This is a genomic window from Streptomyces bungoensis (genome assembly GCF_001514215.1).
GTDB lineage: Bacteria > Actinomycetota > Actinomycetes > Streptomycetales > Streptomycetaceae > Streptomyces > Streptomyces bungoensis.
The window spans coordinates 242,837-299,472 of record NZ_KQ948851.1; the positions used below are offsets into that span (position 1 = coordinate 242,837).

General features: G+C 74.5%; 50 protein-coding genes (2 of these 50 running past the window's edge). 22 read left to right on the forward strand and 28 right to left on the reverse strand.

The window, feature by feature from the left end:
- The 5 genes from AQJ66_RS00905 to AQJ66_RS00925 form a co-directional block, all read right to left on the reverse strand.
- Positions 1-1,481 carry the 5' portion of a 3-hydroxyacyl-CoA dehydrogenase NAD-binding domain-containing protein gene (locus AQJ66_RS00905; protein WP_061914872.1) on the reverse strand. Its footprint begins 649 nt before the window's first position, so the window shows 1,481 of its 2,130 coding nt (coding positions 1-1,481); the start codon lies at positions 1,479-1,481; its stop codon lies off the left edge, out of view.
- On the reverse strand, positions 1,478-2,698 hold the full coding sequence (locus AQJ66_RS00910) for a thiolase family protein (protein WP_061914875.1): 1,221 nt from the start codon (positions 2,696-2,698) through the stop codon (positions 1,478-1,480). The genes AQJ66_RS00905 and AQJ66_RS00910 overlap by 4 nt, the downstream gene beginning before the upstream one ends.
- Before the next feature lie 202 nt (positions 2,699-2,900).
- The gene (locus AQJ66_RS00915; protein WP_079060005.1) at positions 2,901-4,187 is read right to left on the reverse strand and encodes a ribonuclease D; all 1,287 of its coding nucleotides are present in this window, start codon (positions 4,185-4,187) and stop codon (positions 2,901-2,903) included.
- 160 nt (positions 4,188-4,347) lie between these two features.
- On the reverse strand, positions 4,348-5,007 hold the full coding sequence (locus tag AQJ66_RS00920; protein ID WP_061914881.1) for a response regulator transcription factor: 660 nt from the start codon (positions 5,005-5,007) through the stop codon (positions 4,348-4,350).
- 282 nt (positions 5,008-5,289) lie between these two features.
- Positions 5,290-5,967, reverse strand: a complete 678-nt coding sequence (locus tag AQJ66_RS00925; protein WP_061914885.1) for a DUF3000 domain-containing protein — start codon at positions 5,965-5,967, stop codon at positions 5,290-5,292.
- A gap of 132 nt (positions 5,968-6,099) precedes the next feature.
- Between AQJ66_RS00925 and hemE the strand changes: the two genes are divergently transcribed.
- Positions 6,100-7,167, forward strand: coding sequence for a uroporphyrinogen decarboxylase (gene hemE, locus AQJ66_RS00930; protein WP_061914888.1), 1,068 nt, complete (start codon positions 6,100-6,102; stop codon positions 7,165-7,167).
- A gap of 10 nt (positions 7,168-7,177) precedes the next feature.
- Here the strand turns inward: hemE and AQJ66_RS00935 are convergent, their stop codons facing one another.
- Positions 7,178-8,002: a rhomboid family intramembrane serine protease gene (locus AQJ66_RS00935; RefSeq protein ID WP_061914891.1), complete on the reverse strand. Its 825-nt coding sequence runs from the start codon at positions 8,000-8,002 to the stop codon at positions 7,178-7,180.
- 92 nt (positions 8,003-8,094) lie between these two features.
- Here AQJ66_RS00935 and AQJ66_RS00940 point away from each other — a divergent pair, with 92 nt between their 5' ends.
- Positions 8,095-8,379, forward strand: coding sequence for a hypothetical protein (locus AQJ66_RS00940; RefSeq protein ID WP_061914894.1), 285 nt, complete (start codon positions 8,095-8,097; stop codon positions 8,377-8,379).
- Positions 8,380-8,405: 26 nt separating this feature from the next.
- Here the strand turns inward: AQJ66_RS00940 and AQJ66_RS00945 are convergent, their stop codons facing one another.
- The gene (locus AQJ66_RS00945) at positions 8,406-9,806 is read right to left on the reverse strand and encodes an FAD-dependent oxidoreductase (protein WP_061914897.1); all 1,401 of its coding nucleotides are present in this window, start codon (positions 9,804-9,806) and stop codon (positions 8,406-8,408) included.
- Positions 9,807-9,833: 27 nt separating this feature from the next.
- Complete coding sequence (locus AQJ66_RS00950; protein WP_061914900.1) at positions 9,834-10,790, reverse strand: DUF4349 domain-containing protein; 957 nt, start codon at positions 10,788-10,790, stop codon at positions 9,834-9,836.
- A gap of 182 nt (positions 10,791-10,972) precedes the next feature.
- On the opposite strand from AQJ66_RS00950, the gene hemG reads away from it, so the two are divergent.
- Both hemG and hemQ read left to right on the forward strand, forming a co-directional pair.
- Positions 10,973-12,457 (forward strand): protoporphyrinogen oxidase, encoded by a 1,485-nt coding sequence (gene hemG / locus AQJ66_RS00955; protein ID WP_061914903.1) that lies wholly within the window; start codon positions 10,973-10,975, stop codon positions 12,455-12,457.
- A 5-nt stretch (positions 12,458-12,462) separates the two neighbouring features.
- Complete coding sequence (gene hemQ, locus AQJ66_RS00960) at positions 12,463-13,194, forward strand: hydrogen peroxide-dependent heme synthase (protein ID WP_061914906.1); 732 nt, start codon at positions 12,463-12,465, stop codon at positions 13,192-13,194.
- 10 nt (positions 13,195-13,204) lie between these two features.
- Here hemQ and AQJ66_RS00965 read toward each other — a convergent pair whose 3' ends face one another.
- The 4 genes from AQJ66_RS00965 to AQJ66_RS00980 form a co-directional block, all read right to left on the reverse strand.
- Positions 13,205-14,860, reverse strand: a complete 1,656-nt coding sequence (locus tag AQJ66_RS00965; RefSeq protein WP_061914908.1) for an alpha/beta hydrolase — start codon at positions 14,858-14,860, stop codon at positions 13,205-13,207.
- Positions 14,861-15,004: 144 nt separating this feature from the next.
- Positions 15,005-15,808 carry a TIGR04222 domain-containing membrane protein gene (locus AQJ66_RS00970; RefSeq protein ID WP_061914911.1) on the reverse strand — a complete coding sequence of 268 codons (804 nt, stop codon included), beginning with the start codon at positions 15,806-15,808 and terminating at the stop codon, positions 15,005-15,007.
- 97 nt (positions 15,809-15,905) lie between these two features.
- On the reverse strand, positions 15,906-16,676 hold the full coding sequence (locus tag AQJ66_RS00975; protein WP_061914914.1) for a DUF4142 domain-containing protein: 771 nt from the start codon (positions 16,674-16,676) through the stop codon (positions 15,906-15,908).
- 82 nt (positions 16,677-16,758) lie between these two features.
- Complete coding sequence (locus AQJ66_RS00980; protein WP_061914916.1) at positions 16,759-18,066, reverse strand: MbnB/TglH/ChrH family RiPP precursor modification enzyme; 1,308 nt, start codon at positions 18,064-18,066, stop codon at positions 16,759-16,761.
- 147 nt (positions 18,067-18,213) lie between these two features.
- Here AQJ66_RS00980 and AQJ66_RS36780 point away from each other — a divergent pair, with 147 nt between their 5' ends.
- Complete coding sequence (locus AQJ66_RS36780; protein ID WP_079060006.1) at positions 18,214-19,032, forward strand: phosphotransferase family protein; 819 nt, start codon at positions 18,214-18,216, stop codon at positions 19,030-19,032.
- A 253-nt stretch (positions 19,033-19,285) separates the two neighbouring features.
- Entirely contained in the window at positions 19,286-20,623 is a 1,338-nt protein-coding gene (locus AQJ66_RS00990) for a serine/threonine-protein kinase (protein ID WP_279617305.1), read from the forward strand.
- Between the two features lie 14 nt (positions 20,624-20,637).
- Here the strand turns inward: AQJ66_RS00990 and AQJ66_RS00995 are convergent, their stop codons facing one another.
- From AQJ66_RS00995 to zapE, 10 genes are all read right to left on the reverse strand, one after another.
- On the reverse strand, positions 20,638-21,378 hold the full coding sequence (locus AQJ66_RS00995) for a peptidyl-tRNA hydrolase (RefSeq protein ID WP_061914919.1): 741 nt from the start codon (positions 21,376-21,378) through the stop codon (positions 20,638-20,640).
- 55 nt (positions 21,379-21,433) lie between these two features.
- Positions 21,434-21,625, reverse strand: a complete 192-nt coding sequence (locus AQJ66_RS01000; protein WP_061914922.1) for a hypothetical protein — start codon at positions 21,623-21,625, stop codon at positions 21,434-21,436.
- Positions 21,626-21,644: 19 nt separating this feature from the next.
- Complete coding sequence (locus AQJ66_RS01005) at positions 21,645-22,493, reverse strand: polysaccharide deacetylase family protein (protein ID WP_061914925.1); 849 nt, start codon at positions 22,491-22,493, stop codon at positions 21,645-21,647.
- A gap of 95 nt (positions 22,494-22,588) precedes the next feature.
- Positions 22,589-24,109: an FAD-dependent oxidoreductase gene (locus AQJ66_RS01010; protein WP_061914927.1), complete on the reverse strand. Its 1,521-nt coding sequence runs from the start codon at positions 24,107-24,109 to the stop codon at positions 22,589-22,591.
- Positions 24,110-24,254: 145 nt separating this feature from the next.
- On the reverse strand, positions 24,255-24,800 hold the full coding sequence (locus AQJ66_RS01015; RefSeq protein WP_061914930.1) for a YbhB/YbcL family Raf kinase inhibitor-like protein: 546 nt from the start codon (positions 24,798-24,800) through the stop codon (positions 24,255-24,257).
- Positions 24,801-24,809: 9 nt separating this feature from the next.
- The gene (locus AQJ66_RS01020) at positions 24,810-25,721 is read right to left on the reverse strand and encodes a slipin family protein (RefSeq protein ID WP_061914932.1); all 912 of its coding nucleotides are present in this window, start codon (positions 25,719-25,721) and stop codon (positions 24,810-24,812) included.
- A 143-nt stretch (positions 25,722-25,864) separates the two neighbouring features.
- A complete protein-coding gene (locus AQJ66_RS01025) occupies positions 25,865-27,376 on the reverse strand; it encodes a SulP family inorganic anion transporter (protein ID WP_061914934.1) in 1,512 nt (503 codons plus the stop codon).
- A gap of 8 nt (positions 27,377-27,384) precedes the next feature.
- Positions 27,385-27,963: a carbonic anhydrase gene (locus AQJ66_RS01030; RefSeq protein WP_061914937.1), complete on the reverse strand. Its 579-nt coding sequence runs from the start codon at positions 27,961-27,963 to the stop codon at positions 27,385-27,387.
- Between the two features lie 77 nt (positions 27,964-28,040).
- Positions 28,041-28,436 (reverse strand): hypothetical protein, encoded by a 396-nt coding sequence (locus AQJ66_RS01035; RefSeq protein WP_061914939.1) that lies wholly within the window; start codon positions 28,434-28,436, stop codon positions 28,041-28,043.
- 213 nt (positions 28,437-28,649) lie between these two features.
- Positions 28,650-29,753, reverse strand: a complete 1,104-nt coding sequence (zapE, locus tag AQJ66_RS01040) for a cell division protein ZapE (RefSeq protein ID WP_061914942.1) — start codon at positions 29,751-29,753, stop codon at positions 28,650-28,652.
- A gap of 37 nt (positions 29,754-29,790) precedes the next feature.
- On the opposite strand from zapE, the gene AQJ66_RS01045 reads away from it, so the two are divergent.
- The 4 genes from AQJ66_RS01045 to msrB all read left to right on the forward strand — a co-directional run bounded on the left by AQJ66_RS01045 (position 29,791) and on the right by msrB (position 33,256).
- A complete protein-coding gene (locus AQJ66_RS01045) occupies positions 29,791-30,648 on the forward strand; it encodes a pyrimidine reductase family protein (protein ID WP_061914944.1) in 858 nt (285 codons plus the stop codon).
- Between the two features lie 156 nt (positions 30,649-30,804).
- Positions 30,805-31,278, forward strand: coding sequence for an indole-3-glycerol phosphate synthase (locus tag AQJ66_RS01050; protein ID WP_208611253.1), 474 nt, complete (start codon positions 30,805-30,807; stop codon positions 31,276-31,278).
- Positions 31,279-31,445: 167 nt separating this feature from the next.
- A complete protein-coding gene (gene murC / locus AQJ66_RS01055; protein WP_061914947.1) occupies positions 31,446-32,837 on the forward strand; it encodes a UDP-N-acetylmuramate--L-alanine ligase in 1,392 nt (463 codons plus the stop codon).
- 14 nt (positions 32,838-32,851) lie between these two features.
- A complete protein-coding gene (gene msrB, locus AQJ66_RS01060) occupies positions 32,852-33,256 on the forward strand; it encodes a peptide-methionine (R)-S-oxide reductase MsrB (protein WP_061916593.1) in 405 nt (134 codons plus the stop codon).
- 16 nt (positions 33,257-33,272) lie between these two features.
- Here msrB and AQJ66_RS01065 read toward each other — a convergent pair whose 3' ends face one another.
- From AQJ66_RS01065 to AQJ66_RS01075, 3 genes are all read right to left on the reverse strand, one after another.
- Positions 33,273-36,983, reverse strand: a complete 3,711-nt coding sequence (locus AQJ66_RS01065; RefSeq protein ID WP_061914949.1) for a CHAT domain-containing protein — start codon at positions 36,981-36,983, stop codon at positions 33,273-33,275.
- 62 nt (positions 36,984-37,045) lie between these two features.
- On the reverse strand, positions 37,046-37,924 hold the full coding sequence (locus AQJ66_RS01070) for a hypothetical protein (RefSeq protein ID WP_061914952.1): 879 nt from the start codon (positions 37,922-37,924) through the stop codon (positions 37,046-37,048).
- A gap of 10 nt (positions 37,925-37,934) precedes the next feature.
- Complete coding sequence (locus AQJ66_RS01075) at positions 37,935-38,318, reverse strand: hypothetical protein (protein WP_159052516.1); 384 nt, start codon at positions 38,316-38,318, stop codon at positions 37,935-37,937.
- Between the two features lie 96 nt (positions 38,319-38,414).
- On the opposite strand from AQJ66_RS01075, the gene AQJ66_RS01080 reads away from it, so the two are divergent.
- The 5 genes from AQJ66_RS01080 to AQJ66_RS01100 all read left to right on the forward strand — a co-directional run bounded on the left by AQJ66_RS01080 (position 38,415) and on the right by AQJ66_RS01100 (position 45,746).
- Positions 38,415-42,146: a right-handed parallel beta-helix repeat-containing protein gene (locus tag AQJ66_RS01080; protein ID WP_061914958.1), complete on the forward strand. Its 3,732-nt coding sequence runs from the start codon at positions 38,415-38,417 to the stop codon at positions 42,144-42,146.
- 98 nt (positions 42,147-42,244) lie between these two features.
- Positions 42,245-43,390, forward strand: a complete 1,146-nt coding sequence (locus AQJ66_RS01085) for an ABC transporter ATP-binding protein (protein WP_061914961.1) — start codon at positions 42,245-42,247, stop codon at positions 43,388-43,390.
- Positions 43,387-44,040, forward strand: coding sequence for an ABC transporter permease (locus AQJ66_RS01090; RefSeq protein ID WP_061914964.1), 654 nt, complete (start codon positions 43,387-43,389; stop codon positions 44,038-44,040). Before AQJ66_RS01085 ends, AQJ66_RS01090 begins: the two co-directional genes overlap by 4 nt.
- The gene (locus AQJ66_RS01095) at positions 44,037-44,705 is read left to right on the forward strand and encodes an ABC transporter permease (protein ID WP_061914967.1); all 669 of its coding nucleotides are present in this window, start codon (positions 44,037-44,039) and stop codon (positions 44,703-44,705) included. Before AQJ66_RS01090 ends, AQJ66_RS01095 begins: the two co-directional genes overlap by 4 nt.
- Positions 44,706-44,786: 81 nt before the next feature.
- On the forward strand, positions 44,787-45,746 hold the full coding sequence (locus AQJ66_RS01100; RefSeq protein ID WP_061916596.1) for an ABC transporter substrate-binding protein: 960 nt from the start codon (positions 44,787-44,789) through the stop codon (positions 45,744-45,746).
- 81 nt (positions 45,747-45,827) lie between these two features.
- Here the strand turns inward: AQJ66_RS01100 and AQJ66_RS01105 are convergent, their stop codons facing one another.
- Positions 45,828-46,274, reverse strand: coding sequence for a DUF6114 domain-containing protein (locus AQJ66_RS01105; RefSeq protein ID WP_061914970.1), 447 nt, complete (start codon positions 46,272-46,274; stop codon positions 45,828-45,830).
- Positions 46,275-46,278: 4 nt separating this feature from the next.
- A complete protein-coding gene (locus tag AQJ66_RS01110; RefSeq protein ID WP_061914971.1) occupies positions 46,279-46,971 on the reverse strand; it encodes a DUF6230 family protein in 693 nt (230 codons plus the stop codon).
- 665 nt (positions 46,972-47,636) lie between these two features.
- Between AQJ66_RS01110 and AQJ66_RS01115 the strand changes: the two genes are divergently transcribed.
- Positions 47,637-48,290 (forward strand): hypothetical protein, encoded by a 654-nt coding sequence (locus tag AQJ66_RS01115; RefSeq protein WP_061914974.1) that lies wholly within the window; start codon positions 47,637-47,639, stop codon positions 48,288-48,290.
- A 24-nt stretch (positions 48,291-48,314) separates the two neighbouring features.
- Here the strand turns inward: AQJ66_RS01115 and AQJ66_RS01120 are convergent, their stop codons facing one another.
- Positions 48,315-49,199 (reverse strand): lytic polysaccharide monooxygenase auxiliary activity family 9 protein, encoded by an 885-nt coding sequence (locus AQJ66_RS01120; RefSeq protein WP_061914977.1) that lies wholly within the window; start codon positions 49,197-49,199, stop codon positions 48,315-48,317.
- A gap of 444 nt (positions 49,200-49,643) precedes the next feature.
- Here AQJ66_RS01120 and AQJ66_RS01125 point away from each other — a divergent pair, with 444 nt between their 5' ends.
- The 6 genes from AQJ66_RS01125 to AQJ66_RS01150 all read left to right on the forward strand — a co-directional run.
- On the forward strand, positions 49,644-50,291 hold the full coding sequence (locus AQJ66_RS01125; protein ID WP_061914980.1) for a ScbR family autoregulator-binding transcription factor: 648 nt from the start codon (positions 49,644-49,646) through the stop codon (positions 50,289-50,291).
- 22 nt (positions 50,292-50,313) lie between these two features.
- Positions 50,314-51,498: a damage-control phosphatase ARMT1 family protein gene (locus tag AQJ66_RS01130; RefSeq protein WP_061914983.1), complete on the forward strand. Its 1,185-nt coding sequence runs from the start codon at positions 50,314-50,316 to the stop codon at positions 51,496-51,498.
- 130 nt (positions 51,499-51,628) lie between these two features.
- Entirely contained in the window at positions 51,629-53,788 is a 2,160-nt protein-coding gene (cyc2, locus tag AQJ66_RS01135; protein WP_061914986.1) for a germacradienol/geosmin synthase Cyc2, read from the forward strand.
- Between the two features lie 199 nt (positions 53,789-53,987).
- Positions 53,988-54,602 (forward strand): PDZ domain-containing protein, encoded by a 615-nt coding sequence (locus tag AQJ66_RS01140; RefSeq protein WP_061914989.1) that lies wholly within the window; start codon positions 53,988-53,990, stop codon positions 54,600-54,602.
- Between the two features lie 324 nt (positions 54,603-54,926).
- Positions 54,927-56,054: an aminopeptidase P family protein gene (locus AQJ66_RS01145; RefSeq protein WP_061914991.1), complete on the forward strand. Its 1,128-nt coding sequence runs from the start codon at positions 54,927-54,929 to the stop codon at positions 56,052-56,054.
- A 61-nt stretch (positions 56,055-56,115) separates the two neighbouring features.
- A protein-coding gene (locus tag AQJ66_RS01150; protein ID WP_061914994.1) for an aminoglycoside phosphotransferase family protein crosses the window boundary here: on the forward strand, positions 56,116-56,636 show its 5' portion. Its footprint extends 442 nt past the window's final position; 521 of the gene's 963 nt are visible here — the first part of the coding sequence; it begins with the start codon at positions 56,116-56,118; the stop codon falls past the right edge of the window.

Consider the following 56,636-nt stretch of genomic DNA (forward strand, 5'->3'; position numbering starts at 1 on the left):
TCACCGCGGACGATCTCCAGCAGCGGCAGGACCGCGACCGGGTTGAAGAAGTGGAAGCCGACGACCCGCTCGGGGTGCTTCAGCTTCGACGCCATCTCCGTCACCGACAGGGAGGAGGTGTTGGTGGCGAGGATCGCGTGGGCCGGGGCGACCGCCTCGACCTCGGCGAAGACCTGCTGCTTGACGCCGATCTCCTCGAACACCGCCTCGATGACGAAGTCGGCGTCCGCGAAGCCCTCGGCCTTGTCCAGCACACCGGTCACCAGGGCCTTGAGGCGGTTGGCCTTGTCCTGGTTGATACGGCCCTTGCCGAGCAGCTTGTCGATCTCGGCGTGGACGTAGCCCACACCCTTGTCGATGCGCTCCTGGTCGATGTCGGTCAGCACGACCGGCACCTCCAGGCGGCGCAGGAACAGCAGGGCGAGCTGGCTGGCCATCAGGCCGGCGCCGACGACGCCGACCTTGGTGACCGGGCGGGCCAGGTTCTTGTCCGGGGCGCCGGCGGGACGCTTGCCGCGCTTCTGGACGAGGTTGAACGAGTAGATGCCGGCGCGCAGTTCGCCGCCCATGATCAGGTCCGCGAGGGCCTGGTCCTCGGCGTCGTAGCCCCGCTGCAGGTCGCCGTCCTTGGCGGCCGCGATGATGTCCAGGGCGCGGTAGGCGGCCGGGGCCGCACCGTGCACCTTGGAGTCCGCGACGAAGCGGCCCCGGGCGACGGCCTGGTCCCAGGCCTCGCCGCGGTCGATGGCCGGGCGCTCGACGGCGATCTCGCCCTTGAGGACGGCCGCCGTCCAGATCAGCGACTGCTCGAGGAAGTCGGCGCCCTCGAAGATCGCGTCGGCGATCCCGAGCTCGTAGACCTGCTTGCCCTTGAGCTGCTTGTTCTGGTTGAGGCTGTTCTCGATGATGACCGAGACGGCCTTGTCGGCGCCGATCAGGTTCGGCAGCAGCGCGCAGCCGCCCCAGCCGGGGACGAGGCCGAGGAAGACCTCGGGCAGCGAGAACGCCGGGATCGCCGCGGAGACGGTCCGGTAGGAGCAGTGCAGGCCGACCTCGACGCCGCCGCCCATCGCCGCGCCGTTGTAGTAGGCGAAGGTGGGCACGGCCAGCTTGGACAGGCGCTTGAAGACCTCGTGGCCGCCCTTGCCGATGGCCAGCGCGTCCTCGTGCCTGGTGAGCAGCTCGACGCCCTTGAGGTCGGCGCCGACCGCGAAGATGAACGGCTTGCCGGTGATGCCGACGCCGACGATGTCGCCGTCCGCGGCCTCCTTCTCGACCTGGTCGACGGCGGTGTTCAGGTTCGCCAGCGAGGCCGGGCCGAAGGTGGTCGGCTTGGTGTGGTCCAGGCCGTTGTCCAGGGTGATGAGCGCGAAACGCCCGGCGCCCAGGGGCAGGTCGAAGTGGCGTACGTGCGCCTGCGTGACGACCTCGTCCGGGAACAGCTCGGCCGCGCCCTTCAGGAGTTCAGCGGTGGTGCTCACTTGTCGCCTCCGTCGAAGTGCGGGTTCTCCCAGATGACCGTCGCGCCCATGCCGAAGCCGACGCACATGGTGGTCAGGCCGTAGCGGACGTGCGGCTGCTCCTCGAACTGGCGGGCCAGCTGGGTCATCAGCCGGACGCCGGAGGAGGCGAGCGGGTGGCCGAAGGCGATCGCGCCGCCGTACTGGTTGACGCGCTCGTCGTCGTCCGCGATGCCGTAGTGGTCGAGGAAGGCCAAGACCTGGACGGCGAAGGCCTCGTTGATCTCGAAGAGGTTGATGTCCTCGATGGACAGGCCCGCCTTGGCGAGGGCCTTCTCCGTGGCGGGGATGGGGCCGTAGCCCATGACCTCCGGCTCGACGCCCGCGAAGGCGTACGACACCAGGCGCATCTTGACCGGCAGGCCGTTCTCGCGGGCGAAGTCCTCGCTCGCGATGATCGAGGCGGTGGCGCCGTCGTTCAGGCCGGCCGCGTTGCCGGCGGTGACCCGGCCGTGGACGCGGAACGGGGTCTTGAGACCGGAGAGGTTCTCCAGGGTCGTGCCCGGGCGCATCGGCTCGTCGGCGGTGACCAGGCCCCAGCCCGTCTCGCCGGCCTCGGGGCTGGTGCGGCGCACCGAGACCGGCACCAGGTCGGCCTGGATCTTGCCGTTGGCGTACGCCTTGGCGGCCTTCTCCTGGGAGCGCACCGCGTACTCGTCGGCGCGCAGCTTGGTGATGTGCGGGTAGCGGTCGTGCAGGTTCTCCGCCGTCATGCCCATGAACAGGGCCGACTCGTCGACCAGCTTCTCGCTGACGAACCGGGGGTTCGGGTCCACGCCCTCGCCCATCGGGTGGCGGCCCATGTGCTCGACACCGCCGGCGATGACGGCGTCGTACGCGCCGAACGCGATCGAGCCCGCCGTGGTCGTCACGGCGGTCAGCGCGCCCGCGCACATGCGGTCGATGGAGTAGCCGGGGACCGACTGGGGGAGACCGGCCAGGATGCCCGCGGTGCGGCCGAGGGTCAGGCCCTGGTCGCCGATCTGCGTGGTCGCGGCGATGGCGACCTCGTCGATCTTCTTCGGGTCCAGGCCGGGGTTGCGGCGCAGCAGCTCCCGGATCGCCTTGACGACAAGGTCGTCGGCACGGGTCTCGTGGTAGATGCCCTTCGGGCCCGCCTTGCCGAACGGGGTGCGGACGCCGTCGACGAAGACGACGTCCCTGACGGTACGAGGCACGTTGGCTCTCCTCCAGGGTGCGGGACGCTGAGCGCTTGCTCATCACCATGCTACTTGTGAGTAATGTAGCTGCACAGCCCTCCCCGGTGGAGCGGCGAAGGTCACACCTCCGGCGGAGCCGGCCGGGTCGGAGCCGTCCCGGGATTGTGGCGTGATCTCACCGTCGCCCGGCATCCCGCGCGGAGCGACCGGGTGAACCGGGTCAGGCGCTCCTGGCGGACAGCGCGGCCACCAGCACCGGGGTGACCAGCTCCACCTGCCACTGCCGCGCCCCGTACCCGGCCAGGGCGGCCTGGACGGACGCCGCGTCGGCGGTCGGCGGCTCCCAGCAGATCCGCCGCACGGTGTCCGGCGAGACCAGGTTCTCCTGCGGCATGCCCAGCCGCTCCGCCAGCGCCGACACCCCCGCCCGGGCGGTGGACAGCCGGGCCGCGGCGGCGGGGTCCTTGTCGGCCCAGGCGCGCGGCGGGGGCGGTCCCGTCACCTGCTGGCCGGGCTGGGGCAGCCCGGACTCCGGCAGGGCCCGGGCCCGGTCGACGGCCGTCTGCCACTGCTCCAGCTGCCGCCGGCCCATGCGGTGCCCGAACCCGTTCAGCGCGGCCAGCGCGTGCACGTTCGGCGGCAGGGCCAGCGCGGCCTCCACGATGGCCGCGTCGCTGAGCACCTTGCCCGGCGAGACGTCCCGGCGCTGCGCGATCCGGTCCCGCGTCTCCCACAGCTCCCGCACGACGGCCAGCTGGCGGCGCCGGCGCACCTTGTGCATGCCCGAGGTGCGGCGCCAGGGGTCCTTGCGCGGCTCGGCCGGCGGCGCGGCCGCGATCGCGTCGAACTCCTGCCGCGCCCACTCCAGCTTGCCCTGCCGGTCCAGCTCCTTCTCCAGCGCGTCGCGCAGGTCGACGAGGAGCTCGACGTCCAGGGCCGCGTAGCGCAGCCACGGATCGGGCAGCGGCCGGGTCGACCAGTCGACGGCGGAGTGGCCCTTCTCCAGGACGAAGCCGAGGACCCCCTCGACCATGGCGCCGAGGCCGACCCGGGGGAACCCGGCGAGCCGCCCGGCCAGCTCGGTGTCGAACAGGGCGGCCGGCAGCATGCCTATCTCGCGCAGGCAGGGCAGGTCCTGGGTGGCCGCGTGCAGCACCCACTCGGCGCCGGTCAGGGCCTCGCCGAGGCCGGACAGGTCGGGACAGGCGACGGGGTCGATCAGCGCGGTGCCGGCGCCCTCGCGGCGCAGCTGCACCAGGTAGGCGCGCTGGCCGTAGCGGTAGCCGGACGCGCGCTCGGCGTCGACGGCGACGGGGCCGGAGCCGGCGGCGAAGGCGGCGACCACCTCCGCGAGGGCCGTCCCGTCGGCGATCACCGGCGGAATGCCCTCGCGGGGTTCGAGCAACGGAACCGGCGTCCCCGTCACAGAAGACCCCGCGTCGTCCGGAGGGGTGCCTCCGGTGATACGCAGGGAACTGTCTGCTGCGGTGTCTTGGGCGTCGGTCACCTGTCAAGGGTATCCGTGCGGGGAAGGAGCCCGTCGACGGAACGTTCCGCCGACGGGCGCCGGGGGGTCGTAAACCAGTCACTGCGGTGAAAGTTCCCGGTCACAGGAGTGACCGGCGTTGCGCCGGGCGGCCCTCCCGCGCGGGGTCGGTCGGGACAGGTCAGTGGATGATTCCGGTACGCAGGGCCACGGCCACCATGCCGGCGCGGTCGCCCGTGCCGAGCTTGCGGGCGATGCGGGCGAGGTGGCTCTTGACGGTCAGGGCGGACAGGCCCATCGAGACGCCGATCGCCTTGTTCGACTGGCCCTCCGCGACCAGCCGCAGCACCTCGACCTCGCGTCCGGACAGTTCTCGGTAGCCGCCCGGGTGGCTCGGGGCACCCGGGGGGCGGCGGTGCATACGGGCGGCGGCGCCGAGGGGAGCGGCGCCGGGCCGGCTGGGGAGCCCGATGTTGGTGCGGGTGCCGGTGACGACGTAGCCCTTGACCCCGCCCGCCAGGGCGTTGCGGACGGCGCCGATGTCGTCGGCGGCGGACAGCGCCAGCCCGTTGGGCCAGCCGGCGGCGCGGGTCTCGGACAGCAGCGTCAGGCCGGAGCCGTCGGGCAGGTGGACGTCGGCGACACAGATGTCGCGGGGATTGCCGATACGGGGACGGGCCTCGGCGACGGACGAGGCTTCGATGACGTCGCGCACGCCGAGCGCCCACAGATGCCGGGTGACGGTGGAACGGACGCGCGGGTCGGCCACCACCACCATGGCGGTGGGTTTGTTCGGGCGGTAGGCGACCAGGCTTGCGGGCTGCTCGAGGAGAACGGACACCAGGCCTCCTGGGTGGGGGGACGGGGCCGGCTTGTGGGGAAGAAGCCGGGACGAACCGTGCTTTCAAGGTCACAGTCGTCTTCGGCAGCAAACCCGTCCGCCTTTAGAGAATGATCACGATCTAGTGAGTAACAATTCGTGCAATTCGGACACTCGATCGATCATTCGAGGATCGAGCCGCTTCGAGTCGATGCCATTCGAGTGCGGAAAGTGGCCGTATCGACAAAGAGATGGTCAACGCGACGTGCCGGAGGACGACTCCGTCGGGAAACGGCGGTCAGGTCACCGGGACTGCGGATCCCTGCGCTGCGGCAGGGTGACGACCGAGGCGTCGCCCGGACCGGCCGGCGGCAGCCCGGCGACCTGGGCCAGCAGATCGCACCACGAGGCCAGATGCGCCCCGGTGTCCGGTGCCCCGCCCAGACCCTCCCGGGGCGTCCAGGAGGCCCGGATCTCGATCTGCGAGGCGGGCGGGCGCTCGGACAGCCCGCCGAAGTAGTGCGAGCTCGCGCGGGTGACCGTCCCGCTCGGCTCGCCGTACGTCAGCCCGCGCGCCTGCAGCGCGCCGGTCAGCCACGACCAGCACACCTCCGGCAGCAGCGGGTCCGCCGCCATCTCCGGCTCCAGCTCCGCGCGCACCAGCGTCACCAGCCGGAACGTCCCGCGCCAGGCGTCGTGCCCGGCCGGGTCGTGCAGCAGCACCAGCCGGCCGTCGGCCAGCTCCTGGTCGCCGTCGGCCACCACGGCCTCCAGCGCGTGGGCGAACGGGGCGAGCCGCTGCGGGGCGGGCGTGGTCTCCACCTCCACCTGCGGCCGCAGCCGCGCGCCGCGCAGGGACTCGACCGCGGCACGGAAGGCCGGCGGTCCGGACACCCCGGAGGGCCGGTCCGCCTCCCCGGTGTCCTTCGCGTCGTCCGTTCCGTCAGCGCCGTCCGACATTCGTCCCTGAGCCGCAGCCATGCGGGAAGGGTAAGGGAGCCGGTGCCCGGTGCCGGGCTAGACACCCCGCTCCGTTTCCGCCCCGCCGTCCAGGGATTCGCCGAACACCTGACGGCCGGCGTGCGCCGAACGGTGTCGTGCGAGACTTGCCCCGTGACCGCGAACGACACTCCCACCGGCCGGCAGCCGGCAGCGACGTACGACAGCGCCTTCCTCCGGGCGTGCAGGCGCGAGCCCGTGCCGCACACCCCCGTGTGGTTCATGCGCCAGGCCGGCCGCTCCCTGCCCGAGTACCGCAAGGTGCGCGAGGGCATCCCGATGCTCGAGTCCTGCATGCGGCCTGAGCTGGTCACCGAGATCACCCTGCAGCCGGTGCGCCGGCACGACGTGGACGCGGCGATCTTCTTCAGCGACATCGTCGTCCCGCTCAAGGCCATCGGCCTCGACCTCGACATCAAGCCCGGCGTCGGCCCGGTCGTCGAGCAGCCCGTGCGCACCCGCGCCGACCTCGCCCGGCTGCGCGACCTGACCCCCGAGGACGTCTCCTACGTCACCGAGGCGATCGGCCTGCTCACCCGTGAACTGGGCCCCACCCCGCTGATCGGTTTCGCGGGAGCCCCGTTCACCCTCGCGAGCTACCTGGTCGAGGGCGGCCCGTCGCGCACGTACGAGAACGCCAAGGCGATGATGTACGGCGACCCCGAGCTGTGGGCAGACCTGCTGGACCGCCTCGCCGACATCACGGCCGCCTTCCTGAAGGTGCAGATCGAGGCCGGCGCCTCGGCCGTCCAGCTCTTCGACTCCTGGGCCGGCGCCCTGGCCCCGGCGGACTACCGCGCGTCGGTGCTGCCCGCCTCGGCCAAGGTCTTCGACGCCGTCGCCGGCTACGGCGTGCCCCGCATCCACTTCGGGGTCGGCACCGGCGAGCTGCTCGGCCTCATGGGCGAGGCCGGCGCGGACGTCGTGGGCGTCGACTGGCGGGTCCCGCTGGACGAGGCCGCCCGCCGCGTCGGCCCCGGCAAGGCGCTCCAGGGCAACCTCGACCCGACCGTGCTGTTCACCGACAAGAACACGGTCGAGGTCAAGGCCCAGGAGGTGCTGGACGCGGCCGCCGGCCTGGAGGGCCACGTCTTCAACCTCGGCCACGGCGTCATGCCGAACACCGACCCGGACGCGCTGACCCGGCTCGTGGAGTACGTGCACACGCACAGCGTCCGCTGAGCCGGACCGCTCACCACACCTGACGGGGCCGGGCCTGCCTGCCGAACAGCAGCCGGCGCGGCTCCGGCGGGGGCGGCGTGCCCGGCTTGAGCGGCCAGGCGAGCAGCATGCCCGCCACGAAGCCGACCACGTGCGCCGCGTAGGCCACCGTCCCGGCTCCGGACACGCCGTGCCCGGAGGAGTACACCGCCTGCAGCCCGAACCAGAAGCCCAGCACCAGCCAGGCGGGCAGCCGCAGCGGCAGGAAGACCAGGAACGGCACGAGGACCCAGACCCGCGCCCTCGGATAGAGGACCAGATAGGCGCCGAGCACCCCCGCGATCGCCCCGGACGCGCCGATCAGCGGGGCGCCGGAGGTGTCGTTGAGCAGGGCGAAGCCGTAGCCGGCCGCGTAGCCGCAGACCACGTAGAACAGCAGGAAGCGGATGTGCCCCATCCGGTCCTCGACGTTGTTGCCGAAGATCAGCAGGAACAGCATGTTGCCCAGCAGGTGCAGCCAGCCGCCGTGCAGGAACATCGCCGTGAGGACCGACAGCGGCGGGGACTTGTCGTAGCCGGGCGGTGCCACCACGCAGCCCGCGCCGTGCGGCCCCACACCGACGGCTCCCGTCGGCACCACCCTGGGCATCTGATGGTGGATCAGTTCCCGCGGGACGGCCGCGTACTGGTCCATGAAGGCCTGCAGATGGCACAGTTGGGCCAGGTCGCCGCCCCCGGCCACCGAACCGGCCAGGCCGGGTGTGGCGAGGAAGACGAGCACGTTGGCCGCGATGAGGGCGTACGTCACGTACGGGGTGCGACGTGCCGGATTCACGTCATGGACGGGGATGACCACACTCAAGTAGTGCCCGGGATGCGGCACCCGAATCGGTGAACGCGGCCCGGCCGGCGCGCGTATGTCTCCTCAACCGACGTGAGGATCAGGCGATGACCGAACGAGTTACCCCTCCGATGCACGCCCTGCCCGACGGCGAGGCGGAGATCTCCCTGGTGGTACGGCTCCCCTGGGAGGACGTCGCGCGGCTCGGCCAGGAGGCGGGCCGGCTGGCCGCGCAGATGCAGCGGCCCGTGACGCTGGACGAGGCGGTGAGCCACCGGCTGCGCTCCACCCGCACGACCGCGTCCCACGCCAGGCCCGCCGGGGAGCAGCCCGCGGCCGCGCCGTCGGCGGCGGGTGTCACGTCCCTGCCCCGGATCAGCGGGACCGCCTAGGCGGACGCGGCGACGCACGCCCCGGCCTACGCCTGGGCCGAGCGCACCCTCGCCGTCGCCTTCCTCGCCGCCACCAGGACCGGGTCCCACACCGGCGAGAACGGCGGCGCGTACCCCAGGTCCAGCGCCGTCATCTGTTCCACCGTCATCTGCGCGGTCAGGGCCACCGCGGCGATGTCGACACGCTTGGCGGCGCCCTCCCTGCCGACGATCTGGACGCCGAGGAGGCGGCCGGTGCGGCGTTCGGCGAGCATCTTGACCGTCATGGGCGAGGCGCCCGGGTAGTAGCCGGCGCGGCTGGTGGACTCGACGGTGACCGCCTCGAACCGCAGCCCCACCCGATGGGCGTCCTTCTCGCGCAGCCCGGTGCGAGCGATCTCCAGGTCGCAGACCTTGCTGACCGCCGTGCCGACCACCCCCGGGAACGTGGCGTAGCCGCCGCCGACGTTGGTGCCGATGACCTGCCCGTGCTTGTTGGCGTGGGTGCCGAGCGGGACGTACTGCTCCTGCCCGGAGACCAGGTTCAGCACCTCCGTGCAGTCGCCGCCGGCCCAGATGTCCTCGTGGCCGCGCACCCGCTGGGCGCGATCGGTGAGCAGGCCGCCGCGGGCGCCGAGCGGGAGTCCCGCCGCGCGGGCGAGGCCGGTCTCGGGGCGGACGCCGATGCCGAGGACGACGACGTCCGCCGGGTACTCGGCGTCCCGCGTGGCCACCGCGCGGACCCGGCCGTCCGCCCCGGTCGGCAGACCGGTGACCGCGGAGTCGTTGACCATGGTGATGCCGAGGCCCTCCATGGCCCGGTGCACCATGCGGCCCATGTCCGGGTCGAGGGTCGACATGGGCTCCCGGCCGCGGTTGACGACGGTCACCTCGAAGCCCCGGTTGATCAGCGCCTCGGCCATCTCGACGCCGATGTACCCGGCGCCCACGACCACCGCGCGCCGGCCACGCGCGCGTGCCAGCGTGTCCAGCAGGGCCTGGCCGTCGTCCAGCGTCTGCACCCCGTGCACGCCGGGGGCGTCCGCGCCGGGCAGGTCGGGGCGGACCGGGCGGGCGCCGGTGGCGATGACGAGCTTGTCGTACGCGGTCCACGACTCGGCGCCCGAGTCGACGTCACGCGCGCGGACCCGCCGCCCCGCGACGTCGATCTCCGTGACCTCCGTGCGCAGGCGCAGATCGATCCCGCGTGCGCGGTGCTCCTCGGGGGAGCGGGCGATCAGGTCGTCCCGCCCGGGGACGTCGCCGCCCACCCAGTACGGGATCCCGCACGCCGAGAAGGACGTGAAGTGCCCGCGCTCGAAGGCCACGATCTCCAGTTCGTCCGGGCCGCGCAGCCGCCGCGCCTGCGACGCCGCGGACATCCCCGCGGCGTCGCCGCCGATGACGACCAGCCGCTCGGCCCCGCCCCGCCCACCGCTCATGCTCATGGGAACACGCTACGGGGCCGGGGGACTTCAGTCGCGGCCGGGCTCGGCGGGGGAGTCCGGCACCGGGCGCGCGTGCGGCAGCGAGCCCGCCGGCGCCGCCGCGGGCCGCGGGCGGCGCGTCAGGCGCGGGCGGACGACCCGGACCCACAGCAGCGCCAGCACGGCCGCGAGCGCGGCGAACGGCAGCACGGCTCCGAGGACCAGGGCGATCCAGCGCAGCATCGCGAGGAACGCGTGCCAGCCGCCCGACAGGGCGTCGACGAAGCCCGGGGAGTCGTCGGCGGCGGCCCGGTGCACCGGGGTCTCGGACAGCGACAGCGTGATGGTCGCGAGGCTCGTGCGGTCCTTCAGCGAGGCCTGCTGGGCCAGCAGCGCCTCCAGGTCCGCCTCCCGGCTGCTCAGCTCCCCCTCCAGGCCGACCACGTCGCTCAGCTTGGTCGCCCGGTCCATCAGGTCGCGGATCCGGGCCACGCTCGCCCGCTGGGACCGGACCCGGCTGCCGACGTCCACGACCTGGTCGGTGACGTCCTCGGCCTTCGCGGTCCGCTCGACGAGCCGGCCCGTGCCCTCCAGACCGGTCAGGACGTCGTCGTAGTGGGCGGTGGGCACGCGCAGCACCACCCGGGTGTGCTCGTGGCCGTCCTCGTCCCGGCCGGTGGTCTCGTTCCCGACGTAGCCGCCCGCGTGCTCGGCGGTCCTGCGGGCCTCGTCGAGGGCCTTGGGCACGTCCTTGACCTCGACGGTCAGGGAGGCGGTGCGGATGATCGCGCTCGGGCTGAGCCGGGGCGCCCGGCGGACGGACTTCGCGTCGCCCGCCTTGGCGCCGCCGGCGCCCGGCTGCTGCTGCGCCGCGCCGTCCGCGGCGGACTTCGACGAGCCCTCGCCCGAGTCGCCCCCGGCGCTGCACCCGGCGAGCGCGAGACAGGCGGCGAGCAGGACCCCGGCCAGGGCCGGGACGGGCCGGGTGATTCGTGGTGTGCGCATGGGCGGTACCCCCGGGGACGGTGACGTGTGATGTTCCTTCGACGGCGCGGAGGGCGGAAACGTTGGACGGCCGCGGTCCCGATGGGATCCCGATGCGGTCACGGTCCGGACACCGGGCGGGGCACCGTTCAGGGCCGTATGGCCCGGTGGGAGAGTCAGGGCGGTCTGAGAGAGTGGGGGTCATGAGCGCAACGGGTACGGGCACGGGGCATGTCGTCGTCGTAGGAGCCGGGATCGCGGGCCTGGCCGCCGCCCACCGGCTGGCGCTGAGCGGGACGCGCGTCACCGTCCTCGAGGCGTCCGGGCGGGTGGGCGGCAAGCTGCTGCCCGGCGAGATCGCCGGCGTCCGGGTGGACCTGGGCGCCGAGTCGATGCTCGCCCGCCGCCCCGAGGCCGTGACGCTCGCGCGCGAGGCGGGCCTCGCCGCGCGGTTGCAGCCGCCGGCCACCGCGGCGGCCTCGATCTGGACCCGGGGCGCCCTGCGCCCGATGCCCAAGGGACATGTGATGGGGGTCCCCGGCACCGCCGCCGCGCTCGCCGGCGTCCTGTCGGACGAGGGCCTCGCCCGCGTCGGGCGCGACGCCGAACTGCCCCGCACCGAGATCGGCGACGACGTGGCCGTGGGGGAGTACGTGGCGGCGCGGCTCGGCCGGGAGGTCGTCGACCGCCTCGTCGAGCCCCTGCTGGGCGGGGTCTACGCCGGCGACGCGTACCGCATCTCGATGCGCTCGGCCGTCCCCCAGCTCTTCGAGGCCGCCCGCACCCACGCCTCCCTCACCGCGGCGGTCCGCGACATCCAGGCCCGGGCCGCCGCGGCGCGGCAGACCGGCCCGGTCTTCATGGGCATCGAGGGCGGCGTGGGCCGGCTGCCGCTCGCGGTCGCCGAGTCGGTCCGGGCGCTCGGCGGCGAGATCCTCACCGGCGCCCCGGTGACGGAGCTGAGGAGGACGGCACCCCCCGGGTCCGCCGGCGCCCGCACCGGCGACACGGCCTGGCGCGTCGTCGCCGGCGAGCGGGTGCTGCACGCCGACGCGGTGGTCGTCGCCGTCCCCGCACCCGTCGCCGCCCGGCTCCTCACCGCCGAGGCACCGGCCGCCGCGGCCGAGCTCGCCGCCGTCGAGTACGCCTCCATGGCCCTGGTCACCCTCGCCTACCGGCGCGCCGGCCTCGCCCTCCCCGAGGGCAGCGGCTTCCTCGTCCCGCCCGTCGACGGCCACACCATCAAGGCGTCCACCTTCGCCTCCCGCAAGTGGGGCTGGATCGCCGAGGAGGACCCGGACGTGGTCGTGCTGCGCACCTCCGTCGGCCGCCACGGCGAGACGGAGATCCTCGGCCGCGAGGACGCCGACCTGGTGGAGGTCTCCCGGCATGACCTGCGCGAGGCCACCGGGCTGGACGCCGTACCCCTGGCGAGCCGGGTCACCCGCTGGACCGACGGACTGCCGCAGTACCCGGTGGGCCACCACGCGCGCGTGCGGCGCATCCGCGAGCACCTGGCCAAGCTGCCCGGCCTCGCGGTGTGCGGCGCGCCCTACGACGGCGTCGGCATCCCGGCCTGCGTCGCGAGCGCCCACGCGGCCGTCGACCAGCTGGGCGGCGACCTGCGCGGTGTGGCGGAACTGACGGCCCACCCGGTGCAGAGCCTGCACGGCGGAGCGGGAGAATAGGTGCCATGAGTGACGACGCTCCCACCACCGAGTCCGGCAGGATCCCGAACAAGGGCAAGCTGGCCAAGGACCTCAACGAGGTCATCCGCTACACACTGTGGTCCGTCTTCAAGCTGAAGGACGTGCTCCCCGAGGACCGCGCGGGGTACGCCGACGAGGTCCAGGAGCTGTTCGACCAGCTCGCCGCGAAGGACGTGACGATCCGCGGCACCTACGACCTCTCCGGCCTGCGCGCCGACGCCGACCTCATGATCTGGTGGCACGCCGAGACCAGCGACCAGCTCCAGGAGGCGTACAACCTCTTCCGCCGCACGAAGCTCGGCCGCGCGCTGGAACCGGTGTGGTCGAACATGGCGCTGCACCGCCCCGCGGAGTTCAACCGCTCGCACATCCCGGCGTTCCTCGCCGACGAGACGCCGCGCAACTACGTCAGCGTCTACCCGTTCGTGCGCTCCTACGAGTGGTACCTGCTGGCCGACGAGGACCGCCGCCGCATGCTCGCCGACCACGGCAAGATGGCCCGCGGCTTCCCGGACGTCCGCGCGAACACGGTCGCGTCCTTCTCCCTCGGCGACTACGAGTGGCTCCTCGCCTTCGAGGCCGACGAGCTGCACCGCATCGTCGACCTCATGCGCCACCTGCGCGGCTCCGAGGCGCGGATGCACGTCCGCGAGGAGGTCCCCTTCTTCACCGGCCGCCGCAAGTCGGTCGCCGATCTGGTCGCCGGGCTGGCCTAGCCACGCCCGCCTAGGCCCCCTTGCCCTTCAGGGCGTCCCGCAGGACCTGCCGGTCGGCGGATCCGGTGGCCGGGGGCTGGGGCTGCGGTTCCGGGTGCGGCGCGCAGGCGGCGTGCTGCTCCGGAAGGCGGCCCTCCAGCAGGTAGGCGTCCAGGTGGGCGTTGACGCAGCGGTTGGGGCCGCCCCCGATGCCGTGCGAGCCCGCGTCCCGCTCGGTCACCAGCACCGAGCCGGACAGGCGCCGGCGCATCTCCAGCGCGCCCGCGTACGGCGTGGCCGCGTCCCGCTCCGCCGCCAGGATCAGCACCGGCGGCAGCTCACCGGGGCCGGTCCGCACGTCCAGCGGCCGCTGGCGGGGCGCCGGCCAGTACGCGCACGGCAGGTTCATCCACGCGTTGTCCCACGTCTCGAAGGGCGCCACGCGCGCGAGGCTGGTGTTGTCGCGGTCCCACACCGTCCAGTCCGTCGGCCAGGGCGCGTCGTTGCACTCGACGGCCGTGTACACCGCGTTGCCGTTCTCCGCCTGGGCGGCCGTCTGCGCGTTCGGCGCGGCCAGCCGCACCAGTGGCTTTTCGTCGCCGCGCAGGTAGGCCGACAGCGCGGCGGCGCGGCCCGGCCAGAACACGTCGTCGTACCCGGCGGTGAGGAACGCGGACTGCAGCTCGCCCGGGCCCACCTTCCCGCCCGCCGGCTTCGCGGCCAGCCGGCCGCGCGCCGTGTCGTAGCCGCGCTGCACCGCCTGCGGGGTGCCGCCCAGCCGGTACACGTCGTCGTGCCGGGCGATCCAGTCCCGGAAGTCCGCCCAGCGGTCCTCGAACGCGGCCGACTGCTCCAGGTTGTTGCGGTACCAGACCTTCTGCGGGTCCGGGTCGACCACCGAGTCCAGCACCATCCGCCGCACGTGCGAGGGGAACAGCGTCGCGTACACCGCGCCGAAGTAGGTGCCGTACGACGCGCCCATGAAGGTCAGCCGGTCCTCGCCCAGCGCCGCCCGCAGGACGTCCAGGTCGCGGGCGTTGTCGAGCGAGGTGTAGAACCTCAGCCTGCTCCCCGACCGTTCGGCGCAGCCCCGCGCGTACGCCTTCGCCCGGGCGATGCGCTGCTGCTTGTACGCCTCCGAGGGGTGCTCCGGCGACTCGGTGGGCGCCTCGACGAACTGCGCGGGGTCCATGCAGGACAGCGGCGCCGAGCCGCCCACTCCGCGCGGTGCGTAGCCGACCAGGTCGTACGCGGCGGCGATCCGCTTCCACGCGGGCAGCTTCGCGACGAGTGGGAAGCGCATCCCGGAGCCGCCGGGGCCGCCCGGGTTGTAGACCAGCGCACCCTGCCGGGGCACCTTCCGCTTGCTGTTCTGCGGGTCCTGCTGCGTGGCCCGCATCCGGCTGACGGTCAGCCGGATCCGGGTGCCGTCGGGGTGCGCGTAGTCCAGCGGGACCTCCACCGTGCCGCACCGCAGACCGGCCGGCGCCTGCGGGATCGCCGCGCATGCGCCGAAGCGGACACCGGCCGCCCTGGCCCGCGCGGCGGCCACGGCGGTGCCGCGCAGCTCGGCCGCGCCCGGGGCGGCGGGCGCCGCCGGGCCACCGGGCGCACCGCCCGCCGGGGCCGCGGCCAGGGTGGTCAGCAGCAAGGACCCGACGGCCGAGTACAGGGCGGCAGCTCTCATCGCGTATCCCTTCGGTGCGCGGCGGCGCTGGCACGGCTGCCACGCCCGGCGATCACAGAAGGGATGTTTCGTCTCCCTTCGGGCGAAGGCAAGCACCGCCCCGCGGTGTCGCCGCCAATGCCTCCGTGCGCCCCCGGCGCAGGGTCACTCCCGCCCGGGCCGGTCGCGGTGCGTGAAGGCCGCGCGCAGCTCCGGCTCGCCGATGGCGCGGACGCCCCGGACGGCGACGGAGGTGAGGAAGGTCCGCTCGTCGCCGTCGCCGGCCGGCCCCCGGTGCAGCGCGCCCAGCAGCCGCTGCCCGGCCGGGGAGGCCCAGCGGGAGTACGGGTGCACCTCGGCCCGGGCGATCACCAGGCAGCTCAGGGTGAGGGCGAGGGGCAGCGCGAACCACAGGGCGACCAGCAGGCGCGGCAGCCCGGTCGGGGCGGGCAGCAGCAGCGCGGTCAGGCCCAGCGCGCACACGGCCAGCGCGGCGGCCCGCACCCCGCGGACCCCGTCCGCCACCGTCGTCCGCGCCCCGTCGGGCACCGCGAGCCCGGCGCGCACCAGCCCGTCGGCGAGCCGCCGTACCGCCTCGGCGCCGGCCGCGGCGGCCCGCACCGGCGCGATGCGGGACTGCCCCTCCGGACCGATGGCCCCTATGACGGACCGCTCCATCTCGTCGCGCCCCCGCGGGTCCACGACCGTGGCCCAGCCGGTGTGTGCGAGCAGCAGCCGCCGCTGCCGGGCCATGGAGACCATCGTCACGTCGGCGACCCGGCGCGGACCGCCGGACAGGAACGCCGCCTCGTACAGCGTCAGATCGCGCTCCCGGTGCGTCGCGGCGCCGGCGTCCGCGCCGGCTCGTGCGGAGTCGGCGGCCGCGGCGCGTACGGCGGCCAGGCACAGCCGGGTGCACGCGGTGCCGGCGAACGCCCAGGCCAGGAGCAGCAGGAGGACCCAGAACATGACGTTTTTCTATGCCAGGGGTCTGGGAGAGCGCCATGCCCTGTTCACCATCCGGACCGACTGTTGCAGGTAGGTGACGTTCCGTTTTCTCCGCAGGTCAGCGTGCGGCCGACGGCGGCGGGGTGGAGGCGGCGGGCGGCAGCGGGTACGTCGCGGACGGCGAGGGCTCGACCGGGACCGCGGCGGACGGGTCGACCGACGGGGGGTCCGGCACGGCGGAGGGGGAGGCGGCCAGGTCCCGGGCCAGCGCGGAGAAGTCGACGTACCCGGTCGCCTCCAGGACCTTGATGTGGTCCAGCACGGTGGTGTTCGCGTCGTCGGCCAGATCGCGGACCAGCGCGTTCTGGGTGCCGGCGCGGACCTGGGCGACCAGCGAGAACACGCGGCCGTGGGCGAGCCGCAGGATGCCCGCGAACCGGCGGTCGAACTCCTGGCCCCGCGCCGCCCGCAGGGTGGCCAGCCACTGCTTCTGCTGGGCGTTGGGCTCGTTGGGCAGGGGCACGCCCAGCTGCGTGGCGACGGTGCGGTCGTGGGAGTCGAGGGAGGTGTGTCCGTCGACGAGATGGCGGCCCGCGTCCCGTACGGCCTGGGTGGTGCCCTTCCGCTCCGCCATCTCCCCCGCCGGGAGCTCCCACAGGCCGGCCAGCCGCACCTTGGTGACGAAGTCCCGGTCCTGTGCGGACAGCGGGCCGTACGGGGTCGTCACGGTCTGCGCGCTGAGCAGGCTCGCGCTCGCCGCGTCGGCCGGCCGGTCGGCGTAGGACAGGATCGGGAAGAGCAGCGCCGCGGCTGTCGCCGCGAGGCCCGCGATGATCAGTCCGGTGCCGTTGAACATGCCTCGGCCCTTGACGGGGGGTCGCGGTCGCATGGTGCCTCCTGCGCGCACCGGGGCTTCGGGTGCGGGCTTGGCATATTACTGGGGGCGCCGTGCCGTCGTTCCCCCCGGCCGGTCAGGCTCTGCCGATCAGGACGCGGGCCCGGGCCCGCAGGCCGGGGGAGCGGGGGGCCGGTCCCGAGCGGTCGAGCCACCAGGTGCGCAGCTGCCTGCGGGCCCGGGCGCCGGCCGGCCGGCCGAGCTTGAGGAGGTGGCCGGCGAAGTCCAGGGCGTCGCGGCGGTACCCGTCGGTCATCGGGCGGGTGCGCGCGTACGCGAGGAACGCCTCCCGGTAACCCTCGCCGAGGATCACCGGCAGCTCGGGCGCCACCTTGGCCACCACGCTCGCCCGCTTGGCGGCCAGCGCCCGGGCCTGCACGCCCATCCGGACCCGGTCGAACCCTTCCGGCACCGGCGTCCCGGCCACCAGGCAGGACAGCGCGGCGGCCTGGGCGACCGCGACGCGCTGCCGGGCGCCGGGCCGGGCGGGGGCGGCGCTGTCGGCGGGGCCGGCCGTGCCGGCCGCCGTCCCCGTCGCCGTACCGCCGTCGCCGGGCGGCCGTCCCGCCGCGACGGCCGCCCGGATCTCGTCCAGCTCGCGCTCCAGCTCGGCGGGCCCGGGGAAGTTCTCGTCCCGTTCCAGCAGCACGCCGGGCGGCGCCACGCGGGACGCCAGGCCGGTCAGGACGTCCAGGACGGGGCGCGGGACGGGGTGCGCGTGGCTGTCGTGCCAGACGCCGTCCCGCTCGAAGCCGCCGGCGACATGGACGTAGGCGAGCGCTTCCAGCGGCAGCCCGGCCAGCGCCTCGGCCGGGTCCTCGCCCCGGTTGACGTGGTTGGTGTGCAGGTTGGCCACGTCGACGAGCAGCCGCACCCCGGTCCGCTCGACCAGCTCGGACAGGAACTGAGCCTCGGTCAGCTCCTCACCCGGCCAGGAGAACAGCGCGGCGATGTTCTCCAGGGCCAGCGGCACCGGCAGCGCCCGCTGGGCGATCCGGACGTTCTCGCAGAGCACCTCGAGCGCGTCCCGGGTGCGCGGCACCGGCAGCAGGTGGCCGGCCTCCAGGCGCGGCGAGGCGGTGAGGGCGCCGCCCGCCCGGACGAACGCGACGTGCTCCGTGACCAGCGGTGCCCCGAGCGCCTCCACCCGCTCGGCGAGCGCCGCCAGCCGCCCCTCGTCGGGCCGCTCCGCGCCGCCGAGGCCGAGCGAGACGCCGTGCGGGATCACGGTCACCCCGCGCTCGCGCAGCCGCAGCAGCGACTCGGGCAGGTGTCCCGGGCACACGTTCTCCGCCACGACCTCCACCCAGTCGATCCCCGGCATGCCCTCCACGGCGTCCGCGATCTCCGGCCGCCAGCCGATCCCCGTCCCCAGTCGCCGCATGACTCCACCCCCTCCTCGAATGAGGGGGGTATGGCCCCGGCGGCCCGCCGCGAACCGTCCCGGTGCGGCGTTCAGAGCAACATTTGAGCTTCGCCCGGGTGCGCATCCGGGCAGGCGCACGGGCAACTCCTGGCAGGATGCCTGCTCATGGGGTCTGGAAGCTGGGGCAGGCATGCGGTCGAGTCGACCGGCGGGCGGGTGGTCAAGCGGTTCCCGCACGGGGACGGTGGCCGCGCCGCGCGTGAGTGGCGGGCCCTGACCTTGCTGGCCCGGCATGCTCCCGGGCTGGCCCCCGAGCCGCTTCAGGCCGGTCTCGCGGCGTCCGAGCCGGTCGTGGTCATGTCCCGGCTCGACGGGAAGCCCCTGCGGGGAGCAGCGCTGAGCGGCGAGCAGATCGACGCCCTGGCCGAGGCGGTGGCCGCCGTGCACGCGGCGCTGCCGTCCCACGTCCTGGACGGGGTCCCTCTCCGGCCCGGGCACCAGGCCGAGCTCGTCGGGCACCTGCGTGCGTGGGCGGGGACGGCTCGCCCCGCGGCCGAGGGTCCGGTGCGGCAGGCCATGGACGCAGGTCTGGCCTGGCTGGCCGCATCCGGTCTGGAAGCCGACGGGGCGTGGGGCGTGCCGCCGGTCTTCGGTCCCGGCGACGGCAATCTCGCGAACTACCTTTGGGACGGCCGCCGGGTCCGGATCGTCGACTTCGAGGAGTCCGGCCGCAGCGACCGCGCCTTCGAGCTGGCGGAGATCACCGAGCACGTGGGCAGCTGGGTGGACGGCCCGCTGGACGTCCCCGCGTTCCTGGACCGGTTCGACCTCTCGCCCGTGGAGGCGGCCCGGTTGCGCGAGTGCCGCCGGCTGGTTGCTCTGGTCTGGTTGTTCCTGCTGGCGGCCGACGACCCGGACCACCCCGGGAATCCGCCGGGAACCGCGGAGAGGCAGGCCGGCCGGGTGCTGGACCTGCTGGCCTGAGGGCGTGGGCCGACAGCGCGGACCGGGCGGCCCCGGGGACGCGGCCGAGCCCCGATTCATCCGGGCACCGACTCGAACGGATGCCTGGCGCGGGCTCGGGTACCCGGCTTCGAGTACGGCCCCTGGCCGAGTCCGGTACGAGGTGACAGCAACGGAGATGTAGATGAAGGCCCCGCGATCAGCAGCCCCGCCGGCTCCCGCGCAAGCTTCAGCGGATCCGCTGTCCGCTCATGTCCTCGCCGGCCGCTACCGGTTGGGCGCGCGGATCGGCTCGGGAGGCATGGCCGACGTCTACGACGGGGTCGACACGCGGCTTCGGCGGCCCGTCGCCGTCAAGGTCTTCCGGCCGGGGCCCGACGCGCACTGCGAGGACCGGCTCGCCGCGGAGGCCGTGCTGCTCGCGCGTCTGCAGCACCCCGGCCTGGTCACCGTCTACGACGTCGGCCGGTACGAGGACCGCACCTACCTGGTCATGCAGCTGGTCGACGGGCCCACGCTGCGCAGCCTCCTGGCGGGCGGAACGCTGCCCGAGCGGCGCGTGGCCGAACTGGGCGCCGCCCTCGCCGGGGCGCTCGCGCACGTCCACCGGGCCGGCATCGTGCACCGCGACGTCAAGCCGTCGAACGTCCTCGTCGACCCGGCCGGCGCCCCCCATCTGGCCGACTTCGGCATCGCCCGGGTGGCGAACACCACCGTCCACACGGCACCTGACGTGCTGATAGGCACCGCCGCCTATCTGGCGCCCGAGCAGGTCGAGGGCGGGCGGGTCGGGCCGGCCGCCGACGTCTACGCGCTCGGCCTGGTGCTGCTGGAGTGCCTGAAGGGGGAACTGGAGTACCAGGGCACCGCGGTGGAAGTGGCGGTCGCCCGGCTCCACCGCCCGCCCACGGTCCCGGCGTGGCTGTCCCCGGACCTGGCGGCCCTGCTCGGGGCCATGACCGCCCGGGATCCCGAGGCGCGCCCGGACGCCGGGCAGTGTGCGAGGGAGCTTGCCCGCCTGTGCTCCGCGGACGGCGCGCACGCGCTGCAGCAGCTCCCGGCACCCGCCGAAGCCCGCGTTCCGCGCGCCCGTGCCGCTCGTCATGAGGCGGACGACCCCGTACGGACGCAGGAGGCGCCGGCCGCCCGGACCGGCGTCCCGGGCAACGCCCGCCCGAGCCGTCGCCTGGCCGTCGGCACCGCCCTGGCCGCGCTCTCCGTGGCCCTGGGCACGACCCTGGCCGTGGCCCCGCGCACCAGCGGAGCCGGCGACGACCGCGCCGCCGCGCCCTCGTCCCCGGCGGCCACCGGCAGCAGGCCCGGTACGGTCTCGCCGGTCCGGCCCCTGCGGGCTCAGCCCTCCTCCGGGACCGTCGACGTGTCGGATCCGGCGGCCGGGTCGAGCGGCTCCCACGCGGAGCCCGCCGTCCAGCGCGTGAACTCTCCTGGCACGCCGGACTCCACGTATCGGGCACCGGCCGGACGCCACGGCGCCGAGCACCGCAAGCCGTCCCCGCACCGCCCCGCCGGCACGGACGGCCGCCCGCGTCACGCCGCCCCCCACGGAGGCCCGCACCACGGCGCTCCGCAGAAGGGGAAGGGCCACGGCTGACGGACGGCCGGCGGCTACGGGCGCCCCCGACGGGGCAGAGAAGCGAACTGCCCACCGCCCTCCACCGCGACGGTGGTCCCCGGTGCGATCTCCGTGAAGCCGGCGTCCCGGACCAACGGCAGTCCGGCGCCCGTCAGTTCGGCCCATCGGGCAGGGGCGGCGGTGCGTACGGCGAGCGGGAAGCCCGCCTTCCGCCAGGCGGTGCGCGCCTCCTCGGACAGTGCCCACCAGGCCAGTTGGGCGCCGTGACCGGCCTGCGCCATGGACTTGCCGGCCGTCATCGTCAGCCCCGGGTTCAGCCACAGCACCGGCGCGGCCGGGTCGGCGCCGGCGGGCGGCTCGGGGTCGTCCAGCTCCGTGCCGGAGACCTGCAGCCTGGCCAGGTCCTTGGGCCAGCCGTCCAGCGGGACCGGCGGGAAGACCCGCACCTCCGCGGACCGGCCGGTCACCGTGATCCCGGGCAGCGCCTCGGCGCGCCGCCACTCGGCGCCGCGCGCCCGCCGCACCACCTTGCGGATCCGGGCGTCCTCCCAGCCGCGCACGGCCTCGGCCCACTCGCCGTCCCCGGCCGACCGCTCGTCGCCGAGCAGCGTGAGCACGGCTCGGGCGGCGGTCTCCAGTGCGTCGGTGCGGGCGGGCGGAGCGCTCCGCTCGATCCGTACGACGAGCGGCAGAACGAACTGCGGTGCCGCGTCGCGCGGGGCGTGCTCGGAGCGGAACGGGCTGTCGGCGGGGGTGGCGGGAACGTGGGTCACGGAAGTCAACCCTACGAGCCGCCGCCGGGACCCCGGTAGGCCGGTCCGGCGCCGCTCACCCCGAGCACGCCGTGCGCTGGGCCTCCTGCCACTCGCACACCGGGCACAGGGTGACGCCCTTGTACGACTCCGGGTATTCCGTGGGCTCACGGCACAGCACACACTCGGCGTACGGCGGCCCGTCGGCCTTCGGGGGCCGGGCCGCGTCGACGATCATGCAGTAGTCCTCGTCGTCCTTCTCCGTCATGCCTTCAGCGTAGGACCGTTCAGCGACGGCCGTTCGTCTCCGCGATCAGCTCGGACACCTTCGCGAAGCGGTAGCCCCGCTTGCGCAGTTCCGGCACGACCGCGCGGACGACCCGCTCCGTCGTCGGGGCGGCGCTGCGGGTGCAGTGCATGACGACCACCGAGCCCGGCTTCACCCCGTTCAGCACCTGTTCGACGACGGCGTCGGCGTCCGTGGCGAAGGCGTCGCCGCTGATCACGTCCCACTGGACGGCGGTGACCCCGACGCCCTGCAGCGCGCGCAGCGCCTGCCGGTCGTAGCAGCCGCCGGGGAAGCGGAAGTACGGCAGCGGCCGGGGCACGCCCGCCTGGCGCAGGGCGGCGTAGGCCCGCTCCACGTCCTGGCGCATGTGGTCCGCGCCGACCGTCGGCAGGCCGTAGCAGTCGGCGGTGAACGCGTAGTGGCTGTAGGAGTGGTTGGCGACCTCGAACTGCGGGTCGTGGCCGAGGGAGCGGGCCTGGGCCGGGTACTGCTCGGCCCAGCGGCCGGTCATGAAGATCGTGGCCGGGACCTTCAGCGCGCGCAGCGCGCCGATGAGGTCCGGGTTGTCGAAGTGCTCCCCGGCGGCGGCACGGGGCCCCTCGTCGGCGGTCATGTCGGCGTCGAAGGTCAGGGCGACGGTCTTGCCGAGGGTGCGCGGGCCGTGCTCGAAGACGGGGGTCAGGCCGCCCGGGCCGGGGGCGAGCACGGGCGGCCGGGTGGGGGAGGGGGAGGCGGTGGGCTTGGCGGGGGCGTGGTGGGCCGGTTCGGGGGCGCCCGACGTACCGCAGGCGGCGAGGGTCGCGGCCAGGGCGCAGGCGGCGGCGATACGGCGTACTGGTGGGATCACCGTACGAACGTAGGACCAGACGTCCGGTTGTATGTCTGTATGACTCGTGTCGGGTGGGCACGGTCACCCGCGCGGCGGCGGTCCGTTCCGGGCCGTCACAGGTCCCGCTGCTCCAGCGGCCGCACCGCCGGGCCCTGGATCACGCTGCCGTCCACGTCGAAGCGGGAGCCGTGACAAGGGCACTCCCAGGCGCGTTCGGCCCGGTTGAAGGCGACCAGGCAGCCCAGGTGGGTGCAGCGGGCCGAGACGGCGTGCAGTTCTCCCTCCTCGTCGCGGTGCACGGCGAGGCGCTCGTGCCCGGCCCGGACCACCGCCCCGTCGCCGGGCGCCAGGTCGTCCACGGAGCCCGGCGGCCGCAGCCGGTCGCCGACGAAGTGCCGGGCCACCTCCGCCTGGGTCCTCAGCAGCGACGGCGCCTCGCGCAGCACCGACTTCAGCCGGCGCGGGTCGTACAGCCCCTGCCACGGACGGGTCTGCCCGGTGATCAGCGCGGTGAGCAGCAGCCCGGCCATGATGCCGCCGCTCAGCCCCCAGCCGCCGAAGCCGGTCGCGACCCAGGCGTGCCGGGCGCCCGGGTGCAGCGGGCCGACCAGCGGCACGGTGTCGGTGGACGCGTTGTCCTGCGTGGCCCACGCGTACTCCAGGGCCACCCCGGGGAAGTGCCGCTCGGCCCAGGCGGTGAGCCGGTCGAAGCCCGCGGCCGGGTCCCCGGTGCCCGGGGTGAAGTGCTCACCCGTGACGACGAGCAGCCGCTGCCCGTCCGCGCCGTACGGCGCGGTGCGCACCGAGCGGGTGTTCTCCTCGGGCGTGATGTACATGCCCTCCGGGTCCGGTCCCGGGCCGAGCGGACCGGCGACGACCAGCTCCCGGCGCGGGGACAGGCGGGAGAAGAGCAGCGCCCGGTCGAAGATCGGGTAGTGGGTGGCGACCACGACGTCCCGGGCGGTCACGGTGTGCCCCGCCTCGGTGGCCAGCCGGCACGGCTCGCCCTCGGTCAGGCCGACGACGCGGGTCTGCTCGTACACCTGCCCGCCGCGGGCGAGCAGGTCGGCGGTGAGGGCCCGCAGGTACTTCAGCGGATGGAACTGCGCCTGGCCGGTCACCCGTACCGCCCCCGCCACCGGGAACGGCAGTCCCGTCTCGGTGGTGAAGGAGGCGGGCAGTCCGGCCTCCCGGGCGGCGTCCGCCTCGGCCCGCAGCCCGTCCGCCCGCTCCGGGTCCCGGACGTAGGTGCAGGCGTCCCGGGTCTCCCACTCGCAGGCGATGCCCAGCTCGGCCACCAGCGCGGCCGCGTGCTCGATCGCCTCCGTCTGCGATCGCGCGTACAGCCGCGCGCCCTCGGGGCCGCGGGTGCGCCGGAGCCGGTCGTAGACGAGGGTGTGCTGGGCCGTCAGCTTGGCGGTGGTGTGCCCGGTGACCCCGGCCGCCGCCCGCCCGGCCTCCAGCACCACCACCCGCAGCCCGGACCGGGCCAGCTCGTGGGCGGTGCTCAGCCCGGCCATGCCGGCGCCGACGACGGCCACGTCGGCGTCGACGTCGCCGCTCAGGACGGGGTGGTCCGGCCCGGGGGCGGTCCGCAGCCAGTACGAATCGGTGACCCGAAGGTGCTCGCGCATGCCCGCCGGGTACCCCGCCGCACCCGCCTCACGTCCCGCGGCAGCCGCTCGCGGCACTCCGCCACGCCGAAGTCCGCCTCGCGTACGGGGCCGCGCAGCGCTCCATGGCCCGCTGGTAGGCGTACTGGCAGGCCGGCCACACCGGCTACCTGCCGTAGCGGCCTGTCAGGGACCCGGTGGCGAGGGTGTGGCCGGCCAGGGCGTGCAGCAGGACCTGCTCGGTGGTGTCGGGGGAGAGGTGCAGGTGGCGGTCGGTGGCGTAGACCGTGAGGACGTAGTGGTGCGGCTCGTCGCCGCGGGGTGGGCAGGGGCCGCCGTAGCCGGTCTTCTCGAAGCCGTTGCGGCCCTCGGTCGCGCCGCGCGGGTGCGCGCCGGCGGTGAGGCCGGTGGTGCCCGGGCCCATGTTCCACACCAGCCAGTGCGTGAAGGTGCCGTGCGGCGCGTCGGGGTCCCGCAGGGTGAGGGCCAGTCCGGCGGTGTGCGCGGGCACGCCGGCGAACGCGAGCGGCGGGGAGACGCCCTCACCGTCGCAGGTGTACCGGCGCGGGATCGTGCCACCCTGCGGGTACGCCGGACTCGCCACTGTCAGGTGGGCGGTTCCGGCGGGCGTGGGGGACGAGCCTCCTCCGTCGCCCCCGCACCCCGCTGTGACGGCCATCGCGGCCACGGTCAGCACCCAGCCCTTGCCCATGCGGGCACGCTAGCCCGCGAAGGGCCCGCCGTCGCCGTTCGGCGCGGGGTTCTCCGTCACGGCGACCGGTTCCCGCGGTGCCTGCCCGGCGTTCGCCGTAGGGTTCTCCGTGAGCGCGGCCGGTTCCCGCTGCCCCGCCTCACCGTCCGGTCCGGGCTGCTGCCCGCCGCCCCGCTCCAGGAAGTGCAGCAGCTCCACCGGGATGGGCAGGACCAGCGTGGAGTTCTTCTCGGCCGCCACCGCCATCACCGTCTGCAGCAGCCGCAGCTGGAGCGCGGCCGGCTGGTCGGACATCTGCGCGGCGGCCTCGGCGAGCTTCTTCGAGGCCTGCAGCTCGGCGTCGGCGTTGATGATCCGCGCGCGGCGCTCGCGGTCGGCCTCGGCCTGCCGGGCCATGGACCGCTTCATCGTGTCCGGCAGGGACACGTCCTTGATCTCCACCCGGTCCACCTGGATGCCCCAGCCGACGGCCGGGCTGTCGATCATCAGCTCCAGGCCCTCGTTGAGCTTCTCGCGGTTGGAGAGCAGGTCGTCCAGTTCGCTCTTGCCGATGATCGAACGCAGCGAGGTCTGCGCCATCTGGGAGACCGCGAACTTGTAGTCCTCGACCTTGATCAGCGCGCTCTCCGCGTCGACCACCCGGAAGTAGACGACGGCGTCCACCCGGACGGTGACGTTGTCCCGGGTGATGCCCTCCTGCGCGGGGATCGGCATCGTCACGATCTGCATGTTGACCTTCTGCAGCCGGTCCACGAACGGGATGATCAGCGTCAGGCCGGGTGTGCGCACCTCACCCGCCACGCGACCGAGACGGAACAGCACCCCTCGTTCGTACTGCTTGACCACACGGGCGGCCATCGCCAGGCACACCAGCCCGACACACACCACCGCAACGATCGCCCCCACCAGCGCCTGGACCATGACGACCTCCTCGCCCAGAGGTCCGTTTTCGTCTGCTTCTGTAACGATATGCCCGGGTGAGGGTGGAAGCCACGGCCGGGGGAGCCCGGAATCCTGGGCGCCCGCCGGCCCACCGGCGGTGCGGTGGGCCGGCGGGCGCGCGGTCACGCCGCCTTGACCCGCAGCGGACCGGGGCCCGGTGTCACGCGTACCGGCTCCGCGGCGGTCGCGCTGTGCCGTTCGGCCCAGTTCTCCAGCGCCGTGCGGCAGGCGTGGTCCAGGTGGTGCAGGCCGGACAGGTCCAGGCGGACCGGGCGGTCCGGGGGCAGCGACTCCAGGCTGTCGAGGATCTTCGGCAGCCTGAGGAAGGTCGCGTTGCCCGACAGCCGGGCGTCCACCGGGCCCGTGCCCTCGTCGACGACCTCCAGCTTGAGGTGCGAGGCCTCCCAGGCCGTCTTCACGACCGCCAGCGCGAGCCCGATCAGCACCCCCTCGAACATGCTGACCGCCACGATCGACACGGCCGTCACGCCGAGGATCAGCGCCTCGCCCCGGTGCTCGCGCCACAGCGCGGCCAGCGCCCGGACCGGCACCAGCTTGGCCCCGGCGTGGATCAGCACACCGGCCAGGGCCGGGATCGGGATGTACGCCAGGGCCTCCGGCAGCAGCGCGGCGAACAGCAGCAGCCACACGCCGTGCAGGACCCGGGAGGCCTTCGTCCGGGCGCCCGCCTGGACGTTGGCCGCGCTGCGCACGATCACCGCGGTCATCGGCAGCGCGCCGAGCAGCCCGCAGACCGTGTTGCCCGCGCCCTGCGCCATCAGCTCCCGGTCGTACGCGGTGCGCGGACCGTCGTGCAGCCGGTCCACGGCCGCCGCGCTGAACAGCGACTCGGCGGACGCGATCAGCGTGAACGCGAGGACCGTGCCGAGCACTCCCGGGGACGCCAGCCCGGTGATCGAGCCGAGCGGCGGCGGCTGGACCGAGCCCAGCAGCCCCTTCACCTCGACGGTCGCCACCGGCAGGCCGAGCGCCAGGGCTGCCGCCGTGGCCAGGCCGACGGCGGCCAGCGGGCCGGGCACCGTACGCATCTTCGCCGGGGCGCGCCTCCACAGCACCAGGACGGCGACGGTGCCCGCGCACAGCGCGAGCGAGGCGAGTGCCGTCCCGTCGCCGGGGGCGTCCAGGAACGCCCCCGGCAGCCCGGCCATCTTGGCCAGGCCCGAGTCGGGGGCCTTGGCCGCCAGGGCCGGATACAGCTGGCCGGCGATGAGCACCAGGCCGATTCCGGCCAGCATGCCCTCGACCACCGCGACCGAGATGGCCCGGAAGTACCGGCCGAGCCGCAGCGCGCCCATGAGGACCTGCAGCAGACCGGCGGCGAGCACGATCGCGCCGAGCGTCGGCAGCCCGAACTCCTTCACCGCGTCGAACACGAGCACGGTGAGTCCGGCGGCCGGCCCGGACACCTGCAGGCTGCTGCCGCGCATCAGCCCGGTGACGACGCCGCCCACGATGCCGGTGACCAGGCCCAGCTCGGCCGGCACGCCGGAGGCGACGGCCACGCCCACGCACAGCGGGAGCGCGACCAGGAAGACGACGAGCGACGCGGTGAAGTCCGCCCGGAGGTGCGGTAAACGACGGGATATGAGGGTGTCCTTGCCGGTACCGGTCATCGGCGCGCTCACAGGATCTCGAAGGTGTCGGTCTGCGGGCGGTGCGTGCGCACGGTGCCGGTGTGCACCTCGTAGTACCAGCCGTGCAGGGCGAGCCGGCCCTCGGCCAGCCGTCGCTCGACGCACGGGTACGAGCGCAGCCGCAGCAGCTGGGTCAGGACGTGGCTCCGCACGCCCTCGGCGACCTCCGGGTCCTCGGGCGCGCCGGACGGGCGCGGGGTGGCGTGCACCAGCCAGTCGCGCACGGCCGGTACGGCGGTCAGGTCGTCGCCGCGCACCAGCGCGCCGATGGCGCCGCAGTGCGAGTGGCCGCAGACGACGACGTCGCGGACGCCGAGGACCTCCACGGCGTACTCGATGGTGGCGGCCTCACCGGTGGGGTGCTGCGAGGCGTAGGGGGGAACGATGTTGCCCGCGGTGCGCAGCTCGAACAGCTCGCCGGGGCGGGCGCCCGTGATCAGGGCCGGGACGACCCGGGAATCGGAGCAGGTGATGAAGAGGACCTGCGGGGACTGGCCTTCGGCGAGCCTGGCGAACTCCTCAGGGCGCTGTCCGAAGGTGCGGGCGTTGTCGATGAGGGGCTGCATGCGTGTGGACTCCTCCTGGCGCGCCGCTCGGGCGCGTCGGGCTTGCACGACAGTGGTGGGGGGAAGAGGGCCGGCTCTCAGCAGCGGAAGACCTGGAGGGCTGCCGGGGAGTGGGCCCTGGAGGATCTCGCGGGGTCACGGTGCGCCGCACCGGGTGCGGCCGCCGCCTGCGGGACGGCCGCCTGCCGGGATATCGGCGGGTGCTGCGGCGCGCCCGCGCAGACGGTCCCGCGCCGCCGGTCGCGGGTCTGCGGGGCGTGCGCGGGCTCGTGGGAGCGGCACGGCTCGCGGAGCGCGGCCGCGCCGGTGCCGGCCGGCTGGGCGGAGGATGTGATTCCGGGTCGGGCCTTGGCCTTCGCCTCACCGGGCGTGTGCGCGGATGCGAAGGTTCCCGTCAGTGCGAAGAGCTGGAGGGCGAGCAGGGTGACGGCGAGCAGGGTGAGCCGGGTCCGGGCTGCCGCACCTCGCACCATGCGCCCTCCCTCCCGAAACTCACGCCTCTTGTGCACACCAAGCATTGGTCAATGAATGGTCAAGAAGTACGGTAGCCGCTCGCGACCCTTTGCAGGGTTAACGGGGCGTTACGGGCGCAAGAGAGCGTGAAAAGCGCGGTTCGGATGGCCGGAACCGGACCTTGACCCGCGGGAGCGGGAACGGCTGTTCGGCGGTCGCGGCCGGCCGTTCGGTCAGGAGGCGACGAGTCCCTTGGCGTCCCGGGCCAGCGCGGTGAGCCGGGATATCGCGCGGAAGTACTTCTTGCGGTAGCCGCCCTTCAGCATCTCCTCGCTGAACAGCTCGTCGAACGGCCGGCCGGAGGCGAGCACCGGGACCTCACGGTCGTACAGCCGGTCCGCCAGCACCACCAGGCGCAGCGCCGTCGACTGGTCCGGCACCGGCCGCACATCGGTGAGGCACACGGCCTTCAGCCCGTCGGTCAGGGCGCCGTACCGGCTCGGGTGCACCTTCGCCAGGTGCCCCAGCAGCTGCGGGAAGTCGTCCAGGGAGGCGCCCGGGGTGGCGTACGCCGCCTTCGTCACCTCTTCGTCGGTGAACGGCGCCGGCGCCTCGGGCAGGCCGCGGTGGCGGTAGTCCTCACCGTCGATGCGCAGGGCCCGGAAGTGGGCCGACAGGCCCTGGATCTCCCGCAGGAAGTCGGCGGCCGCGAACCGGCCCTCGCCGAGCTTGCCGGGCAGCGTGTTGGAGGTGGCGGCCAGCGCCACGCCCGCCTCGACCAGCTTGCCGAGCAGGGTGGAGACGAGCACGGTGTCGCCCGGGTCGTCCAGCTCGAACTCGTCGATGCACAGCAGCCGGTGCCCGCTCAGCGTCTGCACGGTCTGCTGGAAGCCGAGCGCGCCGACCAGGTTGGTCAGCTCCACGAACGTGCCGAACGCCTTGCGGGAGGGCTCGGCCGGGGTGGCGTGCCAGAGGGAGGCGAGCAGGTGGGTCTTGCCGACGCCGTAGCCGCCGTCGAGGTAGACGCCGCGCGGTCCGGCCGGCGTCTTCGGCGCCTTGGCCCGGCCGAAGCCCAGGAAGCCGCGCCGGCCCGCGCCGGAGGCCTGCGCACCGCCGAGCCCGGCGGTGAAGCCCTCCAGTACCCGTACGGCCTCGGTCTGGCTGGGCTGGTTCGGGTCCGGGATGTACGTGGCGAAGCGCACCGCGTCGAAGCGGGGCGGCGGCACCATCTCGGCGACCAGCCGGTCCGCGAGGACGTGCGGCTCGCGGGCGCACAGGGACAGCGGGCCCGCTTCGGTCAGCGGGCCGGAACCGGAGGCTGCGGTGGAGGAGGACACGGTTACCCATGCTAAGCGCCGTGTCACACTGCACGGCATGCGACGCCTGTTCCCTGTGACCTATGAAACAGCAGCCCAGGCCCCCGGCGGGAGCGCGGGGGCGGACGAGGCCCCTGGGGAGCGGGGGGCGGGCACGGCCGCCGGGGACGCGCCCGCGGACCGCGAGTGGAGCCTCGCCGACCTGGCCGCCGCCTACGCCTACCCCGAGCCGGCGCCCGGCACCGGCGCCCGGCGGCCCTGGCTGCGGGCCAACATGGTCAGCACCCTCGACGGCGCCGCCCAGCACGAGGGGCACTCCCAGCCCATCTCCAACGCGGCCGACATGCGCATTTTCGGCACGCTGCGGGCGCTCGCGGACGTGATCGTGGTCGGCGCGGAGACGGTGCGGCAGGAGGGGTACCGCCCGGCCCGCGCGCGTGCGGAGTTCGCCGCGGCCCGGCAGACCGCCGGGCAGGGCCCGGCCCCGGCGATCGCCGTCGTCACCGCCGGCCTGGAGCTGGACTTCTCCCTGCCGCTGTTCACCTCGCCCCAGGTGCCCACCCTGATCCTGACCGGCGCCGCCGCGGCCCCCGACCGCGTCGCCGCCGCCGAGAAGGCCGGCGCCCGGGTGGTCGTCGCCGGCGAGGGCGTCGGCGTCGACCCGGCCCGTGCGGTACACGCCCTCGCCGGCCTCGGACACACCCGGCTGCTCACCGAGGGCGGGCCCCGGCTGCTCGGTCAGCTGGTCGCCGCCGAGGTGCTGGACGAGCTGTGCCTGACGCTCTCGCCCATGCTCACCGCCGGGGACGCGCAGCGCATCGCCGGGGGACCGTCCGTCGCCGTGCCCCGCCGCTTCGAGCTCGTGTCGCTGCTCGAGGAGGAGGGATTCCTGTTCAGTCGTTACCGTCGGTCCTGACATGGGCGGAATATGCCGTTCCGATTGCTTTCCGGCGGGCACACTGGGTCCGGCACTACTCCTGCGATCACGGGGCAGGATGGTTTCCGCAGGGCCCTGCCGGGTCCGGCGGAGGACGACAGGGCCCACCGGCCCTCGAAGGAGAAGGGGCGCCTGGTGTTCACGAGCGTTCTGATGATCGAGAAGGCTTTGACGTCCGCCGACGTGGAGTTCGTCACGACCCTGCACGGGGACGAGCCGGTCTTCTTCCACGTGCTGCTCCAGCCGCGCGGAGACCAGGCGGACCGCCTGCTGCGGGCCATCGACGACATCGCGCTCGGCGAGCTCGACGAGGCCGTGCACGAGCGGGAGACCCCCGAGGGCGCGGAGGCCAGGAGCGTCGGGGAGCGGGCGCTCGACGTGTCCGTGCAGGCGCTGCGCTCCGCGGGGAGCCTGGCCGAGGGGCGGCTGGTGGAGGCCCATCCGCTGGACGCGCTGAGGACGCTGGTGTCCGAGGTGGACGCGGACGAGGTGATCGTGCTCACCGATCCCCACTACGTGGAGGAGTTCTTCCACCGGGACTGGGCCTCGCGGGCGCGGCACAAGGTGGGGGTGCCGGTGCTGAAACTCTTCTCGCACAGCAAGGCCTAGGCGCGGTTCGGGGTGCGGTGCGTTTCGCGGGTGCGGGCGCGTCGTGGCTTGTCGCTCGGTTCCCCGCGCCTCTTGGGTCGGGTCGGTACCCCTTGCTGCAAGGGGGCGGGTGCTCCACCGCTTAGGCTAGGGCTGCTTCAGACCGGCACCGTATCTGGGAGAACTGCATGGCACCCGGCCTTCCTACCGCCATGGACCGACCGCACTTCATCGGCATCGGCGGCGCCGGGATGTCGGGGATCGCGAAGATCCTCGCCCAGCGCGGGGCCAAGGTGGCGGGCAGCGACGCGAAGGAGTCGGCGACCGCCGAGGCGCTGCGGGCGCTCGGGGTGACCGTGCACATCGGGCACGCGGCCGAGCACCTCGCGGACGACGCGAGCTGTGTCGTCGTGTCGTCGGCGATCCGGCAGGACAACCCGGAGCTGGCCCGCGCCGCCGCGCTGGGGATCCCGGTGGTGCACCGCTCCGACGCGCTGGCCGCGCTCATGACCGGGCTGCGGGCGATCGCCGTGGCCGGCACGCACGGCAAGACCACCACGACCTCGATGCTCGCGGTCTCCCTGACCGAGCTGGGCCTCGAACCGTCGTACGCCATCGGCGGCGACCTGGACGTACCCGGCTCCAACGCGCTGCACGGCGAGGGCGACATCTTCGTCGCCGAGGCCGACGAGTCGGACCGCAGCTTCCACACGTACGCGCCCGAGGTCGCCATCGTCCTCAACGTCGAGCTGGACCACCACGCCAACTACGCCTCGATGGACGAGATCTTCGAGTCCTTCGAGACCTTCGCCGGGAAGATCGTCCCGGGCGGCACGCTGGTGATCTCCGCCGACCACGAGGGGGCGCGGGAACTGACCCGGCGGCTGGCCGGGTCCGTGCGGACCGTGACGTACGGCGAGGCCGAGGACGCCGACGTACGGGTCACGGCCGTCGTGCCGCAGGGGCTCAAGAGCCTGGTGACCGTGTCGCTGGACGGGCGGGAACTGACCTTCACGGTCTCCGTCCCCGGCCGGCACTACGCGCTCAACGCCGTCGCCGCGCTCGCCGCCGGCGCCGCCCTGGGCGTCCCGGCCGACGGACTCGCGCCCGCGCTCGGCGCCTACACCGGGGTCAAGCGGCGCCTGCAGCTCAAGGGCGAGGCGGCCGGTGTGCAGGTGATCGACTCCTACGCCCACCACCCCACCGAGATGACCGCCGACCTGGAGGCCATGCGCGGCGCCGCCGGGGACGCGCGGATCCTGGTCGTCTTCCAGCCGCACCTGTTCTCCCGCACCCAGGAGCTCGGCAAGGAGATGGGCCAGTCGCTGGCCCTCGCCGACACCTCGGTGGTGCTCGACATCTACCCGGCCCGCGAGGACCCGGTCCCCGGCGTCACCAGCGAGCTGATCATCGAGGCCGCGCGCGCGGCGGACGCCGACGTCACCGCCGTGCACGACAAGGCCGAGGTCCCCGCGGTGATCGCGGGAATGGCCAGGCCCGGTGATCTGGTTCTCACCATGGGCGCGGGCGACGTGACGGACCTGGGCCCGCTGATCCTGGACCGCCTGTCGCACCAGTGAAGGGGCTGACGCTCATGTCGTACGACGTCGAGAAGCCGGACGAGCAGTGGCGGGCGGAGCTGACCCCCGCGGAGTACACCGTGCTGCGCCAGGCCGGCACCGAGCCGGCCTTCACCGGTGAGTACACGGACACGAAGACCGAGGGTGTCTACTCCTGCCGTGCCTGCGGGGCCGAACTGTTCACCTCCCGGACCAAGTTCGCCTCCCACTGCGGCTGGCCGTCCTTCTACGACCCGAAGGACACCGACGCCGTGGAACTGGTCGAGGACCGGTCCCACGGCATGGTCCGCACCGAGGTCCGGTGCGCCCGCTGCGGTTCCCATCTCGGGCACGTGTTCGAGGGTGAGGGGTATCCGACGCCCACGGACCAGCGGTACTGCATCAACAGCATCTCGCTGCGGCTGACGCCCGAGGGCTGATCCCGGTGCACGCCGGTCAGGCGCCGGCGTGCACCAGCGCCGCCCAGGTCCAGGGCCGGGCCGGGTCGGCCGCGCGCAGGGCCCGCACGGTCTCGTGCAGCGCGAGGGCGGCGGGCAGCGGGCCCGGGTCCGGCAGGGCGGGGGCCAGGGTGCCGTGGAAGGCGGCGGCCGCGTCGGCCGCGAACGCGTCCCCGACCTCCCAGAGCGTGGCCACCGACTGGGTGTAGCCGGCCAGCTGGAAGACGGAGGCGAGGTGGATCACCTCGTCGACGAGCGCCGGCGACGAACTGCCCCGGGCCGTGCCGCAGGCGGACAGGTAGGCCAGTTCGGCCGATTCCAGGCGCAGTTCCGCGATGTCCCCGATCAGCAGGTCGCCGTCGGCGAGCAGCAGCCGGCCGGCGGCCGCGTCCTCCGGGTCGCTGCCGGCGTGGCAGGCGAAGTGCACCACGGCCGCGTCCCTCAGCGCCCTGCGCACCGCCTCCCGGGTGGCGGCCGCCCCGATCAGCGGGGTGCCGCCGCCCGCCGCCACCGCGGCCGTGGCCTCGGTGACCGTCCGGGCCAGCGGCGCCTGCCCGGCCGTCTCCGGCATGGCCACGGCCACCACCGCGCGCCGGCCCGGGGCCGCGCGCCGGCGCGCCCGGGCGAACAGCAGGGCGCGCAGCGTCGGCGTGTAGGAGGAGGCGACCCGGTCGAGGACCGCCGCGCCCGCCGGCGCGTCCGGCCCGTGGTGCCCGGCGGCGTGCAGCGGGAAGGAGTTGAGCACGCCCGACGGCGACCACCACAGCCGCGGCCAGGGCGCCCCCGGCGCCGGCGGTCCGGTGAACCCCAGCGCCTCCAGCACCGGTTCGGCCACGACGTCCCACAGCCAGGCCAGGGTTCCGGTGAAGATCCCCCGCGCCTCCTCGAACAGCGGGTCGTGCGGCCCGGCCGTCAGCGTCTCCACGGCCAGCCGGAACGCCTCGGCCTGCGCGACCAGGTCGGAGGCGTACAGCCGGGGCAGCGGCACCGTGCGCAGCCCGTCGGAGCACAGCGCCAGGGCGTCGCAGCGGCGCGGATGGACGTTGACGCTGACCACCGGGCCCTCCGCGGCGGCCGGCCGCAGGTCGTCCAGGCCGAGCGGCAGCGGGGTGAGGAACCGCTGGAAGCCCGGGCGCCGCTGCAGCTCGGTGATCAGCCGGGCCGCCTCCCCGGTCACCCCCTGCTGCGCCTCGATCTCCTCCTGCGTGGGCCGGCGGCCGGGCTCCAGGCTCCGGCGCAGCGCCCGCAGCCGCTCCAGGGTGTCGCGCAGCCGGTTGTGCAGCGCGGCGTCGGCGCCGTGCAGGACCGCGAGTTCGCGGCGGGCGTTCAGGGCCGTCGACAGCAGGTGGGCGCGGCCGTCCTCCAGCGTCTCCAGGGCCTTCACCGGGTCGCGGGAGTCGAGGGCCCGGGCGGCGCCGTCGGAGGCCAGCCGGGTGATCAGGCTCGGTGACCGGCCCGGCCGGGGCGCCTCCTGCCCGAGCAGCTGGGCGTCCTGGACGCGGGACCGGACGGCCGAGGTCCACATCGACAGCAGCCGCGCCGTCAGCCCGTCCGGCTCCGGTACGGCGGTCAGCTCGCGGGCGAGGGCCTCCGCCTCGGTGAAGTCCGCGGCCTCCCGCCACATCCCGTGCCGGACGAACAGCATCAGGGCGAGCATCGCGCGCGTGTCGTCGTACTCCCGGCTGCCCGGCTCCAGCCCGGCCAGCCGGCGGCGGGCACCCCGGACGCCCTCCTCCACGGCCCGCACGTGCTCGAACGGGGACTCGATCGCGTACGCCAGCGCCGTGTGCCCGGCGAACAGCTCGGGGTCGATGCCCATGTCCCGCATCTGCTGCGGGAGTTCCTCGAACAGCTCGCGCAGCAGCGGCAGCGTCTCGCGCATCCGGTCCAGGCGGGCCGCCTGGTCCTCCGTCCCGTCCGTCGAGGCGTGCATGATCCTCATCAGGACCAGCGTGGACCGGCTGCTCTTCAGGAAGCGGTGCTCGGGGAGGTCGGCCGGCATCCGGGACAGCACCCGGTCGTGCACCTCGACGAGTTCGTCGAGCCCACCGGTGTCGACCGGGGCCTGCGGGACGGGCGCCGGCTCGCCGGCATCGCCCCGGAGCAGCTCGGCGAGGGCCTCGGCGCGTTCCTCCTCGGGCAGCCGGGAGATGCGCCGGGCCTGCATCTCGAAGGCCTTGGCGAGGACGTCGCCCAGCGAGGCCTGGTGCGGGTAGCCGAGGACCAGGTTGCCGAAGTCCATCAGCTCCTGGCCGCGGCTGCCGCCGCTCTGCGGGCCCATGCCCAGCAGGCCCATCACGGCGGCGATGGGATGGTCCCCGCCCTCCCCGGTGAGCACGGGCCGCAGGATCTCGTCGATGGCGTCCGCGTCGTCCCGCCGCTCCGGGGTGAGATCGGCGCGGGAGGCCAGTTCGCCCTTGAGCACGGCCGCCTGGAACAGCAGCGCCTCCGCCTGCCCGGTCCGCCGGGCGTCCCCGGCGAACACCGGGTCGGCCCCCGCGAGCAGGTCGATCGCCTCCTGCGGCCGCTGCGCCGCGATCAGGCAGGCGGCCAGCCGCAGCAGGACGTCGCCGCGTTCCGGACGGCCCACCGGGGTCAGCTCCAGCAGCCGGTTCAGCACCCCGACCGCCTCCGCGGCCTGTACGGCGGCGTGCGTCCGGTCGGCGCCGGGCGCGCCGGCCGTCAGGGCGCCGGCCAGCCGGTCGAGACGTTCGCGCAGCGCCTCCGTTTCCTCCTCCGGGGTCAGGGCGAGGGACTGCCGCAGCGCGCCGACGGCCTCGTCCCGCACGCCGGGGTCCACGTCCTCGCCCTCGCCGGCGCTCACGGCGTACAGCGTGAGGGCGTAGCCGAGGTCGGAGTACATCTGGGCCGGGTTGGCGCCGGCCGGGCCGGCGGCGCGGGTCGCCCGGCGCAGCAGCTCGATCGCCTCCGGCAGCAGGGTGCGGTCCTCCCGCGCGCTCGCCAGCGCCAGCAGCGCCAGGCCCAGGCCGTTGGCGCAGCGCGCGTGGCCGGCGTGGTCCGGGGGAGTGCGGGCGAAGGCCGTGCGCAGGACGTCCACGGCCTCGGGCAGCCGCTCCGGACCGGCCTCGCCGCGGATGCACGCCAGCAGCAGCGCGTAGCCGAGGTTGCAGCCTGCCAGCGCCCGGTCGGTGCTCTCCGGCGCCAGGTGCGGCATGACCTCCCGGGTCACGTCGGCGGCCGCCCGCACGGCCTGCGGCCAGTCCAGGGCGCTGCCCAGCTCCAGCAGCAGCGCCGCCACGTCGGCGACGGCGGTGACATGCCGGTGGACCATCGCCCCCGGCTCCTCGGGCCGCCGCCCCCCGGGGCCGAGCAGCTGCTCGAACGCCGTCCGCAGCGGCGGCGGCAGGACGTCCGGGGTGCCGGGCAGATGGAAGTGGAACGGGGCGATCAGCAGCACACCGGTACGGGCGTCCGCGGCGGACGCGGGCGCCTCGCGCCGGTCGTCGGCGCGGACCAGCAGCGCCACGCCGAGGGTGTACGCCACCTCCTCGTCGATGCCGTGGGTGCCGTCGGGGCGGACGCCCACCAGGTGCCGCAGCAGCGCGTCGGTCTCGGCGCGGGCCTCGTCCGTGTGCAGCACGGCGGTGCCCTGGGGGCCGCCGACGCCCTCCAGCCGTGCCCGGACCGCCGTCAGCAGCCGCTGCCGCTCGCCGGCGGACTCCTGCGGCGGGGCCGTGTCCGACGTCATGTGCCGATCCTCCGGGGCTCGTTCGGGCGGACTGCTGTCTGTTCGAGGGACGGCCGGCCCCGTCATCCGTGCCGCGGTCCCGCCCCCTTGCGGAACAGCTCGGTGACGGCGGGACCGGCGCTCATCCGCACGGGGCGGGTCTCCGGGTCGAACCGCTCGAACAGCTCCGGCAGATGGACGTCGACCGCGGACTCCACCAACTCGGCGTACTCCTCGGCGCGTTCCCGTCCGCGCCGCCAGGCCACCAGGCCCGCGCCCGCCCCGGCCACGGCCGCCGGCCACCACACCGCGCCCAGCAGCAGGTACAGCACCGCCCAGCCGCCCAGGCGCATCGCCTCGTCCAGCCGCTGCCGGGACTCGGTGAGCGGGGCCCGCGAGGAGTCCGGCAGCAGCAGCCACAACCGGGGCCATGCGTCGGCCAGTTCCACCCGGTACTGCAACCGGATCCGCACCGCGGGCGCCCGCAGCCGGTCCCCGATCCAGGTCGGGCACTGCGGCCGCACCAGCGCCACCTCGTTGCGCGCGGCCTCCAGGGCCCCCAGGCCGGTCGCCGGGCCGCCCTGCCGGCACGCGGCGTCGCGGGCCTCCCAGGCGCGCTGCCGGCGCCGGGTGAGCCGGTCCGCCAGGCGCCCGAGCGGCCCCGGCCAACTGCCCTGCAGAGCGCGCTCGTACGGGCCCGCCAGCGCCTCGGCCAGCAGCGCGGCGGCGAACGACGCGGCCAGCACCCCGAGGAGCAGCACCGCCGTACGCGTCGAACCGGAGCCGGCGCCGGTCAGCGCCCGCAGCCGGTGCCGCAGCAACTCCAGGTCCGACCAGCGCCGTTGGCCCAGCGTCAGGGCGGTGGCCGCCAGCGCGGTGAACACCAGGCCCGGCAGCACCAGCGCCGCCGCCCAGCGCTCGGCGAGCCTGCGGCCCACGTCGGTGACCAGCCCGGTCAGCATGCCGGGCCGCTCAGCTCTCGGCGTCGAAGCGCAGGGCCAGGTCGAACACCTCGCACACCGGCACTTCCTCGTCCACCCTCCTGGGCTCCCGCCGGGCGCAGACCCCGCGCGGGCAGACGTACGCACCGGGCACCGTACGGGGTCCGGCGCCGGCGACCGCCGGCGGCAGGGTCGTCGAGCGCGCATCCCCCGCCCCCGGGGGCGGGGGAGGGCGCAGCAGCCCCAGCGCGGACAGGTGCTCGTCGAGCGGCTCACCGGCCCGCGCGGCCCGCACCGCCCGGTCGATCACGAGCCGCTTCGCCGCCCCGACCGGGCCCCGGTGCATCCGGCGCAGCCGGGGCAACAGGCCGCACAGCAGGGCTACTTGTTCATCATGGTCCTCAAGTGACGGCACGTCACCCATGGTAGTCGGATCCTCTACGCTTGATCCCGGGATCGGCCCGGCAGGCACCGTGGCCGAGCGCACACGACAGCGGACGGGGGTACGCGGGTGGACGTCCTGCTCGGCACCGGGGACGGGGAGGACGCCGCACGCCCCGCGGCACCGCCCGGCACCCCGCCCGCACCCCGCGCCACGTTCCGCCGCGACCTGCACACCGTGCGCGCCCGGCTGTGGGCCGCCGCCGGGGCGGGAGCGGGCACGCTGGTGTGCTGCCTGTCCGCCGACGGCGCCCGCGCGGCCGGGGCACCCGCACCCGTGGTCGCCGAGAGCGCGCTCGGCGCGGCCGTCCTGGCCCTGCTCTGCCTGCGCCTGCTGCTGACCTCCCTGCCGCCGGCCGCCCTCGTCGTCGACGCGGCGGGCGTCGCCTGGCGCGGCCCGCTGCGCCGGCTGCGCCTCCCCTGGGCGGACGTCGACCACGTCTGCGTCGTCCCGGTCGCGGACCGGCGCCTGCTGCGCAGCGGCCACCGCCACCCCGAGCAGCTGCTGCTGCGGACGACGGCACCGGCGGCCCGGCGCCGCGTCCACCGCCTGCCCGGACTCGGGCCGGGCCCCCGCTGGGACCGCTCCTGGGAGGGCCTCACCGTGGACCTGCGCCTGCTGGACGCCGACCCGGGCGCCCTCGACCGGGCCCTCGAGGCGCACGCCGGGCCCCGCTGGCGCCGTACCGGGCTCCCGCCGCACGGCTCCGGGCACCGCGTCCCCGGCCGCCTGCGCTCCCCGCTCGCCGCACGCCTCACCCACCGGCACCGGCACCTGTCCTTCACCGTCTGGCTGCTGTGCTGCTGGGACTACGCCGCGTACAGCGCGACCGGCCCGGGCCCCGGCCTGCACTGGCCCTACCTGGGGGCCGCGGTCGCCGCCCCCGCCGTCGTCCTGCCGCCGCTCGCGGCGCTCGACCGGCTGCTCGGCCGGCCCTGCGCCCTGTACGTGGACGCGGACGGCCTGCGGTTGCGCGCCGGCGCCGACGAGCGGGTCCTGCCGAGGGCCGCGGTGACCGGCACGGAGATCGCGTCCCCGCCCGACGGCCCCGGCGACCGCCGCCCCCGCTGGACCCTGCTGGCCCACCTGTCCTCCGCCGCGCCGGGCCGGGGCTCCCGGACGGCGGCCGACGGCACCGCCCGGCCGCTTCCGACCCCGCCGCCCCTGGTCGCCGAACCGCTGCACGGCTGCTTCCGCGGTGTCCCCGGCGGCCCGCTGGACGTCGTGCCGGTGCTGGCCGGCCCGGTCGGCGAGCCGCACGGGCTGTCCGTCCACCCCGAGCAACTCGCCCACGTCCTCGGCACGTACGGCATCCCGGTCACCGGACCGGACCGCGCCGGCGAGGCCGCGCACCGCTGGAGCGGTCCCGCCCTCGGCCCCGTACCCCCGCCGCCGGACCCGCCGCCCCCGCCGCCCGCGTCCCGCACGGCCGGCGCCGGCGAGCTGCGCGTGCTGCGGGTGGCGCGTACGGCGACCCGCGGGCACCGCACCATCGCCGCCGCGCTCGGCGCCCACACCGGCGACGGCCCGGTGTGCGTCCTGGTGGAACCGGGCCGCTACCCCGAACCCCTCGTCCTCAAGGGCGACGTGGAGATCCGCGCCGTCCGAGGGCCGGGCACCGTGACCGTGGAGCGGCCCACCGAGACCGCCGTCAGCGTGACCGGCAGCGCCGTGCTGACCGGGCTGACCGTCGTCGGCCGCGGCAAGGCGGCCGTGGCGGCCGGCTCCGGACGGCTCGTGCTGCGCGACTGCCGGCTGGCCGGGCACGGCGGCGCGGTCGCGCTCAGCGCGGGCGCGGACGCCGAGATCACCGTGACGGCGGGCGAACTCGCCGTCGGAACAGCCGTGCTGAGCGGCGCGCGCGCCCGGTTCCACGGCACCCGGTTCCAGGAGGCCCAGCAGGACGCGCTGCTGGTCACCGACGGCGCCCGGGCCGAACTGGCCGGCTGCGCCTTCGCCGACGCCCGAGGCGCCGGCGTGCACGTCACCGGCGCCGGCAGCCACGCCGGCCTCACCGGCTGCGTGTTCACCGGCACCGGCGCGCACGGCGTCCTCGCCGACGGGCACGGCACCGCCGAGGTGCGCGACTGCCGCTTCGAGGACCTCGCCGGCACCGCGCTGGGCTTCGCCGGCCAGGGCCACGGCAGCGTCGTCCGCACCCGGGTGCGCGGCGCGAACGCCGGCGCCGTCGTCACCGGCGGCGCCGACCCCGTCTTCCGCGAGTGCGCCTTCGAGGGCTGCCGGGGCGTCGGCCTCCGGGTGACCGAGGAGGCCCGCTGCGAGGTGCGCGAGTGCTCCTTCACCCGGGCCTCCAACGCCGCCCTGCACGTCGACCAGCGCGGCCGGCTGCGCCTGGACGGCTGCCGGATCGACGGCGCCCGCAAGGGAGTGGTGGTGGAGAACGGCCACGCCGTGCTCGTCCGTCTGGAGGCCCGCGCGCTGACCGAGTCCGCGGTGCGGCTGTGCCAGGACGGCACCGTCGAGATCAGCGAACTGCGCGCCGAGAACTGCCGGTACGGGGTGTACGGCTCCGACACCGGCTCGGCCGGCGAGGTCGGCGGAGCGGTCCTGCGCGAGCTGGGCGACAGCGGACTCGTCCTCACCGGCTCCGCGCGGCTCACCGCCCGGGACGTGCGCGTCGAGGGCACCCTCGGCGACGGCCTGTTCGTCCGCGACACCGCCGACCTGACCGTGCACCGGTGCACCGTCGAGCGGTCCGGGCGGCACGGCGTCCACCTCGTGGACAGCGCCGCCCTGAACGCCGAGGACCTCACCGTGACCGGCGCCGGGGCGCACGGCCTGCTCGCCGCGGACAGCAGCCACTTCGACCTCGCCGGCAGCGCCCTCACCGGCAGCGGCGGCGACGGCCTGCGCACCGACGGCGGCGCCCGCGGCCGGATCCGCGACAGCCGGATCACCGGCAGCCACGGCGAGGCCGTCACCGGCGAGGGCACCGTGAGCCGCATCGCCGTGACCACCGACGCCACCCCGGCCGCGCCCCCGTCCGGCGCCGGGAACCCCCAGGCCGAACTCGACGCCCTGATCGGCCTGTCCGAGGCCAAACGGCAGGTGCGCAGCCAGACCGACCTGCTGCGGCTGGCCCGGCTGCGCCGCGAGGCCGGGCTGCCCGAGCCGCCCGGCGGCCGCCACCTGGTCTTCTCCGGCCCGCCGGGCACCGGCAAGACCACCGTGGCCCGGCTGTACGGCCGTATCCTCGCCGGCCTCGGCATCCTCACCGACGGCCGGCTGGTCGAGGTGCACCGCAGCGACCTGGTCGGCCAGTACCTCGGCTCCACCGCGCTGAAGACCCGCGAGGCCTTCGACCGCGCGCGCGGCGGCGTCCTGTTCATCGACGAGGCCTACAGCCTCTCCCGCCGCTTCGGCGTGGGCCACGACTTCGGCCAGGAGGCCATCGACGAGCTGACCAAGCTGATGGAGGACCACCGCGACGACGTGGTGGTCATCGCGGCCGGCTACCCGGCGGAGATGGCGGAGTTCCTCACCGCCAACCCCGGCCTCGCCTCCCGCTTCTCCCGCACCGTGACCTTCCGGCCCTACGGCCCGGAGGAACTCGTGCGGATCGTGCGGCACCTGGCCGCGCGGCACGGCTTCGAACTGGACACGGGGATGGACGAGCTGCTGCTGGCCCGGTTCCGCGCCGAGCGGGAGGCCAACGGGCGTGACGCGCGCACCCTGTTCGAGGGCATGGTGGAGCGGCTGGCCGAGCGGCTCGCGACGGTCGAGCGCCCGGGCCACCAGGAGTTGCTGATGCTGCGCGCCGACGACCTGCCCGGGGCATGAACGCCGGGCGCGCGCGGGCTTCCGAGCTGCTGAAACCCCCGCCGTCTAGACTCTCCGGCAACGGCCAGGCTCCGCCCAACCGAAGGAAACGCGGCGTTTTGATAAGGATCGAGTCAGTCACGAAGCGGTACCCGGACGGCACGGTGGCCGTCGACGGGCTGTCGCTGGAGATCCCGGACGGTGCGATCACCGTGCTCGTCGGCCCGTCGGGGTGCGGCAAGACGACGACCCTGCGCATGGTCAACCGGATGGTGGAGCCCACCGAGGGCCGCATCCTCCTGGACGGCGAGGACATCCGGCAGCGCCCGGTCAACACCCTGCGCCGCTCGATGGGTTACGTCATCCAGAACGCCGGTCTCTTCCAGCACCGCACCATCCTCGACAACATCGCCACCGTGCCCCGGCTGCTGGGCTGGGGCCGGCGGAAGGCGCGGGCGCGGGCCGCGGAACTGATGGAGCGGGTGGGGCTCGACGCCTCGCTCGGCAAGCGGTACCCCTACCAGCTCTCCGGCGGCCAGCAGCAGCGCGTCGGCGTGGCCCGGGCGCTCGCCGCCGACCCGCCGGTGCTGCTGATGGACGAGCCGTTCTCCGCCGTCGACCCGGTGGTGCGCAAGGGGCTCCAGGACGAACTGCTGCGCATCCAGGACGAGCTGGGCAAGACGATCGTCTTCGTCACGCACGACATCGACGAGGCCGTCAAGCTCGGCACCATGGTCGCGGTGCTGCGCACCGGCGGCCGGCTCGCCCAGTTCGCGCCGCCGGCCGAGCTGCTCAGCGCACCCGCCGACGCCTTCGTGGAGGACTTCCTCGGCGCGGACCGCGGCATCCGCCGGCTGTCCTTCTTCCCCTCCGCCGGACTGGCGCTGGAGACCGGCCCCGTGGTCCCGATCGACGCGGACGCCGCGCGGCTCGGCTCCCACGACGGCGCCCCCTACCTCCTCGTCACCGACGCCGACGGCAGGCCGCTCGGCTGGGGCGAGCCCGGCCGGCTCACCGCCGGCGCCGTCGAGCGGGAGCACCTGCTGCCGTACGGGCGGCCGTTCGTGCCCGGCAGTGACTCGCTGCGCACCGCGCTCGACGGGTCGGTGCTCTCGCCGACCGGCTGGGCCGTGGCCGTGGACGGCGAGGGGCGCACGGTCGGAGTCGTCTCCCAGCAGGTCATCGGCGAGGCGATCCGCGCCGCCCACAGCCGCCTCGCCGATGGTGCGGCCGGCGACGCGGCCGACGCCGGGGCCGCCCGGTGACCGGCTTCTTCGACATTCCGAGCGACCTCCAGCACAGCTGGCTCGGCCTGGTCGGCCTGCACCTGCGCGAGGCGCTGCTGCCGGTGCTGGCCGGGCTGGTCCTCTCGCTGCCGGTGGCCCAGCTGTGCGTGCGGTTCCGCTGGTTCTACGCGCCGGTGTTCGGCGTGACCACCGTGCTCTACGCCGTCCCGTCGCTGGCCTTCTTCGTCCTGCTCATCGACTACACCGGCATGACCGAGAGCACGGTGATGATCCCGCTGGCGGTGTACAGCCTGGTGGTGCTGGTCCCCGCGATCGTGGACGGCGTCCGCTCGGTGCCGCCGGAGACCCTCGCCGCCGCGACCGCCATGGGCCTGGGACCGGTACGGCGCTATCTCCAGGTGCAGTTGCCCATCGCCGTACCCGCGATCATCGCGGGCCTGCGGGTGGCCGCGGTGTCGAGCATCTCCCTGGTCAGCATCGGCATGCTGATCGGCAACCAGGGCGCGCTCGGCAACCTCCTCAACGACGCCCAGATCTACCACCGGCCCGAACTGGCCGTGAACTCCGTGGTGACCACCGCGGCGCTGGGCATCCTCGTGGACGCGCTGCTGGTCCTCGTCCGCACCCTGCTGACCCCCTGGATGCCGCGGAAGGGGGCCTCCCGGTGACCGTAATCGACTTCGCGCGGGCCTTCTTCGGCGACAGCGCGCACTGGCACGGCGAGGACGGCATCCCGCACCGCGTCGTCCAGCATCTGCTGTACTCCGCGGAGGCCCTCGCGATCGCGGCCGCGATCGGGCTGCCCGTCGGCCTGCTCACCGGCCACCACCGGCGCGGCGGCAACACCCTCGCGCTCGTCGCCACGGCCGCCCGCGCGCTGCCCACCTTCGGCCTGCTGGTGCTGATGTTCACCTGGCTCGGGTTCGGGCTGGTGCCGGTGATGATCCCGCTGGTCGCCCTCGCCGTACCGCCGGTCCTGGTCACCGCCTACGAGGCCGTCCGCTCCGTCGACCCGCCGCCGGTCGACGCCGCCCGCGGGATGGGGATGTCCGAGACCCGGATCCTGCTCCAGGTCGAACTCCCGGTGGCGCTGCCGCTGGTGCTCAGCGGCCTGCGCACGGCGGCCGTGCAGGTCGTCTCCACGGCGACCATCGCCGCCTACGTCAGCTTCGGCGGTCTCGGCCGGTACATCATCGACGGCCTCGCCCAGAAGGACTACGAGAAGGTCGTCGGCGGCGCCACCCTGGTCGTCGGGCTGGCCCTGGCGACCCTCGCGGTGTTCTGGGCGGTGGCCCGGATCGCCGTCTCGCCGGGGGTGCGCAGGAGCCACTGAGGACCGACGCCCGGCCGGCCCCGGGCGATTGGTGATCCGGTGGCACTTGACCGAAGGAAACTGGCTGGATTGGATCAGTGGGTGAATTCCACCAAGCGCATCAGCAGGTCCATCCGGAGGAACCGAGGCGCGGCGGTGGTCGCCTTCGCGGCGGCGACGGCCCTGCTGGCGGGCTGCGGCTCCTCCGGCGGCAAGGCAGACAACCCCCTGACGGACAAGTCGGCGAGCGGCGACAGCGTGGTCGTCGGATCCAACAACTTCGCCGAGAGCATCCTGCTCGCGGACATCTACGGCGAGGCCCTCAAGGCGAAGGGCCTCAAGGTCACCTACAAGCTGAACATCGGCAGCCGGGAGACCACCTACGGTCTGCTGAAGAACGGCTCGGTCTCGGTGCTGCCCGAGTACAACGGCGCCCTGCTGGCCTACCTGGACCCGAAGGCGGCCCCGAAGACCGTCGAGGCGACGACCTCGGCCATCGAGGGCAAGCTGGACTCCAAGCTGACCCTGCTGAAGCCGTCGCCCGCGCAGGACAAGGACTCCGTGACGCTCAACGCGGTGACGGCGCAGAAGTACCACCTCACCGGGAAGTCCTCCATCGCCGACCTCAAGGACGTCGCGAAGGACATGGCCATCGGTGGCGCGCCGGAGTTCCAGACCCGGCAGCAGGGCCTGGTCGGCCTGAAGTCCGTCTACGGGCTGCAGTTCAAGTCCTTCAAGGCGCTGGACGCGGGCGGCCCGCTCACCCAGGCCGCGCTGAAGAAGAACGCCGTGCAGGCGGGTGACATCTTCACCACGGACGCGACCATCTCCAAGGAGGGGTTCGTCGTCCTGCAGGACCCGAAGAACCTCTTCGGCTTCCAGAACGTCCAGCCCCTCGTCCACAAGGGCTCCCTGCCCCAGAAGGGCGCCGACGCGCTCGACGCCGTGTCCGCCAAGCTCGACACGGCGACGCTGCGGGACCTGGACACCCAGGTGCAGACCCAGCACAAGGACCCGCTGGACGTCGCCCGGGCCTGGCTGAAGTCCGCCGGCGTCGCCTGACGGCCGCGTCCTCGACGACGGGCCGTATCGACCCACGACGCGGGTGCCCCCGGGAAGCCGGGGGCACCCGCGTCGTGGCGCTCAGGCCGGTTCCCCCGCGCCCTGCGCCGGGTTCCGCGCCGCCCGGGCCTCCTTGCGGCGCCGGCGCCGGCTCACCCGGGGCTCCTGGTCGGGGAGCCAGCCGAAGGCGAGGCAGCTGCCGACGGCGCCCAGGAGCAGGCCGACGAAGAAGCCGCCCAGGTTGGAGGTGAGCCAGGTACCGAGGGACACCAGGATGCCGGTGAGGGAGTAGAACAGGCGCTGGCCGGGGTTGAAGAGGATCAGCAGGCCCAGGATCAGCATGAGCGCGGGCAGCAGGTATCCGGCCAGGCCCTGCATTCCGATGTGCATCACGACCTTCAGCGAGGCCTTCTCGGTGAGCAGGATCTCGCCGCCGCCGAGGGTCAGCAGCAGCCCGCCCCAGAACGGCCGGTGGGCCCGCCATCCGCGGAAGGCGGCTCTCGGACCCTGGCGTGGGTGCTCCCGCATCGGTTCAGCAGGCCTTGTCGCTGAAGCGCAGCTTGAGTCCCGGGAGCTTGAACACGCCTGCCGTGGTCGCGTAGTTGGTCTGGCGCAGGTTGGCGATGTGCACCGTGTCGGCCTGCTGGCTGAACACGCCGATCGGGCCCTGCACGCCCGCCTTGGTCAGGGTGCTGGCGTCGTTGCCGATCTCGATGTTGTCGAAGGACGCGTCACCCGACAGGTCCTTGGAGTCGGTGGTCAGGTCGGTCGCCTCCACCTTGTGCTCGCCACGGCCGGCGGTGATGAGCAGGTTGGTGCCGCCGAGGTCGACGCTCTGGCACAGCTTGGTGAGCGTGGCGTTCTTGATGGCGGAGGTGACGACGAGCTCCTGGCCGCCGGTGTCACCGGCGTTGGGGCTGCCGTCCGCCATGTTGTCGAGCCCGCCGAACTGCTCGAACCCCGTCCCGTCGAGTTCCGTCGCCGTGACCGTGAACGGCATGCCGGAGATGGCGAACTGCACACCCAGCGCGCCCTGCGCGGTGAGCACCGCGAGACCCGCGGCGACCAGGGTGGCCGGCACCGCCATGACCGCGGCCCGGCGCAGCCGCACCCGTCCCCGTCTGTCGCCGCCGGAAGCGCCGGGCACGGCTGAGGCGTCGGGTGAAGCGCTTCCCGGGTTCTCGGGGGTGTTGCCGTCGGACGAGGGGTCCGGGGACATGGCCATGTCTGCTCCCATGGGGCATAGGTCAAATGCGGGTGTGGGCTTCAGTGGCGCGGTCGTCCTGGCGCGGACAGCGGCTGTCGCGCACGCTCCTCGCACTCCCGGCGGACGCAAGGGCTTTCTCGTTACGCGGCAGTAGCCTGCGAGGAAGTTACCGCCGGTTACATTGAAGGGTCAAGGGAGTTGTGAAAAAACCGTGTCGGCGGCGCTCGACCCCTGCGCACCCAGCGGGAAAGGGGTAACCCGGCCCGCACCGGGAGGCGTCAACTAGGCTCTTGCACCTTGACGTTGATGGTCCGTCAGGTCTACAACTCTCCCTGGTTCACCCCGGATCCGTGGCGCCGGATCCGCCGAGCGGCGCCGGCCGCTGTCCCGGCCCTGGCTTCAGCAACCGCTCGCTCCGCGGCGCCGCACGGTCGCTTCCCCCCGGCCCGTGCCCGGGCCGCCCCCTGTCCGGCCCGGCCGGAGGCCTTCCCCCGAGGCCTTCGGCCGATGCCCGGCCCGGCCGCCGCCGGTCCGCCACGTACGGAGAAGGCGTCACGGACCGGCGACGGCTGCGCCCCCTTCCCGGCCCACCCGGCCGGGCGAACCCCGCTCCACGCAGCCCCACTCCCACGACCCCTCGTCCCAGCACAAGGGGTCCCCCCACTCCAGGAAGAGGCACCCCCATGCGTACGCGATCCCTCCTCGCCCTCGCCGGAACCGTCACCGCCCTCACCGTCGCCGCCGCCGTCCCCGCCTCCGCGGACGGCAGCGCGGTCCTGACCACGGGCGGCGTCGGCGGTACTGCCGTCGCGGTCGGCGACACCCTGACCGCGCCGCTGGCCGGCGGCACCACCGCCACGCTCTACTCCAGCGCGACCGGCACCAGCGGGGTCAGCTGCACGTCCTCCCAGTTCACCGCCACGGTCACCGGCAACCCGGCGGCCCCGGGCGCGGCGTCCGAGTCGGTGACCGGGCACAGCTTCGACCCCAGCAGCTGCACCAGCAACGTCGTCGGCGTGCTCGGCGTCAGCAGCATCACGGTCGACAACCTGCCGTACACCGCGTCGGTCGCCTCCGACGGCACCCTCACCGTCTCGCCGGCCGCCGGCTCCACCGTCCAGACCACGGTCAAGCTGCGCACCCTGCTGGGCAGCGTCACGTGCGTCTACCGGGCGCCGAGTCTCACCGGCAAGGCCGGCAACGCCGACAACAGCATCAGCTTCACCAGCCAGCAGTTCACCAAGGTGTCCGGTTCGTCGCTGTGCTTCGCCAACGGCTACTTCACCGCCAAGTACGCGCCGGTCACCGACGGGGGCGCCCCGGTCTTCGTCAACTAGCGCGTGGCGAGACCGAGTCGGCGTTCAGCGTGAACGCAGACGCAGGACCAGGGCGGCGCCCCCGGTGAGCACCAGCACCGCGGCGGCGCCGCCCGCCAGCAGGGTCGCCGGCGGGCCCGAGTCCGAGCGGGTCGCCTCGGCCACCGGCGTGCTGTCGCCGGAGCGGCCCGCGTCGTGCCGTGCCGGGGCCGGGCTCCCCTTCGGCGACGGCACGGGCGCCGGAGCGCCGGAGGAAGCGGTCGCCGTCCGTGTGCCCCGCGCCGCGCCCGCGGCGGTGAACACCACGTCGGAGCACGAGTAGTAGGTGTCCGGCGTGCTGCTGTTCCGCCAGATCGTGTACAGCACCTGGCGGCCCGTCCGGTCCTTCGGCAGCGTCGCCCGGATGCGGTACGCGCCGTTCGCCAGCGGCGGGTCCTTGACCTCCGCGAAGGGGCGCGCGGGCAGGTCCGACCAGGTGAGCGGCTTCGCCGGGTCGTACCCGGGCCTGGTGAGGTACAGCCGGAACGTGCCCGCGTGCGGGATCGTCGAGGCGTACGTCATCGTCAGCCGGCCGCCCGGGGTCAGCCGGGTCGCCGGCCAGTCCCGCCGGGCCAGGTCGAGGCCCCGGTAGGCGGGGAGGTTCCCGCTGCACAGCCTGCCGTCGGGGATCACCTGCCGGTCCCGGCCCGCCACGCCCGACACCCGCAGGTCGTCCCAGGCCGTGAAGGGGGCGCCGTTGGCGGACACCGCCGCCCCGCAGGCCGCCGACCGGTTAGCGGCACCGCCCTGGGGCGAGCAGGCGTACACCCGGCTGACCGGGTCCGTGGGGGCGCCGTGCGCCTGGGCGGACCCCGCCGCCCACGACAGGAGCAGGAGCGGAGCCGCCGCGGCGGCCGCCGCGACGCCGAGGCGGGCGGTCGTCCGAGTCATCCGGGGTCTCTCCTCGGCACGCGGGAACGGGATCTGCCCCCTCCAGTACGAGCCACCCGTCCGCCGCGTTCATCCACTCCCGGGCGGCCCCCGGACACCGACCGCAGCGGCTGTTTTCCCGAAGCGGGACGCAGTCGTCCCGGAGCCTTCCGCGGGTGCAGTACGGAGCGGACCGGACCGCTCGCCGGAGGAACTTCAACGCAACGGCAGTCAGGGTCGATTGGCTTCCGAAAACATGCAGAAGCCCTTGGAGAAGCACCTTCTGACGTGATCCGTTTGCACAACGTGAAGCCCGGGACCGGGTGCGGCGAGCCGACGGGGGCAGGTACGGAAAACTGAATGCCACCCACCCGACTCCCGTTGCCGCTAAGTGAGTTATCGTATGCACGGAGTCAAAACAAACCGCGTGTCCCGTTCGGTAGTGCCGCTAGGAGGGATCAGTCGATGGCGAGGCAGTTACGGGCCGAGCAGACCCGGGCGACGATCATCACGGCCGCCGCCGACCTGTTCGACCGCCGGGGCTACGAATGCACGAGCCTGAGTGACATCGTCGGCCATGCGAAGGTCACCAAGGGTGCGCTGTACTTCCACTTCGCCGCCAAGGAGGACCTGGCCCACGCCATCCTGGAACTCCAGGCCAAGGCCGCGCACCAGGTGGTGAACGACGTCGAGGGCCGGGGCTACTCCTCACTGGAGTCCCTGATGCGCGCCACGTTCGCCGTCGCCCGGATAGCGGTGGACGACCCGGTGCCGCGCGCCGGACTCCGGCTCGCGACCGCCGACGTGGCCGTACGGCCGCCGCTGAGGCATCCGTTCACCGAGTGGCTGGAATTCGCCACCCGCAAGTTCAGCGGTGCCGTCAGGGAGGCCGACGTGCACGCCGAGACGGACGTCGTCGCCGTCGCGCACTCCCTCGTCTGCTTCTTCGTCGGCACCCGGGTCGCCGGCCGCTCCCTGGAACCGGTCGGCCGGCTGCCCCGCAGGGTCGCCGAGATGTGGCACCTCATGGTGCGCGGCCTGGTGCCGGTGCACCGCCGGCCCCGCTACCTGACCCTCGCCACCCAGCTGGAGCGGGAGATCAGAGCCGGCTGAGCCGCGCGGTACGGTGACGGGCATGCCCGACACCCCCGCCGCACCCGTGATCCTCGGCGACGTACCCGGCTCGTTCCCGCACAGCGTGCTGGCCGAGCGGCACCCCGCGATCATCCGGCAGGTCCGGGAGGCGCTCCCGTACGGGCCCGGTCAGCACCGCGCGCTGGACGAGCTGCTGGAGAGCTGCACGCAAGGCGTGATCGAACCGCTGCCCGAGGACGCGGACGACCTCGGCCGGTGGCGTGCCTGGGGGCTGGACGAGTACGCCGGACGCTCCTGGTTCGACGTGCCGTGGCTGTGGTCCGAGAGCTACTTCTACCGCCGGCTGCTGGAAGCCGTCGGCTACTTCACCCCCGGCCCCTGGCAGGGCATCGACCCGTTCCGCCCGTCCAAGCGGGCGGAACTCGACGCGCCCGAGACCGACGAGGAGCTCGCCGCGCTCGACGCGCTCCGGGACCGCCCGGAGCCGGAGCGGGCCCGCGCCCTGCTGCACGGCTCGCTCTGGGGCAACCGCGCCGACCTCGGCTTCCGGCTCTCCGCGGCCGGCGCCGAGGCCGCGCGGCCCGTCCCCGCGCTGGTCGCCGACGACACCGGGACGCTGTGGTCGCTGCTGCCGCCGTCCGCCACCGGCACCCTGGTCCTGGTGGCGGACAACGCGGGCCGCGAACTCGTGCCCGACCTGCTGCTGATCGCCCACCTCCTGGAAGCGGGACGGATCGGCCGGGCGGTGCTGCACGTCAAGCCGTACCCGTACTACGTCTCCGACGCCACGACCGCCGACGTGGTCGACGCCCTGCGCCGCCTCACCGCGGCGCCGGGCGCGGCCGCCGGCTACGGGCGCGTGCTGTGGTCGGCCATGGCGGACGGACGGCTGACACTGCGCGCCCACCCGTTCTCCTGCGCCCCGCTGCCGTACGCCGACCAGCCCGGCGACCTGCGCGCCGAGTTCGCCGCGGCCACGCTGACCGTCGTCAAGGGCGACCTCAACTACCGCCGGCTGGTGGGCGACCGGCTGCGGCCGCCCACCGCCTCCTTCCGGGACGCCACGGCCCACTTCCCCGGCCCGGTCGCCGCCCTGCGCACGCTGAAGTCCGACGTCGTCACCGGCCTGACCGCGGCCACCGAGGCGGCGCTGGTCGCGGCGGAGGGGCAGCGCTGGCGCACCGGCGGGACGCACGCGCTGATCCAGGTCAACCCGGGCCCGTAGGGGGCCGGGGAGCGACCCGCGAAGCCACACACCGGCAGCCGAGTCGCCCGTTCCGGTGACGGTTCACGCGATGGTGTGGTCACGCGTCCGGCGGCGGATGGCCGCTTTCCGCCCCGGGTAGGGCCCCGCCATGACGCAGCCGTTCGAACTCCCGCACTTCTACATGCCGTACCCCGCGCGGCTCAACCCGCACCTGGACGAGGCGCGTGCCCACTCGACGGCGTGGGCGCGCGAGACGGGCATGCTGGAGGGGTCCGGGATCTGGGAGCAGGCGGACCTGGAGGCGCACGACTACGGGCTCCTGTGCGCCTACACCCACCCCGACTGCGACGGACCGGCCCTGTCGCTGATCACCGACTGGTACGTGTGGGTGTTCTTCTTCGACGACCACTTCCTGGACATGTACAAACGCACCCAGGACCGCGCCGCCGGCAAGGCGCACCTGGACCGCCTGCCGCTGTTCATGCCGCTGGACCCGGCGGCCCCCGTGCCGGAGCCGGAGAACCCGGTCGAGGCGGGCCTGAAGGACCTGTGGGCGCGCACGGTGCCCGCGATGTCCGTCGACTGGCGCCGGCGCTTCGCCGTCGCCACCGAGCACCTGCTCAACGAGTCGCTGTGGGAGCTGTCCAACATCAACGAGGGCCGGATCGCCAACCCGGTCGAGTACATCGAGATGCGCCGCAAGGTCGGCGGCGCCCCCTGGTCGGCCGGCCTCGTCGAGTACGCGACCGCGGAGGTGCCCGCCGCCGTGGCCGGGACCCGGCCGCTGAGGGTGCTCATGGAGACCTTCGCCGACGCCGTCCACCTGCGCAACGACCTCTTCTCCTACCAGCGGGAGGTCGAGGACGAGGGCGAGAACAGCAACGGCGTGCTGGTGCTGGAGACCTTCTTCGGCTGCACCACCCAGGAGGCCGCCGAGACCGTCAACGACATCCTCACCTCGCGGCTGCACCAGTTCGAGCACACCGCGCTCACCGAAGTGCCCGCCGTCGCCCTGGAGAAGGGGCTGCGGCCCGACGAGGCCGCCGCGGTGGCCGCCTACACCAAGGGACTCCAGGACTGGCAGTCCGGCGGCCACGAATGGCACCTGCGCTCCAGCCGCTACATGAACCAGGGCGCCCGCACCGGCTCCCCCTGGCAGCTGCCGAGCGGCCCCGGCACCTCGGCCGCCGACGTGGGCGCCCTGCTCGCCTCGGCCGCCGCCGAACGCCTGCGTGCGTACGCGCACCTGCCGTTCCAGCGGGTCGGACCGTCCCGGCTGCCCGACTTCCGCATGCCGTTCCCGCTGGAACTGAGCCCGCACCTCGACCGCGCCCGCGGCAACCTGGTCACGTGGTCGCACCGCATGGGCATCCTCCACGAGGGCGTCTGGGACGAGGAGAAGCTCGCCGCCTACGACCTCGCGCTCTGCTCCGCCGGCCTCGACCCCGACGCCGGGCCGGAGGCCCTCGACCTGAGCGCCCAGTGGCTCGCCTGGGGCACCTACGGCGACGACTACTACCCCCTGGTCTACGGCCACCGCCGGGACCTGGCCGCCGCCCGCCTGACCACCGCGCGGCTCTCCGCGTGCATGGGCGTCGACGGCGAGCCGGCCGTCGTCCCCGCCGACGCCATGGAGCGCGCGCTCGTCGACCTCTGGACGCGCACCACGGCCGGCATGCCCCCCGACCAGCGGCGCACCCTGAAGGCCGCCGTGGACACGATGACCGAGAGCTGGGTGTGGGAGCTGTCCAACCAGCTCCAGAACCGCGTCCCCGACCCGGTCGACTACCTGGAGATGCGCCGCTCCACCTTCGGCTCCGACCTCACCCTGAGCATGTGCCGCACGGGCCACGGCCCGGCGATCCCGCCGGAGGTCTACCGCAGCGGTCCGGTGCGCTCCCTGGAGAACGCCGCGATCGACTACGCCTGCCTGCTCAACGACGTCTTCTCGTACCAGAAGGAGATCGAGTACGAGGGCGAGATCCACAACGCCGTCCTCGTCGTGCAGAACTTCTTCGGCGTGGACTACCCGGCCGCGCTCGGCGTCGTCCACGACCTGATGACCCAGCGGATGGCACAGTTCGAGCACGTGATCGCGCACGAACTGCCCGTCCTCTACGACGACTTCCGGCTGTCCGAGGAAGCCCGCGCGGCCATGGCCGGCTACGTCCTCGACCTGCAGAACTGGCTGGCCGGCATCCTCAACTGGCACCGCCACGTCGACCGTTACAAGGCGGAGTGGCTCGGGCGGCGCACCCACACCTTCCTGCCCGACCGGCCGCCGGCCCCGGTACGCCTGGCCGGCTGACGCCCACCCGCGCCGCCCGCCCGGCCCCGGCCCGCGCCCCACCCGTACCACCGGGTGCGGGCGCGGGCCGTACCCGTACCCGGCGGCGCACGCGGGTCCTGCGATGGCTACCCTCCGCCACCCTCCGGCCAGTCTCACTCGTTCGTGTCTCGTCGCGGCCCGGCGGCCCGGGTAGAGCATCAGCGGAGGCGAGCGAACCATGGAACACACTGCGTTGCGTCCCAAGCCGATGCCCGGCCAGGAGCGACGGGAGAACGACCCCGCCGGGCCCGGTCACGACCCCGCCGGACCCGGTCACGACGCGCTGGAGCGCGCCGTCGGCGGCGCCCGGCGGCCGCACGCCGCGCGCCGGCGCGGCCGGCGGATCAGGAACCTGCTGCTGGGAACGGTCATCGGCACCGCGCTGGTGCTCTGCGGGGTCGGACTCGGCACCGTCGGCACCACCGTGATCGGCACCACCAGGCCGGCCGAGCCACGACGCCAGGCCCCGCCCGCGGGCCCCTCGGCCGGACCCGGCGCCGCCGCGCCGCGCCCCGCCGAGGTCCGGACCGGCCCGACCCTGGGCGTGGAGGCCGTCGACGCCGAGCAGGCGGGCGCACTGGTCGTGGGGGTGCACGTGCCCGGCCCCGGCTACACGGCCGGACTCGTCCGGGGCGACGTCCTGCTGCGGTTCGGCACCGTCCGCGTCGACACGGCCGCCGGCCTCGCCCGCGCCGTCGCCCACGCCCGCCCCGGCACCCAGGTCACCCTCACCGTCCGCCACCGCGGCGGCGGCTACCAGCAGTTGACGGTGGTTCCGGGGGTGGTGACCTGACGAGGTCCGTGGCCCCGGACCGGCGGCCCGCGGCGGACGGGACGTCTCCGCGGGCCGCCGGGGCGGGCGCCGTCGCCGGTGAGCGGCCGGAGCACCGTCCCCTCCGGCCCTGGGACCGCGCGCCGCCGTCCCCGTCTCCCGATGTCCACCGGTCGCTCCACGAAGGCCGCGCGAGGGACGTGAGGGCGGGGCCGTGCCGAGGCCGGCCGCGTGGGCCGGGGCCGCGGGACCGTGCGATCGGGTCGCGTCGCCCCGGCCGGACGGGCAGGATGCTGCCCGAGACCGCTTCGACCCGCCACCCAGACCCGCGTTTCGGAGGCCCGGATGACCGGCACCACGCCCGCGCCCTTCACCGCCGACGACTACGGCGCCCGTATGGAGCGCGCCGCGCGCTCGGCCGCCGACGCCGGTCTCGCGGGACTGCTCGTCGCCCCCGGCCCCGACCTGGTCTGGCTGACCGGCTACGCGCCGACCGCGGTCACCGAACGGCTCACCCTGCTGGTGCTGGCCCCCGGCCGGGACCCCGTCCTCGTCGTGCCCACCCTGGAGGCCCCGGACGCCGGGCAGGCGGCCGGCGCGCCCGCGCTGACCCTGCGCGACTGGACCGACGGCCAGGACCCCTACGCCGTCACCGCCGGCCTCCTGGACGCCCGCGGCCGCTTCGGCGTCAGCGACAACGCCTGGGCGATGCACCTGCTGGGCCTCCAGCGGACCCTGCCCGGCACCTCCTACGCGTCCCTCACCGACGCCCTGCCGATGCTGCGCGCCGTCAAGGACGCGGCCGAACTCGACCTCCTGGCCGCCGCGGGCGCCGCCGCCGACCAGGCGTTCGAGGAGATCCGCACGGTGCCCTTCGCCGGCCGCCGCGAGTCCGACGTCGGCCACGACCTCGCCGCGCTGCTGCGCCGCTTCGGCCACTCCCAGGTCGACTTCACCATCGTCGGCTCCGGACCCAACGGAGCCAACCCGCACCACGAGGTCGGCGACCGCGTCATCCAGGACGGCGACATGGTCGTCCTCGACTTCGGCGGCCTCAAGGACGGCTACGGCTCCGACACCACCCGCACCGTCCACGTCGGCGAGCCGACCGACGAGGAGCGCCGCGTCCACGACGTCGTGCGCGCCGCCCAGGAGGCCGGCTTCCGGGCCGTCCGGCCCGGCGCCGCCTGCCAGGAGGTCGACCGGGCCGCCCGCGCGGTCATCGCCGACGCCGGATACGGCCCGTACTTCATCCACCGCACCGGGCACGGCATCGGCGTCACCACGCACGAGCCGCCGTACATGATCGAGGGCGAGGAACAGCCCCTCGTCCCCGGCATGTGCTTCTCCGTGGAGCCCGGCATCTACCTGCCCGGCCGCTTCGGAGTGCGCATCGAGGACATCGTCACGGTGACGCGGGACGGCGGACGCCGTCTCAACAACACCACCCGTGAGATGGTCATAGTGGGCTGAAAGATTCGGAAGGCACCCACTCCGACCACCCCGACATCCCGGAACGGCTACGGCGCGACCCATGACCCAGGCACCGACACCCACCGCGGACACCGTGCGCAGACTGGTCCGTTCGCTGTTCGACGAGGGCACCGGCGGCACCGCCGGACCCGACGTCCGGCCCGTCCGGGAGGGGCACGAGTACACCTGGTGGGTCGGCACCCGCCACGTGCTGCGCCTCGCCCCCGACCGCGACGCCTCCGTCCGCCGCCGCCGGGAACTGCGCCTGCGCGACCTGGTCCGCCCGCACGTGGGCGTCGCCGTGCCCACCAGCGTCGCGCACGGCGACTGGGCACCCGGCCTCGCCTACACCCTGGACACCAGGGTGCCCGGCGGCACGGCCGACGCACACGACGTCTCCGCCGTCGGCGAGGCCGACCTCGCCGGACTGCTCGGCGGGCTGCGCGCGGTCCCCGTCCGGCAGGCCGAGACGCTCGGCGTGCCGCGCACCGCACCGCGCTCCCTGGAAGCGCTGCGCCGCATGGCCGTGCACGCCGCCGAACGGCTCTCCGCCGCCGACGAGTTCGACGCCACCCGGCTGCG

Bases quoted from the DNA above. Each gene is read 5' to 3' on its own strand.
- hemG (WP_061914903.1), top strand. From the start codon at position 10,973: ATGAGCGCAACGGGTACGGGCACGGGGCATGTCGTCGTCGTAGGAGCC.
- AQJ66_RS00940 (WP_061914894.1), top strand. From the start codon at position 8,095: ATGACCGAACGAGTTACCCCTCCGATGCACGCCCTGCCCGACGGCGAG.
- AQJ66_RS00970 (WP_061914911.1), bottom strand. From the start codon at position 15,808: ATGTTCTGGGTCCTCCTGCTGCTCCTGGCCTGGGCGTTCGCCGGCACC.
- AQJ66_RS01105 (WP_061914970.1), bottom strand. From the start codon at position 46,274: ATGCGGGAGCACCCACGCCAGGGTCCGAGAGCCGCCTTCCGCGGATGG.
- AQJ66_RS01130 (WP_061914983.1), top strand. From the start codon at position 50,314: ATGCCCGACACCCCCGCCGCACCCGTGATCCTCGGCGACGTACCCGGC.
- murC (WP_061914947.1), top strand. From the start codon at position 31,446: ATGGCACCCGGCCTTCCTACCGCCATGGACCGACCGCACTTCATCGGC.
- hemQ (WP_061914906.1), top strand. From the start codon at position 12,463: ATGAGTGACGACGCTCCCACCACCGAGTCCGGCAGGATCCCGAACAAG.
- AQJ66_RS00925 (WP_061914885.1), bottom strand. From the start codon at position 5,967: ATGGCTGCGGCTCAGGGACGAATGTCGGACGGCGCTGACGGAACGGAC.
- AQJ66_RS01125 (WP_061914980.1), top strand. From the start codon at position 49,644: ATGGCGAGGCAGTTACGGGCCGAGCAGACCCGGGCGACGATCATCACG.
- AQJ66_RS01025 (WP_061914934.1), bottom strand. From the start codon at position 27,376: ATGACCGGTACCGGCAAGGACACCCTCATATCCCGTCGTTTACCGCAC.
- AQJ66_RS01020 (WP_061914932.1), bottom strand. From the start codon at position 25,721: ATGGTCCAGGCGCTGGTGGGGGCGATCGTTGCGGTGGTGTGTGTCGGG.
- msrB (WP_061916593.1), top strand. From the start codon at position 32,852: ATGTCGTACGACGTCGAGAAGCCGGACGAGCAGTGGCGGGCGGAGCTG.
- AQJ66_RS00950 (WP_061914900.1), bottom strand. From the start codon at position 10,790: ATGCGCACACCACGAATCACCCGGCCCGTCCCGGCCCTGGCCGGGGTC.
- AQJ66_RS01015 (WP_061914930.1), bottom strand. From the start codon at position 24,800: ATGGGCAAGGGCTGGGTGCTGACCGTGGCCGCGATGGCCGTCACAGCG.
- AQJ66_RS01120 (WP_061914977.1), bottom strand. From the start codon at position 49,199: ATGACTCGGACGACCGCCCGCCTCGGCGTCGCGGCGGCCGCCGCGGCG.
- cyc2 (WP_061914986.1), top strand. From the start codon at position 51,629: ATGACGCAGCCGTTCGAACTCCCGCACTTCTACATGCCGTACCCCGCG.
- AQJ66_RS00980 (WP_061914916.1), bottom strand. From the start codon at position 18,066: ATGCGGCGACTGGGGACGGGGATCGGCTGGCGGCCGGAGATCGCGGAC.
- AQJ66_RS00975 (WP_061914914.1), bottom strand. From the start codon at position 16,676: ATGCGACCGCGACCCCCCGTCAAGGGCCGAGGCATGTTCAACGGCACC.
- AQJ66_RS36780 (WP_079060006.1), top strand. From the start codon at position 18,214: ATGGGGTCTGGAAGCTGGGGCAGGCATGCGGTCGAGTCGACCGGCGGG.
- AQJ66_RS01115 (WP_061914974.1), top strand. From the start codon at position 47,637: ATGCGTACGCGATCCCTCCTCGCCCTCGCCGGAACCGTCACCGCCCTC.
- AQJ66_RS01035 (WP_061914939.1), bottom strand. From the start codon at position 28,436: ATGGTGCGAGGTGCGGCAGCCCGGACCCGGCTCACCCTGCTCGCCGTC.
- AQJ66_RS01110 (WP_061914971.1), bottom strand. From the start codon at position 46,971: ATGGCCATGTCCCCGGACCCCTCGTCCGACGGCAACACCCCCGAGAAC.
- AQJ66_RS01000 (WP_061914922.1), bottom strand. From the start codon at position 21,625: ATGACGGAGAAGGACGACGAGGACTACTGCATGATCGTCGACGCGGCC.
- AQJ66_RS00945 (WP_061914897.1), bottom strand. From the start codon at position 9,806: ATGAGCATGAGCGGTGGGCGGGGCGGGGCCGAGCGGCTGGTCGTCATC.
- AQJ66_RS01030 (WP_061914937.1), bottom strand. From the start codon at position 27,963: ATGCAGCCCCTCATCGACAACGCCCGCACCTTCGGACAGCGCCCTGAG.
- AQJ66_RS01070 (WP_061914952.1), bottom strand. From the start codon at position 37,924: ATGCTGACCGGGCTGGTCACCGACGTGGGCCGCAGGCTCGCCGAGCGC.
- AQJ66_RS01065 (WP_061914949.1), bottom strand. From the start codon at position 36,983: ATGACGTCGGACACGGCCCCGCCGCAGGAGTCCGCCGGCGAGCGGCAG.
- AQJ66_RS01010 (WP_061914927.1), bottom strand. From the start codon at position 24,109: ATGCGCGAGCACCTTCGGGTCACCGATTCGTACTGGCTGCGGACCGCC.
- AQJ66_RS01145 (WP_061914991.1), top strand. From the start codon at position 54,927: ATGACCGGCACCACGCCCGCGCCCTTCACCGCCGACGACTACGGCGCC.
- AQJ66_RS00965 (WP_061914908.1), bottom strand. From the start codon at position 14,860: ATGAGAGCTGCCGCCCTGTACTCGGCCGTCGGGTCCTTGCTGCTGACC.
- AQJ66_RS01045 (WP_061914944.1), top strand. From the start codon at position 29,791: ATGCGACGCCTGTTCCCTGTGACCTATGAAACAGCAGCCCAGGCCCCC.
- AQJ66_RS01140 (WP_061914989.1), top strand. From the start codon at position 53,988: ATGGAACACACTGCGTTGCGTCCCAAGCCGATGCCCGGCCAGGAGCGA.